This is a genomic window from Bacillus sp. ISL-4, from assembly GCF_018613275.1.
GTDB classification, from domain to species: Bacteria; Bacillota; Bacilli; order Bacillales; family DSM-1321; genus Peribacillus; species Peribacillus simplex_E.
On record NZ_JAGGQN010000014.1, the window covers coordinates 288,357 to 328,740 of the forward strand.

A 40,384-nucleotide genomic window follows, 5' to 3' on the forward strand; every position below is an offset into this window, starting at 1 on the left:
TCCCTGAAGCTAGTTTCTCCATTGATTTGGATTGTGCATTCGTTGCACTTGATAATTGACGGTGCGTGTTTAGAGCTGAGATATTGTGATTGATAATCATTTATGTTTCCTCCTTGAGTCTTAAGTCCCCACGTCCATGTGGTTGTTTACGATGGGCATTGAATAAGTCGGCCGCCTATTTCACTGCCCATCGTTGTATAGTTAATATCGACTTGCTTGGAAACATATTTAGCGGATTTTACGATTTTTTCTTGAAATACTCATTTATATTTTCCAGAAAATTAGTTTCTGTTTTTGAGGCTTTTCTATTTTCCTGCTGGATCGACAGGTAGACTTCCTTCCTATGGATATCGACGTTTTTAGGGGCATTGATTCCCAGTTTGATCTGTTCCCCCTCAACGGACAGGATCGTAATTTCGATATCATCGCCAATCATGATCGCTTCATTTGGTTTTCTGGTCAATACGAGCATCATTTCCCCTCCTGTTCTGCTGGAGGTTCAAACAGTCTGTGCTTTGTACGGTATTCACTAGCATTCATGATAAATTGCTTACCGATTTTTTTGGGGCCGTTTATGATGATGGGAGCTTGGAGATTGGCCGTCGTTTCATTGAAAGGGTCCTGGATCGTTAAGATGACGAAAGTGATGACTTCCAGTTCCATTTCAATTTGTAAAGAAGATAACACCTCATCCGTAAGCTTCACTTCGTAATCACGAAACACTTCAAATGGGTCCATTACAATGAAGGCAAGCTCTTTTGTTTCTATCGATTGCAGGACGAAAAATGGCGTGTCATCCAAAGCTAGCAAGCAAAACTGTTTTTCTTCTAAAAATCCTGGTATCCCGCTTTCAAATACATAAATCTCTTTCTCTGCCAATTCTAGTTCGCCATGAAACTTTGTTTGTATGATCATCTATGTTTTCACTGCCCTATCTCATTCGGAAATAGATTGATGAAATCTATATCCAGCGCATTTTTTTGTAGAATTTCGACATCCACACTTCCTGGTGTGTATGTATGGTTCGCCCCATTGATTTGAGCATCAATGATCGGTTTTTGAGCGGTTGCTTCAATCTTCACTTGGGCAGGCTGGTAGTCAAGCTTCACGCTGAAATGAGAGGGAATCCAGCCGAGATTGAATTGCTTATCAGGCCCTTTGCTGTTTTGCCTGGCCTGTTCAGCGAGTGGATTACCGCCTTTTTCAATATGCCTCAGCTCTGTTCCCTGCTGGGCACGTCTTGCCATACCCGCCAGCCAATTTTGATATCCCTGCTTCGCAAATTCATCGACTCTTCTTGAGAGACTTTTCAAATCCATGTCTTCCCTTGCCTTTGACTGATCAATCGTCAGCTTGCCTGGGGCGGTTTGAGTCTCCAGTATGGCTTGCGGCTGTTCGATAGATTGGACCGCCGCCTTCTGTTCGATTTGCTGTACAGGCCGCTCTATATTCAATCCAATCTTCATTGGGGTGGATTGCAATCTGATTTGTGGGATCTGCATCTTCAACACTCCTTATAGAAAAAAGCTATCCATTTAAGAATAGCTTAGCGAAGAAAATCCAATAAACTCGGTTGCATGATTTTTGCTCCGATACTTAATGCAGCACTATGGACACTTTCCTGGGTCGTCAAATCCATGATCGCCTTTTCGATATCGACATCCTCATTTTTCGAAAGGATTTCAGTGGCAAAAACCTCCTGCTGCTTGAGACGGTCCGTCATCAGCTCAATCCGATTCTGCCTTGCGCCAACCTGTGCCTGCATGCCTAAGAAAGTATTTATCGTTGCGTCAAGTCCTTCAAGCGTCCCGCTCACGTCCCCGCCGTTTTCGAGTGCATCGATTGTCCGGTCGATGCTTCCGCCGGAAGCGAGTGCATCACCAAAAATCTTGGAACCGTCCGTATTGATTTTAAGGGAAATCCCGGAAAACACTTCAAGGTTTATGTCCCCTGTGCCATACACCGTATTTCCATTCGCATCTTTAACTGACGATGGTCTCACATTCGTATCCTGACCGTTGAAAATATACTTCCCGCCAATCTGTGTGTCGCCAAGAGTTATGAGATGTTCTTTTAATTGTTTAATTTCTTCAGTAATGGTTTTAAATTGTTCTCCTTCATACGTGCCATTGCTGCCCTGAATGGTTAATTCACGAATCCGCTGCATGGCGGAAACCGCTTCCGTAATGGCATCATCCGTGCTGTCGATCCAATTGGTCGCCTCGGCAATGTTACTTTGATACTGCCCTATTTGATTGAGGTTTGTTCGGTACCCCATTCCCATCATGGCTGCAACAGGGTTATCGGATGGTTTGGAGAATTTCTTTTGAGAGGAAACCTGCTCTTGCAGCTTGGACATCTTTTCGTAACTGCTGCTTAAATTGCTCAACATATTATTGGTTAGCATCGATTGCGTTACCCGCATGTTCGTCCCCTCCTATCATCGGCCTGCCGTACCCATTCCGTTTATGATTTTATCGAGCATTTCATCCATCATCGTCATCATTCTTGCAGATGCGTTGTATGCCTGCTGGAATTTGATCATGTCTGTCATTTCTTCATCAAGGGATACGGAACTGACGGACTCCCTATTTAGATTGACCGATGCAGCAAGCACGACAGAATTGGAAAGGTTCTTTTGGGCACTTTGGGAATCCACGCCAAGCTTTCCGATGATACCGGAATAATAGGTGTCGAAGCTTCCCGTCAATTCGTCAGAGTTTTGGTCTTTAGTCGAGTACTCACTGAACGCCTTCTTTTTAAGGTCAGCCAGGAGTTTGGCATTTTCATTATCACCGGATGCCCCTCCGCTTTTTCCGCCTGCTGCTATTTTGGTGGGATCCTTAACGATTTCACTATTCACCTTGATGCTTTGGGCGGCACTCTTACCAGGTTCAAGTTCAAAGAAGTTCAATGTTGAATTGTTGTCATCACCTAAGGCATACCCTTGTTTATGGATGGCATTGAACTCATTCACAAAAGCCGTCGTCATATTATCGAGCTTTTTCAGCATATCAGGATAAGCACCGCCGATCGTGCCATCAGCCTTCTTATAGCCGAAGCTTTTGATCAAACCGGATAGTTCTCCCGAGAATTTGTAATCCGTCAATGTTTTCGAACCAAATTTCAATCCGTCTACCATACCTGTCTTTTTATCATGACTAACTTCAACCTTCGAAGTTCCCACCATCCCGGTTTGGTTAACACTGACAAGATTGATGGGCGGCGCAAAAGACGAACCGTCTTCTTGCATCAATTCGATGTTGTATAACCCTGTAGCCACATCGCTGGCTCTGCCGTAATCCGTCGGAATGACGTTATTCACTTTAATGCTGATAAGCTGCGAGAGATTGTCCACGAGTACATCACGTTTATCATAAAGGTCATTGGGGATATAACCATGCGGCTCCACTTTACTGATCTGTTGGTTAAGCTGATCAATACCGCTGATGAGCGTATTGATTTCGTTCGCTTTGACGTTTATCTGATTGCCTATATCCGTTTGAACATTCGTTAGCGAGTTGTAGTAGTAGTTCAGGGTATCCGCGACCATGACACCCGTCGAGGCAACGACTTCACGGGCCCCGGAGTTTTCCGTATTGGCCGTCAGCCCCTGCAGCGAATTCCAGAACTTCTCCATCGTGGCGGCCAATCCGCTGTCGGCCGGTTCGTTCATGATCCCTTCCATTTTCGTCAGGGATTCGCTCATGGCCCCGTAATAACCGATTTTATTACTTTGTGTCCTGTATTGTGCATCCAGGAAACTGTCGCGGATCCGCTGAACCGTTTCAGCTGTCACCCCTGTCCCAATTTGTCCGGCAACACGCGGGCTGTTCAAACCGACAGTAGGAAAGCCCGACGTCTGGACCAAGTTGACCCGCTGCCTTGAATATCCTAATGTATTGGCATTGGCCACATTATTTCCTGTTGTATACAAGGCTCCTTGAGAGGTGAATAATCCACGCTTGGCGGTCTCAAGACCCATAAAGGTTGAAATCATTTGCTCGCACCTCCATCTTTTTTCTGCTTCTTATGCTTTGGAATCAAACATACCTATGCCGATTTTCGCCGTTTTCCTAACCGAATCCCCGTAATTCAGATTCTGGTTCTGCGGCCTTAGAATATCCAAAGAGACATTGATGAATTGAAGGGACTGATAGATCAATTGCTGATTTAAACCGTTCCTCTCCTTCAGCTTTGACACTTCTTCAATCAATTCCGTTTTTAGCATTGCAAGGACTTCCGTTTCTTCAGGTCCTGTCAGCTCCGTTACGGTATGGATGGAGGCAGGCTGTACCACCGTTCCATTGGCTGCAAGAAATTCCTCGACTGCCCTTTCTCTTTCCTTATCCGTTTGACTGATGGCTTTAATATGCTTTTGTTCCGAAATCAGCAGGGCAGTAATCGCCTCGGTATCATTTGCTTTCAAAATGGCCGTTTTCCTTATCGCCAATTGATTGAAGCTTTTATGAAGCTTGATCAATTTTTCAAGCGATCCGATGATGTTCCGTGCAGACATTTTCCTGCCTCCTCCGCTCATAAATGAAGGACGGAAAATGGCTCCGTCCACTTCATTCAAGCTTTTTCATTGAAAATTCATTTCCGGTAAAAATCGATGAGACCCTTAGCCGTTGCTTGTGCATTCAATTTATAATTTCCTTTTTCAACTTGGATTTTCAATTCGTCCACTTTTGCTTGTCTTGCATCAAGAATCGGAGATGATTGCTGCATTTCTTTTGCCGCTGAAGAAATTTCAACTTTATCCGAGGATTTGACCTTGGATTCTTGTATATTCCCCGTTTTATTGGCTTGTAGTTTATAAGGGTTAACACCTGTCATACCGACGTTATTGATTTTCATATTCCAGATCCTCTCCTTCGGTCGATTTTATAAATCCCATTGATTCCTAACACATGAAAATGGCTCTGGACTGTGTTATTCTCCCTATCTTTATTATCGACAAGGATTGGATTTCTTTAATTGTTTCCTGTAATCTTTCCTTCGACACCCATTGTCGAATATTGTTCTCAATATCGAATATTTTAACAAATACCACATCATGATTCCATGATTTATCCTTTTTGATCATCCTTCATGTAGTACGTATTTTTTTTATCATTTCCTTGAATTTCAGTCAGGCGCTTTTCCTCATTTTCAAATGCCTGCAAATCCGATCGCAGCGAATCGCCGCATTTGCCGCATAACCTTCCGCTCTTGATGTTAGCGCCGCACCTTTCACATGGAATTCCTAGATTGGGAAACTGCGCCAGCTTTCCGGTTCTCACAAATTTAATTAATAACGTTTCTTCAGTGCCGGTGTCCGTAACCACCTGCATCATGGACGCCGTTCTATTTATTTTCTTGCGAATATATGCATAAACTTTATCATATTGGGCTTCTTCTTCTTTATAACAGGCATCGCATACATCTCGGAATTTCGTCATAACGAATAACGAATTACAGTTTGGACAGTTGAATACTTCCATCGAGGCACCTCCTTCACCATCACAGCGATTATTCTTTAGTGTATATATCGAATAACCCAGGCGATACTTTAGGGATGTTCATTAAAATAAGCTGTTTCACCTAGCCAGGGTGATGGATGATACTTCTTTGGCCCCAGCCGTTATCAATGCTTTCGCTGCATGCCTGAGAGTTGTGCCTGTCGTGTAAATGTCATCGATGACCAAAATTGATTTATGCTCCAGCAAATCAGATTGCATCACCTGAAAAACCTGCGGTAATGAGATTCTCTCCTGCCGTGATTTTTTTGATTGTTTTTCCGTATGGATTCTTGTCAAAGTCTCAACCGTGTGAAGTCCAATGAGATCTGCCAAAGCCTGCCCTTGGTTGAACCCCCGCTCCCTAAGCCGTTCATGACTAAGCGGGATGGCCGTTACCAGGTCAAATTCCATGTCCTTTAACCTTTCTTTCAAAAAAGGAGCGAAAACCTCAGCTAATGCATAATCCCCCCGGTACTTATATTTAGCAATGATATCTTTTAAGTATTCATTGTAATGAAATAGCGATATGTTCTTCGACAAATAGCCTCCCCATTCCCCATCCCTTTCCCATCTTGAACAATCCAGACAAAGGCCACTGGTTATATATTCCCTGTCCAACTGCCTTGAGCACATTGTACACGTCTCTCCGGTAATCCTATTAAGTTTCCCCTCACATCCATCGCAGATTGCCCTTGCCTCGGCCCGCTTAAGCAAGCTCCTCCATGTCAATGCCTGCTTCATTCCCTCATCACAAACAAGACATCTATTCATCGAGCAGCCCCCTTTTCATGGCATCTTTATTCATCATTTGTATATGGTGAACCGCCTCGACCATCGCTTTACTTTTACCGTAATGAAAAAAGGTGATCGTCCCGGCAGGGTTAGCAAAGCTTCTCCCTACCCTGCCGGCAATCTGAACGAGGGCACTTTCAGAAAACACTTCATGTTCAGAACCAATCACAGCTACTTCCAACCGATCAATTGTCACGCCGCGTTCCAGGATGGTCGTTGTCAGTAATCCTGGAATCATTCCATTCCTTAGTGCCATTACCTTTTCCTTTCGATCAGGGTGCCGGGAGTGGACAATCGATAATTTTGGGGACAGTCTTTGGAACAGCGGAATGGCCTGCTCCATCACTTGAATGCTTGGAAAAAACAATAGGAAGGGGATGTTCTGCTTAAGGCGTTCACTTACCCATCCATTAATTGCGGGGGGAATCTTTTGTTGAAGAAATAGTTTTTGCCAATTGCCGCTCCACTTCACTCCAGGGACAGGAATTGGCTGTCGATGATAACGGGCCGGGATTATGACGGCTTTCAATTTACCGTTTCGGTATAGCCGCTGCATCCGTTTCGAAGGTGTGGCGGTCAAGTAGATGGTCGCCGCAGAAACCTTTTTCGATTTATTAACCGCATAATGCAGCGAATCATCAATTGAGTAGGGAAAAGCATCGACTTCATCAACGATGATGACATCGAAAGCTTCATTAAAACGGAAAAGCTGATGTGTCGTGGTAACGGTCAGTGGCGAAAAGCCATGTCTATCTGCACTGCCGGCATAGAGGGTCATGACGTCAATGGCGGGAAAGGCTTTTTTTAACCTTGGGGAGAGTTCGAGAACGACATCGGTCCGCGGTGTTGCCAAACAAATCCGTTTCCCGGCATGCAAGGCTGCCTCAATCGCCGGAAATAGAACCTCCGTCTTCCCTGCCCCGCATACAGCCCATACCAGGAATTCATCTTTTCCGTTCACGGCTTCAACGACACAGTCGGAGGCATTTTGTTGACCTGCTGATAAAGTGCCTGCCCACCTCATCACATTGTCAGGAATCGTAAACTGAATGCCGGGCCCGGTCCACCTATAAAGCTTTGCACATTCACTGACCCGTCCCATCATGATGCATGAGCGGCAGTATGTGCAATCTTGATTGCAAATCTTGCAAGGGAATGTATAAAACAACGTTTGATCTTTGTTTCCGCAGCGTACGCAGTGATAACTGCCGTTCCCCGATTGAACGCCGCAAGTTTCCGAGACATACCCATACTTGAGGTGCTCTGCGAGGAGTTCTTGGGAGAAGGGGATTTCGAAGGCCAAAAGGTGTTTTCCGGTGAGATGGTTCTGAAGTTCCGGGGAATAAGGGGGGGAAATGCTCATGTTTTTCAAACTGTAACCTCCATTTCTTGATAAATTACACTCCTTCTTATCATTCGCTTTTTACTCCCAGTTTCCTTTTTTGCTCCATAAAAAAACGCCTTACACTTAGTAAAGGCGTCACAGCTTATATTTTATACCAGCCCATCCCCATTGACCCTTCGCCCAGATGCGTTCCGATTACTGGACCGAAGTAGCTGATGTCGAACTCGACATTTGGGAACCGGGCTTCAAGTTCTGCTTTCCAGTCTTTAGCTTCACTTTCCCGTTTTGCATGAATGATGACGGCTTTATATTTCTCGCCGCTTGCCGCGTCTTCCCCAAGTAAGTCGGCAATCCGTTTCATCGCTTTTTTTCTTGTACGGATTTTTTCGAACGGGACGATGACTTTATCAACAAAATGGAGGACAGGCTTCACTTGAAGCAGACTGCCAATCAATGCTTGGGCACTGCTTAAGCGGCCGCCGCGCTGCAGATGGGATAGGTCATCTGCCATGAAGTAGGCCCTTACCGATGGTTTCATTTCTTCGAGCCTTGCCATGATTTCCTCTGCACCTTTACCATCAAGTGCCATTTTTGCCGCCTCGATCACGTAAAACCCCTGTACCATGCAGCTGATTTCCGAATCAAAGGCATGAACCCTAATTCCTTCGACCATTTCACCTGCAGATACCGCTCCTTGATACGTTCCGCTGATGCCGCTCGATAAATGAATGGAAATAACATCATCATATTCTTTTTGCAGTTCCTCGAACTTCTCGACAAACTTCCCGATTGGAGGCTGTGAAGTGGTCGGCAATTTCTCCTGCATCTTTACTTCCTCATAAAACTCATCCGCAGTTATATCAACTTCCTCCCGGTAAGCTTCATTGGTAAAAATGACATTAAGCGGCATCATATGTATATGTAAACGATCACGTATTTCCTTAGGTATATATGCAGTGCTATCTGTTACGACTGCGGTTTTCATAATAGTACCATCCTTATAAAAATTTACTCTGTATCATATTCACCATTTTATCTGAAAATGCCCTTATTTGCATTAAATAGCCTTCTGCATTACCAAAAATATGAAACCAAGAATTTGAATCGAGTCATCCATTCAAAAAAAATCCAGCCCTTCAGCACGCATTGCGGTATCTGAAGAGCCGGACTTATCGAACGTTTTAATTACTTCACTTCCACCCAGCCATTTTTAATAGCTAGGACAACCGCTTGTGTACGGTCATTCACATTCATCTTCTGAAGAATGTTACTCACATGGTTCTTGACTGTTTTTTCACTGATATATAGAGTTTCGCCGATGGCCCGGTTGCTTTTCCCGTCCGCTAGAAGTTGAAGCACTTCACATTCGCGTCGAGTCAATAGATGTAGCGGCCTCCTGATTTCTATCGTATGTACGGAATCACGATCAGCACCCTCTTCAGCTGCTAAGCGGCGATATTCTTTAACTAAATTATGGGTCACCTTCGGATGAAGGTATGAGCCGCCTTCAGCGACTACACGCACAGCATCAATCAACGCATCTGCGTCCATTTCTTTCAAAAGATAACCTTGTGCTCCTGTTTTCAATGCGTGCTGCACGTAGTTTTCATCATCATGAATGGAAAGGATGATGACTTTTGTTTCAGGATAACGGTTCACGAGCATTTTTGTTGCTTCGACCCCATTCATGTTCGGCATGTTGATATCCATGATAACAACATCAGGTTTATGTGTTTCAACGAGGTCCATAGCTTCGCTTCCGTCATCACCCTCGGCAACAACATCAAAGGATGATTCAAAATCTAATATGCGCTTTACGCCTTCACGGAAAAGCTGATGGTCATCGATAATGATGATACTAGTCTTCAACGGCTTCTTCCTCCTAGTTTCTATTTAATATGCTTATTCTCTATAATTTATAAATGGTAGGGAACTTGTATAAATACCAAAGTGCCTGCCCCCGGTTGTGAATCGATCGTCATTTCACCTTCCAGCAGCTCGACTCTTTCCCTCATTCCTACCAAGCCAAATGAACCTTCTTTCTGAATCGAAGAGTCAAACCCCTTTCCATCATCTTTGACGACGACGGTCACCATCTCCTTGGAAATGGACAGTTTAACTTGAATCTGTTTTGGGTCCGCATGCTTCAATGAATTTTGTACAGCCTCTTGAACCAGCCTGAATAAAGCGACCTCCATATCGGAAGGAAGCCTTTTGACCTGTCCAAGGTTGACGAAATTCAGATTCACGCCATTATTATAGTCTTCGGTCGTTTGCAGGTACTTTCTGAGGGTAGGTACAATGCCTAAATCATCAAGCGCCATAGGACGAAGGTCATAGATGATCCTGCGCACTTCATATAAAGCATTCCTTACCATGACCTTTAAACTGCGGATTTCCACTAACGCTTCATCAGGACCTCTCTCCCGTTGCACTCGTTCTATCAAGTCTGAGCGCATCATGACGTTTGCCAGCATTTGCGCAGGACCATCATGAATCTCACGTGAGAGCTTTTTACGTTCCTGCTCCTGGGCTTCGATTATTTTCAGGCCGAAGTCCTGTTTGCGTTTCGCTTCTTGAAGGGCTTCCCCTACAAATTTAAGATCCTGTGTCAAATAATTCTGCACTACCGATATTTGCGAAACGAGATGCACCGCTTTATCGATCGTCTGCTGTAGACCTCTTAGCCTTAACTCAAGCTCATCCCGGCGATTACGGAGCTCTTTCTCCAATTGCCGGTTAATTTGTAAATCGACTTGCAGCTTATGTGCCCTTTCATAAGCATCGCGCACCTGTTCTTCAGAAAAATGGTTGAAGTGCATACTGACTTCTGAAAGCCTTTTTCGGGCAAACCTGGCTTTTGCATCCAATGCATCGCTGTCGGTTATCACAATGGCAACCCTGATTTTCACATCATCAAGCTCTTTTGATAATGACTCGAAATCCTTTCGGCATTGTTCGCCGATATCAAAGACTTCATCCTTACTCTCACTAACAGTGCTCACCATTGTTTCTAAGATCTTGTCCAATGCTTTAGCATCAACCTTTTTTATGGACATTAAGATCCCTCCACTTAAATCAAAAGACTTAAACAATTTATTGTCTTAAAGACTATGTATATGGAAAAAAGTTCTTTTCCTTTTTCATGAATGGTTAAATTTCAGGTAACTTTTGTATGAAGTAACCTTCATGAACATATTGTACCAAAAAATGATTAAAAATACGTTAATTCCCTTTTGCGATTTCCATAAAATGTACCTTTTTACTATACATCTCATATTCCCGGCCATTAAGTCTGCCTATTAAAGGCCGAAAGCCATTTCTATTATCCTAATACAAAATATCCCTTTCAATCAAATGGGATATTCCGCTCCATTGATTATCATATGAAATAGATGCATTTATTAAATGGCAAAATCCCTGAAATGAGAGGACGCGTTAAAGTAAAGCCAGGATAATGGCACAGAACTCATGTTTTTCCTACAATGTTATTCTTTTAAGCATATAGACCAGCTAATAACAATAACAGGCAATGAAATTAATTATAACACGTACAGCTTTTTCTTATATTAAAGTTTCTTTACACATGCGGTATGTAAATGAATCGTCATTGCCACTTTTTCTGCAAAGCCTTATAATAAATCAACTAATAGGAAGTACGAAGGTGGAATAGTTATGCTCACTCAATATTTAACGGTGGTAGGTCGCGGCGAACATGAAATCGTCATTGAAAAATCCCGTTTTATTTCCCACATCGCCCGAGTTGAAACCGAAGATGCCGCACAGGCCTTTATCCAGGAAATCAAGAAAAAGCACAAAGATGCTACACATAATTGTTCCGCTTATATGATCGGGGAACAAAATCAAATCCAAAAAGCCCTCGATGATGGGGAACCGAGCGGAACGGCAGGCGTCCCTATCCTGGAAGTGCTTAAGAAAAAAGAACTGAAAGACACCGCTGTTGTTGTCACACGATATTTTGGCGGCATCAAACTTGGTGCTGGCGGTCTCATTCGCGCTTACAGCAAAGCGACTTCAGAAGGAATAAATACCACTGGTGTGGTCGTAAGAAAACTAATGCGGGTCATTTCGACAACCGTCGACTATACCTGGCTTGGAAAATTGGAAAACGAATTGCGATCTTCCATTTATCAAATAAAGGAAATTCAGTACCTTGATCAGGTCAATATCCTTGTATATGTTGAGGAAACACAAAAAGAGACATATACCGCTTGGATTACAGAGCTGACAAATGGCCGAGGCCATATCATTGAGGAAGAAATGCTTTATTTGGAAGAGGAATTCGCCTGATAAACTCCTGCATATTTTTCCTTTTTTATGCTGTAATATAATTGAAAAGAAATATTTATTTTACGAAATTATTAAATCATTGTAAAATTAGGTGTAATATATGACGAAATATAAACTGCAGGATTCGAAAAATAGCGATATATGTCTGATGTTCGTTATTTAAAAGGAGAAGAAAAAGATGTCTACTACTAGGCGTGTTTATAAAATTAAAAAAACAAAGAAAAAAAGGCGAAAGAGGCTTTGGTTATTGCTTGTTCCCCTGCTGGTACTTGGTCTGGGAGCTTCTACGTATGCTGCAACCCTGTATATGAAAGCCCAGAATGTATTCAGTGATTCTTATGACCCTGTTGAAGCATCAGCAAAGCGAAGTGAAGCGATCGACCCGCTCGAAGATAATTTCTCGATCCTTTTCATAGGAATCGATGATAGTAAGGACCGTGACTTAAAAGGAAATTCCCGCTCGGATGCTTTAATTCTGGCCACATTCAATAAAGATCAAAAATCTATCAAACTATTAAGCATTCCACGTGATTCCTATGTGTACGTGCCAGCCAAAGGCGTAACCACAAAAATCAACGCGGCCCACGCAGCCGGCGGACCAAAAGCGACGATGGACACCGTAGAGGAGTTATTCGATATCCCTGTCGATTATTATGTTCGCATGAACTTTAATGCTTTCATCGATGTCGTAGATTCATTGGATGGTATCGAAGTCGACGTCCCTTATGAAATAAATGAAATCGATTCACATGACAAAAAGAATGCCGTCCATCTCGAAGAAGGATTACAGACCGTTGATGGTGAAGAAGCATTAGCGTTTGCACGGACACGTAAAAAGGACAGTGATATCCAACGCGGTGAGCGTCAGCAGGAAGTCCTAAAAGCCATCATTGCCAAAGCAACCTCTGCTGGATCACTGACGAAATATACAGACGTAATGGAAGCTGTCGGTGACAATATGACAACGAACCTTAAATTCTCACAAATGAGAGGTTTCATAAAATATGTAACTACCGATAAAGGACTCAATCTTGAAACCATCAAACTTGAAGGTCAAGATTCTACCATTAACGGAACCTATTATTATCAGCTGAACGATACATCAGTAGCGAACACTAAGCTGTTGCTTCAATCCCACTTGAACCTGGGACCGAATGAAGGCAATCAAACCGAAGCCGCTCAATCACAAATACAAGAATAAAGTGAAACCCCCACTCACTCATGAGTGGGGGTTTCCTTTTTTGAAGCGTTCGTCTCCATATAGCTTACCTTATATGAAATGACATGCTTCGCATACAGCCTTAAATGATCCACACTCAATACAGCAAAAAAAGCCACCAACCGTTGCTTTAAACGATTGGTGGCTTTTTATTTATACACTAGCAAAATTGGCTAATCTAGTAATCTATTTCCAAAACAATCATGGCTTGTTTTTAAAGTTGAGCATCTTGAGCAACGGCTGATAGTTTGAATTGACCAAACCAATTTTCTCCACGAAAATCTCTATGATCAGCAGGAGTCCCGTCACAAGGATCAAAGCTCCCCACATCGTTGCAAATGAAAAGATTATGGCCGCTAAGCCAAAGCAAGCAGCTAAAGCGTAAATGAGCAAGACAGTCTGCTTATGAGTGAAACCCAAGTTTATCAAACAGTGATGTAAATGGGATTTATCAGCAGCAGAGATCGGCTGTTTATTGACGACCCTGCGGATAATCGCGAAAAATGTATCCGAAATGGGAACACCCAAAATGATGATCGGTACGATCAATGAAATCATCGTAACGTTTTTAAACCCTAGCAGGGATAGAACGGCAATGATGTAACCTAAGAATAATGCACCTGTATCTCCCATGAAAATCTTTGCCGGATGAAAGTTATATTTCAAAAAGCCAAGAGTGCTTCCAATCACGATCAATGCGACCATAGCAACAAATAGGTCCCCTTTAATAAGGGCCATGGTTGCAATTGTCACTAACGCGATCGTTGAGACACCGCCTGCAAGGCCATCCAGTCCGTCTATTAGGTTGATTGCATTAATGATGCTGACGATCCACAAAATTGTGATCGGTATACTTAAAACACCAAATTCAAGTGTATCGGTAAAGAACGGCAAATTGATGAATTCCACTTCAAGACCGCCCCATAATACGATAATGAGGGCCGCCAAAACCTGGCCCAGGAATTTGGGTGCAGCTCTTAATTCAAAAATATCATCAGCCATCCCAATCAAAATGATGACAAGGGCTCCCACCAGAAGGGGCAACTGCTCCCGAAAGTCATTCATGAAAAGTAAGAAGGTAATGAAAAAACTTAAAAATATAGCTAAACCGCCCATGCGCGGCATAATTTTACTATGCACTTTTCGCTCATTCGGTTTATCGGTAGCTCCTAATTTAAAGGCCAGCTTTCCGACAAAAGGAGTCAAAAAAATGGATAATAAAAAGGCTATCAACAAGGCCCCTATTAACATCAAGAACCACCTCAATTCCACTAAAAATCTAATACCCGTATCGATCTATATGAAAACCTATATATAAATGCTTATTTTAATTTTTCATCCTCAAATAAACATTATATACGTTTTTGGCTAAAATCTCTATAGAAAAGTTGTTTTTTGCAAATTTTTGTAAATCCGACCCTATCTTTGTCAGGTCCCCGGATTTTTTTAATTCTATAGCATTGCAGATGGCCAATTTCAGCTGTTCGACATTGCCGATACCCGTTATCCAGCCCTTGCTCCGATCGGGAATCAATTCCTGTACACCTCCGACATCACTTGTGATTGCCGGAAGACCCGACCTTGCTCCTTCAAGTAAAACCAGTGGAAAACTTTCGCTTAATGAAGTCAATAATGTGATGTCCCCTAACGGGTAGATTCGTTCTAAATCTTCACGATACCCTAAAAAGTGCACATGATCGGATAATCCCTTTTCCGAGACCATCTCTTCCAGAGCGGATCTCCTGCTCCCGTCCCCTGCAAGCAATAGCTTTACATGCGGGAATTCCGATACCACTTCACTTAATGCCGCTAAAGCAAATTCATGACCTTTCACCGATTCAAGCCTTGCAGGCATGATGACGATGAAATCATCCTTTCCAAACCCGAAGTCTTCTCTTTGAAACGGGAAAGGCAATTCCTTTTCAAAGTCTATTCCGTTTAGGATCTTTGTTATTTTTGACGAATGGATTCCTTGGTCAATCAAGTCCTGCTTAAAGCGGTCGGAAACTGCCAGTATATGATCGGCATATTGAAATGACCTTACATGAAGGCCCGTAAACAATTTTCCTTTTACACCCTGCCCCAAAAAGTCATGATGGGGTGAACTGTGAACAGTAAGAAGCCAAGGGCATTTAATGAGGCGCTTTATAAAGGCACCATATATATTCGCCCGCGGACCATGTGTATGGATGATGTCTATATTATTTAGACGGATAAAGTCCCGTAAAGGTTTCAAAATTGAAAGGTCATATTTGGAATGTTGCTTGAAAAGTTCGGTTTGTATCCCGGAAGACATGGCCCGCCGGTAAAGTTCACCATCTTCAAATACACCAAGCAAACACTCCTCTTTATTAAATTGGTTCAGTAAGGACATAATATGAAACATTCCGCCGCCAGTTTCATTCCCAGCGTTTAAGTGCAAGATCCTCATCCAGTCCACTCCTTATGTTCAGGAACGCTGCACCGCTTTCCTTAACCGCTTAACCTTTAAAACGAATCTTGGCAGCGCAAGCATCCGTTTCCACCGCGAAGGTTGCTGGATCAGTCGGTACAACCATTCAAGACGCATCTTTTGCCAGAAAACCGGGGCGCGGTTCACCTTTCCCGCAAGGACATCAAAGCTTCCCCCAACTCCCATGAATAACCCCTTATTGAATAGCCCATAGTGCTTGGAAACCCATTTTTCCTGCCTAGGGAACCCTAATGCAGTCAAAATGATGTCAGGTTCAAGTTCTGCTATCGACTTAGGCAGGGTATCATCCTTTATATCAATGTAACCATGGTTGTATCCCACCAACTCGAGACCCGGGTATGATTCTTTTACTTTCAGGGCCGCAGCTTCAATCACGTTTTCCTCCGCTCCAAGCAGGTATACCTTCAGCGCTTTTTCATCAGCGACCCGAAATAATTCATTCATCAAGTCGAATCCAGTAATCCGCTCTTGTAAAGGTTGATTTAGCCATTTAGAGGCCATAATAATACCAACGCCATCCGGAGTGATGTAATCAGCCGATATAATGATGTCTTTATAATCCTGATGTTCATTTGCATACTCAACTATTTCCGGATTTGCCGTAACGATAAACGTTTTTTTCTGATTCATCAATCTTGGATAGATCATTCCATTCATGAATTCATCCATATTGCTATCAATGAATGGTATGGATAGTATCTCAACAAACTTTTCTGTCATTTCACTTCAGCCTTTCATATGTACTATACATCTAAAGGGTGGGGTATTATTCAAGAAATTTTTTCATACACATCATAGAACGTGATTTTTGATTCAAAGGTGGTTAATCAATTGAAGTTTATAGAAAAGCAATCGTTACCCATTCTATTTCTGTGCCTGCTCGTCCCATCGGCAGTGCCTCACCCTATCGCCGGTTACATAGCAACGGCGCTGATGCTCATTTTTATCGGTATAAATAAAAAAAACCTGTTATTAATTCTATTCATTTATTTCCCTGCCCGTCCCTTATTGATGGAACTGAATAGCGGCTTAACCTATACAGGTGACCTGATCATCCTCACCTTATTCATTTCTTTACTTATTGAAAGATTCAAAAAGAACGAATGGCAATTTTCGAAATATCATTTTACTTCGCCATTTTTGTTGTTCTGTTTAATTGGTGCCGGGGCTGCACTCATTACCGGAGTGGGAATCCTCCCCATCCTATTTGAACTCCGTGCATTGCTTATTACATTCTTGCTTCTTTACATTATCGGTGAATTAAATCTAGAAAGAAAGGATATCTTTCGCTTTTTAAAGGTAATCCTAATATTTACAATCTTACTTTGCCTGCATGGCATGGTGGAGAAAATCTTTTCACGTACGGTCCTGCTTCCCCATGCATGGGAAATGTGGAATCTTTCTCCAACAAACCGGATGAGGATTTATGGAGCACCTGCCAATCCTAATGTATTTGCCTTATTCTTAAGCATCCAGTTATTCCTTAGTTTTTTTCTATTTCAGTCGCTGAAAAAATATAAATGGATCGTCTTCCTGGCAGCCATCCTGCTTTCCGGAACGTTACTGCTTACCTATTCACGGGGCACGATGATTGCATTCGGGTTCTCGGCGCTTGTCTTTATGATATGGACTAGAAATAAACCCTTTCTCAAATATGCTGTAGGAGCATTTTGTCTCGGCCTGCTTCTTATTTATTACCCAGTTTTATTTGCATCAAGTAAAGTGGAGGTATCCGCATCGATTCCCATGGAAAATGTGGTAATTGGCAGCACCCCCTCTCCTGAACACGAACATGCCCTTTCCAATCGTTTTTCAGAAATGTTCTCTGATAAAACTCTGCATCAAAGTACGGAATGGGGCCGGTTATATGTCCTAATCAAAGGAATTGAAATTTTCACAGATCACCCGATAATCGGTACCGGGCTAGCAACCTTCGGAGATTCGGCCACGCTTTCCTATTCCTCACCAATCTATCAGGAATACCAAATTGGTGAAAGGATGTATACCGATAATCAATATATCCAGATTCTGGTCCAAACTGGTGTACTGGGATTTCTTGCAGTTCTTGTATTCATCTTTTTCACCTGCCGTAAAATCCTAAAATCGGGAAATGGCACTTTAGCAGCGTTCACCATCTGCCTGATGTTGGCCGCATTATTAGCAGGACTTTTCTACAATATTCTCGAAGATAAAACGTTTACGCTGATATTTTATAGTTGTTTGGGAATCTGTTTACAGAAGGACATCATTTTAAAGGATTGAAAATATGCCTACTCTTTCACATGTCATTAAATCGGTCGGGCTCGTCACCATTATTGCAGCCATTGGAAAAGTCCTCGGTTTTGGGCGGGAATCGATCATAGCCGCCTATTTCGGGGCATCATCAATGGCAGATGTTTTTTTCGTGGCAAGCCTCATACCAACCATTCTTTTTACGGCTCTCGGCAGCGGTCTTCAGGCCGGCGTTATTCCTATTTACTTGGAAAAGAAAGCGGACAATCCATTGAAAGCTGATGAATTCATCAGTGTTTTAGGCTCTTTCTTTATGCTGGTAGCCGGAGTCCTGACCATTGCCTGCATGATTTTCATAAAGCCGCTCGTCATGTTGACAGCCCCGGGTTTCTCTGATTCCGAGCTTGCCCTGACGGAGTCACTGACCCGGATCATGCTGCCAAGTTTACTATTTTTCACGCTTTCATACATGGCGACGGGGGTCCTGAATGCGAATAAGCGTTTTATTCTGCCGGCACTCACTTCAACTGCACAAAACACGGTCATTATTGCAGCCACTGTATTGTTCGCTGCTCCGTTTGGGATTGAAGGATTGGCTTGGGGGTTTGTATTCGGTGCAGCAAGCCAGTTCCTTATTCAATACCCATCATTGAAGAAATACGGAATCCGGCCCATCGTCGCCTTCCTGCCTCATAAAAGGCAGATCGTTCAAACACTGTACACCTTTTATCCAATCATCATCGCCGCTTTGGCGATCCAGTTGAATAGTGTCGTGGATCGGATTATTGCGACTTCGCTTGAAACAGGGAGCGTATCTGCACTGAACTATGCAAATCGCCTGCTGTGGCTGCCATTAAGCATTGTCCTCACACCGCTGATTACCGTATTGTATCCTTCAATCGTCGAGCGCGCACTTATAGGCTACCAATCTTTCCTTAATTTGACCTTAAAGGGATTGAAATCGCTATTATTTTTAGCGATTCCGTTCATGGTCGTCATGTTAATCAGCGGAAACAGCTTAATCACTCTGGCTTTCCAACACGGGGCCTTCGATGCTTCAGCAACCGAGGTGACTTATAAGGTATTCATCTTTTATTCCGCTTGCCTCCCGTTCTTTGCACTGCGGGATTATCTGATGAATGCCTTCTACGCCTTGAAGAAAACGAAAGTGGCCATGTATTCCTGCGTGATTGCCGTATTACTTAACGTCCTGCTCAGCTGGGTCCTATCACGTTATCTCGGCGTCGGCGGAATTGCTTTAGCATCGGGCATTTCCATGCTCCTGCAATCTCTCTACCTTTTCGGCTACCTATGGCTAAAGACAGAAAGAACGGACAAGGCAGCTTTCAGGGATGTTTTTCAGGAAAGCAGCAAGCTTGCCATCATCGGAATCATCATTTACGGACTCGCTCTCTGGATCCATCCGCTTACCATGACGTTGCCCATCATCATGGAATTAGTGATCATCTCGCTGCTGGTATTCGGATTATATCTCGCATTATCCATTCTTTTTAAAGTAAGCAGCCTGCAAGCGATGAAAAGGATCAGATCATCAAAGTAATACATTAGAAGGAGTGCCATTATGAACATTTTAATCACGACGATTTTCAACTACCCTCATGAAGGAGGGCTATCGAGCCATATCACTACGTTAAAAAAGGGTTTAATGTCGCGGGGCCATAATGTGGACATATTATCTTTCACTCAATTACCACCTTTCAAGAGGAAGATGCTCGCCCAGGCTCCAGGATTTTTATTAAATAAGGTAAAACAGGGGAGCGGCCAGCTTTTCAATGACCGTCAACGCCAAAAATTATTGGCTTCATCTATTAAAGCCTTGAAAAAGAACTATGATGTCATAAATGCTCAAGACATTTTCGCAACGCTCGCCTCCATCGAATCCGGTATACCAACGGTGCAAACCGTCCATGGGTATTATTCATTCGAGGCCGTCAGCAGGGGCGCCCTACTTCCGGATAGTGAAGAAGATTTGATCATTCGGGAGCTGGAAAGAAAAGCTTATCAGTCAGCCGCAAAAGTGGTGACGGTCGATCAAAGGATCAAAGACTATATAAATCATTTAGCACATATAGAGGCGGATACGATCAAGAACTTCATTGACGTGTCTGCTTTCAAACCGGAAATGGCAAAGCGGGAGCAAACTCGCCGGGACTTTCAAATACCCCTACATAAAAAGGTGCTTCTCGTTCCGAGAAGAATGACGGAAAAGAACGGTGTCATCTACCCGCTCCTTGCTCTGCCGGAGGTGCTGGAAAATCATCATGAAACGGTATTGGTCTATGCAGGTACAGGAGAACAGCGAAGCCGGCTTGAGGAAACGGCAGCCAGGCTCCAAATATCTGATTCCGTACTTTTCCTGGGTTCAGTGCCGTTCGAGAAAATGCATAATCTCTATGAAGCATCGGACATCGTACTCATCCCAAGTGTTCATTCCCACGGGGTGGAAGAAGCAACTTCCATTTCTGCATTAGAAGCGATGAGTTGCCGCTCACCCGTCATTGCAAGCGCAATCGGAGGTTTAAAGGAGATTCTCATTGATGGTGAAGATGGTTTGTTAGTGGAGGAAAAAAATAAAGAAGCACTTGCACAAGCCATCTCCATTCTGCTTAAAGACACTGCTTATGCAACAAAGTTAGCTGCGAAAGCAAGATATAAAATGGAAAGCGAATACTCCCACCTTTCAGCTGCCGAGCGGTTTGAGAAAGCTTATGATGAAGTGCTGAACTAAAAAAAGCAGACCCGAAGCCCGGGTCTGCTTTTCACTTTCATACCAGTGCGGAACTACGCCTTTTCATTTGTTCTTCACGGTATTTTTTCTGTTCTTGTTTAGACATGGCGTTATATTCTTTTAAGAATGCTTCATATTGCGGCATTACATCGTTCATGGCACCGTATGCCTTTAACTCTCCATATTCAAGCCATAAAGCCTTTTGGCAAAATTTCTTCATCTGACCGATTGAATGGCTGACAAAGAACATCGTTTTGCCTTTTTCCTTAAATTCGTTCATTTTCTCCAAACACTTTTCAGCAAAGTTTTTATCCCCGACTGATAAGGCTTCATCAATAATCAGGATATCTGGATCAATATGCACGGAAATGGAAAAACCAAGCCTGGACTTCATGCCGCTTGAATAGGATTTCACCGGTTGGTCAATGAACTTGCCAAGCTCTGAAAACTCGATGATCTCAGGCTCAAGTTCTTTGATCTGATTTTTGTCAAATCCGAGCATCAGCATTTTCAGTTCGATGTTTTCTCTGCCCGTCAACTGATTATTCAGGCCCGATGCAACGGCAATCAAAGCCGTTTTCCCGTTAGTTTGGACATTTCCGTCCGTGGGAGGGATAATTCCTGCAATAATATTGGACAATGTGGATTTCCCTGATCCGTTGACCCCGACAAATCCTATTACATCGCCCTTTTCAGCTTCAAAACTTACATTTCTCAGAGCGAAATACTCTTCCCCATAGCTTTTGGGCAAAAGGAGATCCAATAATTTTTCCGAGTTTTTATTATATAATTTATATTTTTTCGTTATATCTTTGACTATTACCGATTTTTCCAACTTTTCTCACTTCCAGTTTACTTAAAGTCAACAAAGCGATCTCTAAACCTGACATGCAGCGAGGAACCTATCAAAAACAAGATGATAACGACTGCCCAGAAATAAAGCGTATATTCCCAATGCTCTATTAGATACCATGATTCCCCCAACAATGAAGCTCGATACCCATCCACAATATAATATAGTGGATTCAGCTTCATGATATTGACTAGAACAGGATGGTCCTTAGCATCCAATACCCAAAGGATTGGTGTTAAATAAAACAAGACTTTCATTAAGGACACGATTATATTATGAACGTCTCGAATAATGGTTGATAATGTTGAAGTGATTAACCCAAACGAAAATAACAGCAAGACCGTCGCAACAATATAATACGGCAGTTGCAAGATATAGACTGTTGGGAGGTATCCAGTAAAACCTAATAGGATGATGATGACTCCCAGCAGCATTAAATGCTGATACAACTTGGCAAAGATGACATACGAAGGGATGACACTCATCGGAAAGCTCATCTTGGATACCATATTCAGTCGGGAAAAGACGGATTTGGACGTTTGGGTTATTGAAGGGTTCACAAAAAACCAGACAACGATCCCTGCCATTAGCCATGGAAGGAAATTTTCACCGCGATTTAAGATTATAAAGCCGAATACAAACCAATAAATTGCAATCTGTATCATCGGATTGATGACTTCCCATAGGATTCCCAGGTAGTTATTGCTGTTGGCACTTTTCACTTCATAAACAGATAAACGCCTTACCAAATAAAAACTATTGATTTGTTCTTTTAAAACGGTCAAAGCTGAACTCATAAATTACACAGACCTTCCTAAAAACACTTTTTCTACGACACGGCGTGAAGCCTGGCCATCCTCGAGTGCACAAAACCGCGCGTGAAAATGATTGATATCATTGGTATTTTCGTATTTCATCGTCTTGATACTATCAATGACCGCATCAGATGTTTTGACTAACAAACCAGGTGCATTCTTTTCAAAATCAAAGTAAAACCCGCGAAGCTTGTCCCTGTAATTTTCAATATCATATACATAGAAAAGCATCGGACGCTGTAAATTTGCGTAATCAAAGAATACGGATGAATAATCAGTTATTAATAAATCCGAAATAAGATACAAATGACTGATATCCTCGTAACTGGATAAATCATAGGCGAATCCTTGATACGCCGATAAATCCAAGTTCTCTGAAACCAAATAATGAAGACGGAGCAAAATGACATACTCCTCCCCCAATTCCCGTTTCATTCGATCCAGATCCAGCTTTATTTCAAACTTATATTTTCCCTTGCTATAAAACTCATCGTCCCTCCAAGTCGGGGCATATAAAACGATCCTTTTCTCTATTGGTATACCCAACTTCTGTTTCAATGAGTCGATTGTATCACGATTATTCCCATTGTAAAGTATATCATTACGAGGATAACCGGTTTCCAGAATTTTAGAAGTATCGACATTGAAGGCCCGGGCAAAAATTTCACTGGAATAAGCATTCGGTGAAATTAAATAATCCCATTTACTTGATTCGGCATGGAAATTTTCTTTATATTTATCCGTCGTTGTTCCAGGCATATGAACTTCATTCATATCCGCCGCAAGTTTCTTTAATGGAGTACCATGCCACGTTTGCAAATAGATCGTGTGCTTTGGCTTCGGAATCCAAAGCGGTAGCCTGCTGTTCGTTACCCAATAACGGGCCCTTGTCATTTTGAGCAGCCAACTAAGTGAAAAACGATTGAGATATGGGATGCCTGCCTCTTCGAAATGAGCTGTATATCTTTTATCTACGCTCCAATACATTTTATATTCAGGATGGTGACTCTGCAAGTATTCATAAATCGCCCGGGGATTGCAGCTATACTGCTTGCCCAAAAAGCTCTCAAAAATAACCAGCTTCCGGTCCACCGGCAATACTGTGCCCGCCATCTCAAAAGCCACTTTATATCCTCTTAAAAAAATTGCTTTAGCCTTATTTTTAACTAGCGATAGAAAGGAAGGTCTCTTTGAGGTTTGTATTTTTTCATTTGACATATCCGATCTCCCTTTTTATTGATTAATGGTAATGAAACCATGCTAATAAATCGAATTAAAAATAAGCTCGCCCAATAGAAGGGAGAGCTTATTTTTGGTGTACTTCTAACAGCTACTCCAAAGACTTTATTGCCAGTCCCAAATTATTTGCCACTGTTGTATAAAACTCCACATTTTTCTTATTATACGTCATCTTATTTTTCAGGATCCTTTTAATATTCAACAATTGATAATCATTGTAGCGAATGAACACCGTAAATAACGACTTTTCCATTTTATCAATTTCATCTAATGAAACAGTGAAATGGCCTCTATTACCTTCTATTTGAACTCCGCAATTGATTTCATTGTCAAATCTTGTCCTATCACGTATCAATACAGAATCTATGTTATCTATATCATCACCATAAATCTCAAAACTTTGGTGGTAGGCATTATCCATAATATAAGAATCCAGTGCACGGGCAAGCATCGGTATCCTGACAAAGCGATATTCATCTTCCAGAAATGGAAGTTCATAATAAGGTAAACCATCTTTTATATGATATTTTTTATTGGAATCTCGCTTTAACCATTCAAACAACTTTATGAAATCATCAATACGATCCTCCATGAATAATTCAAGTGCTAATTTATAAATAGGTACTTTAAATTCATTCTTGAAGTCATATGACAAGTTTTTCGCAGTTTCGACAGCTTCCCCTAATATTTCAATAAAATCTTCTTTATTCTTGGATTTCACAAAGGTTTGACTGTCGAACGATTTTACAATATCGTACTCATAAATCCGGTTAAGAGCCACCCTTTTCAATTCAATGGCAATATCCTTGGATTGAATATACTTTATTATGCCAACATCCGCTTTTCTTTTGTCTAACATATTCGTAACACGTGTTAAAGAAGATGAGTTTTCCGAAGTTCTATTGACATAATAAATAGGTTTTTTGGTAGTTGATACAGCTCTAACTTTAAAGAAAACATCAGTAAAAAACCATTTATCTTCACCGAATTTCATATTCGGAAAACCAATTTCATTTTCTTTAACCATATGCAGATTCATCATCCTGGCCGTTGGACCCATATGATAAAAAAAGTGCGGAACATCCATTGGGGTGATGCTTCTTCTTTCTTTAATGGAAGCAAACTCCCCGATCACACTCTCTGACTCAGATTCGACTTTTACCGTTTTGCCCACTACATAATCATCACCGGTTTCCTCCAGTATGTTATAGAGGCTTTCCAGTCCATCATGGGCAAGCCAGTCATCCGCGTCTAAAAAAGTGATATATTTGGATGTTCCCAATTCTATTCCAATGTTTCTCGGGGTCCCAGGTGATCCATTATTTTCCAGAAGGGTAACGGAACAGATATTTTTATATTTAGCCGTATACTCTTGAATGATTTTATTTGTGCCATCAGTCGAACAATCATCAATGATGATATATTCAATCTGATCTATACCCATGGTTTGATTGATCACTGATTCAATCGTTTTTCTGATGAATTTTTCAGCATTGTATGCTGCAGTGACTACAGTGACTTTTTTTCCTTTTCCTAAAAATTTATTCCTTAAGCTTACAGGATTATTTTTTATTGGAATATTGCTCTTTAAAAGTTCCCTCGCTTTTTGACGCACCAAGAAATTCATACGATTCCTCTCCTTTTATTTCTAGAGGTAACACAGGTGTTTCGACCAGGGATCCAATTTACCAGTTACTTAAAAGCAACAATACCCTTTATTTAAGGAATCAATCATTAAAAAATTTATCCACGATTCTTTGTGTAGCTTTACCGTCCTCTATTCCACAATACTTCTCTCTAAATAAACCATATCTCTCTTTATATTGCATGTTTATTTTATCAATATTGGTAATATTTTCAATAATCTCCTCGGTTGTTTTTAAAAATGGACCTGGTGCTTCCTTTTCAAAATCCATATAGAATCCACGGATGTTATCTCTGTAATCTTCCAGATCATACGTGTAATACAAAATCGGCCGAGCGGTATTGGCAAAATCGAACATTACTGAAGAATAATCCGTAATCAATATATCGGAAATCAGGTAAAGCTCCTGAATATCTGAATAATTGGATACGTTTATCACGAAATCCTCAAATTCGCTCGGGATACTGAGATTATTACTTATAACAACATGCATCCTTAACAACAGGATATATTCATCCCCTAGTTCTTCCTTCATTCTTTCCAAATCAAATTTCAGCTCGAAAATAAATTTATTGCTTTTCGATGTTTGATTATCCCGGAATGTAGGAGCATATAAGATGACTTTTTTTCCTTTTGGTATCTTCAGTTTTTCCATCACCGACTTGGCAATTATTGAAGAATCCTCCCTGTAAAACAAATCATTTCTTGGATATCCCGTTTCCAATATTTCGCCTTCATATTTGAAAGCGCTCCTGAAGGCCGTGGATGCGTATGGACTTGGTGATATTAAATAATCCCAAGTTCTCGTTGCACCATGCACTCGATTTAAGTACCCATCGTCTCTTCCTTGAATATTGTCTATATCAAATAGCATTTTTTTCAATGGGGTACCATGCCAAGTCTGAATATAAGTCGTTTCCTTCCTTTTGCTTAAATAGGTAGGGAAGTTTTGATTATTTATCCAATAACCTGCTTTGGCTAAATAATAATAGTATTCCGGACTTAAGCGTTTTATCAGCTTCGTATTCTTTCCTTTTATCGGTAAATTACCATTATACACCCAAACTTTTTTATATTTATTATCCCTTTTGACCAGTTCTTCATAGATATACTTGGGGCTATCGGCGAATTGCTTCCCTATCCCACTTTCAAAAAGAATTAGGTTCCGATCTACCGGGATTACCCTGGACATGATTTTATAAACTTTTTTCATGACAGGGAAATATTTATCACTTTTCCTAAACCGATTCAAAACGAGTTTGAATATCGGATGGTTATATAATTTAGTTAGTGAATTTTGATCTTTCTCTGCATTTTGAATCACTTCGAATATCCGTGAATTAGAATGGACATCGCGATATTTAATAAAACGGTTGGCCTTGTCCATATACTTCTTCTTCATGACAAAATCAGTATTGGCATATTCGGCTAATACACCTAATAATTCATCCAATTCATCAACGATTTCACCCGGAAGATCATTATCCAAATCCAAATGTGACGGTCTTTTCCCTATGAAACGATCTCTATCAAATTGATAGTAGATAATTGGTTTATGCAGGAAACTAAAATCAAAAGCTACACTTGAATAGTCCGTAATCATTATCGCACTTTCCTTGATTAACCTTTGGACATCCACTTCACCCTGACTAATTACCCTAACTGGGGCATCCTTAAAATAAGACGTGAATTTCTGCATATTAGGGTGAAGGCAAAAAATGATTTCAAACCCATTGTTTTTAGATAAATCATGTAATACCGGGTGATTCACTAATTTCTGATACCTTTCAAAATACTCGCTTTCCAAAAATATTTCATCGGAAGTAATCCAATCTCTCCATGTTGGAATGATCAATAATTGCCTCTTTGTTGAAACATCATCCTTAAACAGCGAGTCGAACCTTGAAAGTCCCGTCGCGAATACTTCTTTTTCGTTGTAACCAAAATCAGTTACAATCATATCCTTTTCGAAGTCTGAACTTACTAGAAAAACATCCGTACTAAAACCTGAAACTGCATTTTTCCCGTAGTTTGCCACCATATTCTTAGTACCCATAACACCATGTTGAAGGAAAACCTTAACCCCCTTAACACGATTTTTAAATTCAGATGTCCTTAAAGGATATAGATAATCCGGGTGATGTGATGAAATGATACGTGTCGATTCCATCGTCTTTTTAATATGATCCTTTGACTTGAAATAAAGTACATTTCCAAAGGGCTCGACGTTCTTGGCTTCCACGGAATTTTCTTCTATTACATAATACACTTCTTTTTCTGGATGGTTTTCCCTCATATATTTAAAAAAGTGATATCCAGTATCCTGGGCTTTATACGTTCTTTCTCCAACTAGCCAGACATCCTTTTTCTTTTTAAATAAAGTCAGGAATCTCCTCCACCCCATCATCCTTTTTAAATATCGATAACTATCTGTAGAGAAGTTAAACACTTCCAAAGATAAATTGGATGCTTTAAAGGTATAGTAAGGATTGACGATAGCAACTCCATCATTCGAGCTGACATCAGTCTTTTTAGTAAATAATTTAGTTCTGGTGGTTGGTCTTCCGACGCGTACCATTTTCGGCTCTTCCTGATCATGTAAATGTAGTTTCATGTAAATGTCATATACATCATCTTCCAAATCCGCACTGACTAATCGTTCTAGATCCAATCTCAAATCATATAGATAACGATTCAGTCCATATTTCTTAATATTCATTTCCTCATTATGAATAAAAGATATATCTGCCTGATATTCTTTGCCACTTTGCCTTCCTCTTACAAGTCCCTCACCTTTTATGATTCTTGAATGCTTGGTGAAAATTTGACCATTAATTTGCATGGTTTTCGACTTGTTATGGATTTTTTCAATTTGAGACTTAATCGAAATTTTAGGGGCCATATTGAAGTAAAGAGATAAATTCCCTTTATTCGTTATAGAGAATATACTTTGTTTATTTTCATAGGTGTAAATACTCAAATTGTTCACGTGCGTTTCCTGAAAACGCCCGAGGCGAATTGGATATTCGATATGAACCTGTTCGTTCACATCTACATATTCAGCTTTATGTTCAATACTAAGTATCGTTTTTTTGCTCAGCTTTTCAACCGGAACGGTAACCTTTATATAACAGTCATATACAGTCGGTTCATCATCTTCCAATTTCCGCATTAAATCTTTCATATCTACTTTAAACTCAAATTTAGATGAGCTCACTGATTCAGCAATTTTTATTTTTTGATTTTCGTTTTCCCTAGAATATAGCCATAGTTCTTTTGCGCAATAATGTTCTATTGAAAATTCCCCTTTTATCAACAGCTTATCTTCCTCTTGCACAATGGTCAGAACTTGTTTTAGCTTAATTTTAGGAGCTTTTTTTGCTTTCCCTTTTCCAAGAAGCTTTTTAATCATTTTAGACCACCTATAACAAATTATTATTTAAATAAAAATGAATCATTTATTGTACTTTAAAATCATAAACTTTTTTCGGTTTTTCCTCAATATCATTAAACGGACAGGTAAACAGACCATAAATTACCTCTAATTCCTCCAATAAACAAAAAAGACAATATTGGTTAGTTCAATGTTGAAAACGAACATACTAAAACTAAAAACATTTCGTAAATATGTACGTCCTTCCATGTTGCCAGAATGGAAAGGGAATAGCAAAAACATGTTTCTTAATTGCAAAGAAGTCTTCTTGACATCAAAGTGAACGCTTTCAAAACAGGCAACTGTTTATACTTGCACTTCATTAATTGGGCTATTAAATGTAAAGCGATAGATTGATGGCCTATACATGATCCATCTATTAACAGGGATTTATGATGCTCCTCTAGTTGTTCCCTCCTAAACGTGGTAAAATTGTGAATGGCTTATTCTGATTGCAGCAAGAATAAAGAAATTTTTCTTATTATATCGTTATCGTTCATCAGCTTACTTAAAGTAATTTGATGAACTTATTTTTAAATGCCTTTCATTATAAATCATGCATTTCTATAGATACTTTATTATGCCCTGCTGAGTAAGACAAATTAGTCAACATTTTATTTTAGCTTAAAAAATTATATGAACAATAATCATCAATGTAAAAAATTGTGGTTTATTTGTAAAAAAATTGTGGTTTATTTGTAAAGCTATTAAGTTATAATTAGTTAGAGAATGTCATTGCCAAAAAAAATATAGGAATAAAACAAGCAGAATTGAAATGCTGGCTGCCTGTTTTATTGTTCCATTTCATATTCTAATAGACCAAATATATATTAATTTGATTGAATAACAGTTAAAGAGTCTTAAAGGAGGAATAAAAATGAAGAAAGTGATCACTTACGGAACCTTTGATTTGCTTCATTGGGGCCATATCAATCTATTAAAACGCGCTAAAGATTTAGGAGATTATCTGATCGTTGCCATTTCAACAGATGAATTCAATGCTTTAAAAGATAAAAAAGCTTATCATAGCTTTGAAAACAGAAAAATGATCCTTGAATCAATCCGTTATGTGGATGAAGTTATACCGGAAGACAATTGGGAACAAAAGAGGGAAGACATCGTTCGTGAGGGTGTAGATATTTTTGTAATGGGTGATGACTGGAAAGGCCAATTCGATGAATTATCCGAAGTTTGTGAAGTGGTCTACCTTCCAAGAACAATCGGCATTTCGACTTCCCAAATTAAAGATGACCTTTTACAAGTTACTAATGGCTAAAGAATTCGCGATAGGGATTTATCTTTTTTGTTTCAAAGTTTTATTCTCTATCTTTAAGCTTTGCCCTTTAAATGACAAAACGACCTTTGTCACATCATTCGGGGATAATTGCCAATATATCGCAGATGAAATGGACAAGCAGGACATTTCCGTTCAAAAAGTTTTTTTAATGAAATCGAGCAGTTCTATACAAGTTAAGGACGATGGGGAAACCATCGTCCTTCCGTTTGAATCAAAAAATATCATTGCCATGATCCGATCGATTTATCATCTGGCTACATCAAAATGGATTATCATCGATAATTATTTTGGCTTTCTTTCAGCTATTGCATTCAAAAAGCAAGTGACATGTGTTCAAGTGTGGCATGCGGCAGGTGCCGTTAAGCAATTCGGGGCAAAAGACCCTTCCATTCAAAACCGTTCAGCCGGTGCAAGGAAAAGATTTTTGGAGGTATATAAAAAATTTGATTATGTTACGGCAGGTTCAGAGAAAATGGCCGGTATTTATCAGGAAAGTTTTCAACTACCGGCATCCCATATCCTAAGGACCGGAATACCTCGGACCGATTTCTTTTTTAATGATGAATCAAAAAGAATTGCCCGTAATGCTTTGCTGGCCAAGTATCCAGAACTTGAGCATAAGAAAATCATGTTATATGCCCCTACATTTCGTAATGACGGCTTGAACAACGGAGAGATTGCACTTGATTTAGAATTGCTCTACAAGGAACTTCAGGGCGAAAATTATGCGTTATTACTAAAACTGCATCCAGCTGTAAAAGCAGAGCATGATTTACAAGATAAATTCCCGGGATTCATTTACCCTGTAAATAGTGAATTTCACGTTAATCAACTGCTGATCAGTACGGATCTTTTAATTACCGATTACTCATCGATACCATTTGAATTCTCTTTTTTGGGAAGACCCATGATATTCTTTGCATATGACTTAGAAAAGTATGTGCAGGAACGGGGATTCTGGGAGGATTACTCTTCTTCCATGCCCGGACCTGTGGTATCTACCACAAAAGAGCTCTTAAGGGAAATACGTACCGCCGATTATTCATTAATGAAGATCGCTTCCTTTAACCAAAAATGGAATGAATACTCCACGGGAAATTCAAGCAGGGATTTAGTTGATTTCCTTTTTAAATAAAACCGCCCACTTCGTAAAACGAAGTGGGTTTTCATTTTTTTCAATAACCCTTCGATGTATGCACACCCTAAAAACAGGGGATTTTTTACAGCAAATGACAAATGAAAAGGCAAAGCTCCACAATATGAAAAAAGACTCACAATATAGAAAATATTGTAGATTACAATACTCAAACCACACCAATATAAACCAGTAAAATACTACTATTTTCCCCTTGTAACAAAAATGTAATATGTTTATCCCCATTTAATTTGTTAGAATAGGGAAAAAGACATATTAGAGGTGGAAAACCGTGAAAAAAAGTGTTGTCGCATTTTCGACATTAGCCATTTTATCTTCGACTTTTGTTTCTCCTGCCCTTGCCGGTACATATACAGTCAAAAGCGGTGATAACTTAAGTAAAATCGCCCAGAAGCATAATACGACGGTAAAAGACTTAAAACAGCTTAATAACTTAAAATCAGACTTTTTGAGAATCAATCAGAAATTAATTACACCCAACTCCACAACAACATCAAATGCTTCTTCTGTTTCCGTGAAAAAAACAAATAAAACCACATATACCATTGTTCCAGGTGATACCTTAACCAGGATAGCAAACAAGCATGACCTTACACTTGCTGAATTGATGAAAATGAATAACTTAAAATCCGATAGAATTTATGCAGGCGCCAAACTTATCGTATCCAAATCAACCACCACTACTACCATTGATTTACCCGGCAGCTCCAAACCATCCAATGTGACTCAGACCCCAGCCAATTCGTCTACATACATAGTGGTAAAAGGTGACACTCTTTCAAAGATTTCCAGAAGAACCAACTTGACCGTAGCCCAGCTTAAATCAATCAACTCGTTAAATTCCGATTTAATCAGAGTGGGTCAAAAACTAAAATTAAGTAAATCGGCAAGCACTGCCCCTGCAGATAATAATGATGTTGGAAAAGTGGAAGCCCCTAGTTCGGGTAACAAAGTGGCCAAGCTCGTTTCCGAAGCAAAGAAATTAATTGGTACACCTTATTCGTGGGCGGGTGCCTCCCCATCAGGCTTCGATTGCAGCGGATTTATTTACTATACGTTCAAGAAGGCTGGGTATGAAGTTCCCAGGCTTTCATCTTCCACATATTATGATATGGGTAAAAAAGTTACTTCACCGAAAAGCGGCGATCTTATCTTCTTTGCAACTGGTTCCAATAAATCAGTGATAAGCCATATGGGAATCTACTTGGGCGGCGGGGAATTCATTCATGCCTCATCAAGTAAGGGAGTAACAATCAGTGCTACTTCAAACTCTTATTTCAAAAGTAAAATCATCGGTTATAGAAGTTTATAAGATTTTCTTGCCAGACTTTCCTCTTAAAGTCTGGCAATTTCATGTAAAAGAATCATAGTTTCTTTATCTCTGGGTTATACAATTTACGAAACATTCGAATGATTTGCCAACGAAGGAATTCGATTTCTCTAGAATCCTTCGTTTTTTTGGATGAAAAAAGGTAAATATGCACTCTAAGTACAAAAAGAAACTATTCTATTTTTGACAAAAAAAAGGTATAGTTAAAAATACCGACTAGGTACTTTTTCACACCTTCCATTTTGTGGGATGGTTAAGGGAGGAATATTAAATGAGATCAGAACATAAAAAAAAGAAAAAGAAACGCAAAACGTTTAAAATAATCGGCTTCACCCTTCTTATCCTTTTCATTGGCGCAGGTGTTTATGGCGCTTCAGTTTATCAATCATTAGCCGGTGCGATCAGCACCATGCAGGGTACAGCCCATAAAACGGATAAGCGAGTAGAGGACATCAAGTTCAAAAGCAAAGATCCATTTTCATTACTAATTCTTGGTGTGGATGAAAGAAAAAATGACTCAGGTCGATCAGATACGATGATTGTCATGACGGTTAATCCTAAAAAGGAATCGATTGAGTTATTGAGTTTACCGAGAGATACGCGTACAGAGATCATCGGTAAAGGTACAACTGATAAAATGAACCATGCCTATGCATATGGCGGAATTTCCATGTCGATAAATACAGTGGAAGCCTATTTGGATATTCCGATTGATTATTATGTCAAAATGAATATGGAAGGCTTTCAGGATATTGTGAATGCTGTTGGTGGTGTCACAGTCGATAATGATATGGACCTTGCCTATAAAGGATATACCTTCAACAAAGGCACAATCGACTTGAATGGTAAAGAGGCCTTGATTTATTCCCGAATCCGTAAAGAAGATCCCCGCGGGGATTATGGACGGCAAATGCGTCAACGCCAGGTTATCCAAGCTGTCATGAAAAAAGGGTCAAGCCTATCAACACTTACCAATTATGACGATATACTCGAAGCTCTAGGTAAAAACGTGGAAACCAATTTAAGTTTCAATGAAATGTTAAGTATCCAAAATAACTACAAATCATCCCTCAAAAATATTGAACAATATACACTTGAAGGTGACAATCAACGGGTAAATGGCATTTGGTACAACATCGTTCCAGAAGATACAAAGCTTGAAGCCCAAAATCGTGTGAAAGCACATCTGGGATTATAATGAATGGAGGATGGCTTTTATCAGTCATCCTCTTTTTTTACCTTTTTCCCAATTTGTTTAAAGTAATCGGAACGTATCACTTGATCACTCAGATCGATCTCCTTTTGGTCATCAGGTGAAAATCCATCGACCTTGCCTTCCCCATTTATTTTCATTTGAGAACCATAATCCCCTTTCAATATCAAAGCATCGCCCTCTTCGCCATTCAGCATGCTCTCTCCAAAGTATGAAGAACTCTTAATATTGAACAGATCATATAGAGTTGGTAGAATATCGATTTGTCCCGCTACCTTATCAATCGTTCTTCCTTCCATATCCTCCTGATAAATGATCACGGGAATGGGCATATATTTTCCAATCCACTCTTCATCGGTGATTTTACTGCCATAATACGCTTCAACCTCTCGTTTATCTTTTAAAAATAGTCCATCATGATCTCCGTATATCACAATCACGCTGTCTTTCAATTTCCCGTCATCCTTCAACTTCTTTATGAAATCCCCGATGGCGGAATCTGTATAATGAATGGCTTCAAAATATTTGGTCAGGTAACTGTTCTCTTTTCCAACTTCAGGCTTCAATGTTATCTGTTCATTCGGTAGTGAAAAAGGTACATGGCTGGTCAGAGTAACGAAAAAGGCGTAATAGGGATTTCGTTTATCTTTTAAGAAATCATAGCTTTGATTGAAAAAACTGCGGTCTCCCAATCCCATCGAAATCATCTCATCCTGCTGCATATCCTCTATGGAAAGATAGTCATCAAACCCTAGCGAGGGATATGCATGCTGCCTATTCCAAAAGTCTTCTTCATCTCCGTGGAAAGCAAAACTTTGATAATCCGACTTCTTTAATTCCTTAGCAAGGCCCGGAAAATCATTATAAGGGAATCGAAAAAAGGTCGCACCTTGCTTTAAAGGAAATAGTCCGGTATTCACGATAAGCTCTCCGTCAGATGAATTTCCAAATACCGTCTGTGGATATACACGCGGGAAGTACACCCCCCCTTTCGCCAGTTCATTCATGAATGGCGTGACCTCCTGCCCGGCACTACTTTGAAATAGCGGAAACGCCTGTAGGGATTCCACCTGGATGATAATGAGATTCTTCCCCTCCAAGGATCCGGAGTGGACATTTTCCTTTCTTTTATTTTTATTGAAGTAATCAGAAACGGCCTTCTTTTCTTCCGAGGACATTCCATGCCTTCCCGAGTCAGTAAAATAGGCATACGTATCCAATGCGTGATGTCCGATAGGGCCCCAGTTTCGCAAGAAAGTATTCGCCTCATAACGCCGGGTTATATCTACTTTGTCGATTAAGATATTTTTGACCGGCTTTAATCCTGCTATCATTAGGAATATTACGGCCGGCACTAGTGCCATATGCTTAAGGGGGTATTTTTTCTTCACAAATGATTCAGCAATTGGAATGCCTACCAGAAGAAAGATTGCATCCTTCATTTCCACCATACTGAATATACTTTCACCTAGCCCATTCAGATTGCTTTTTTGCATCCACATATAGGACGTTATAGGTGTCGAGTAATAACGATAAAACCAGATGTCCCCAAGGAAAAAGACCATGATCGAAAGAAGGAAAACTGAAAAAATGAGGCCCTTTACGATTCGATTCGTTATCCATTCCTTCAGATAGACAATAAAACCGGCAACACCGATGATTATCGTAATGATCCCAATAGAAAGATTGTTACCCATCCTATCATTCGTATAAATGAAAAGTATGGCCACGATTGAAAAGGACAATATCTCAAATAGCCTCTCCTTCAATCGTTGATTCACGTTATTCTTCATGCTCATGCCACTTTCCTCTTCATTATTTCCAAGCCTTATTTAAGCCTGATTGCGGAAGATTACTTATAAATATTACTTAGCGTTGCCATTTATGAGAAAATGCACACAGAAAACGGCATAAATATTTGGCTCTAATGACTTCCCTAATAAACAAATAGCCTTCATCACTAAAAGGATGAGGGCTTTGCTTTGGCACTCCGGCAAAAAAGCTGCCGGTTGCCGCCAGATCATGCGGTATTTTCCTACTTTCTCTTCCATTCAAAAGCAATCTTCCAACCTTCATCAGGAATCGACTCCGCCAACAAATCTCCTTCCTCGAATAAGAAACGCCATGGCATGCTTGAAAGTGCTGGAATCTCACCAAGCTCTGTAAGATCGAATGTCTTTTTTGCGAGGAATTTCCCATCTCCATCAACTAACAGTAAATCCACAATATCAAACCTGACAGCTTTCTCTATTGAATTTCGTAGAAAAGCAACTATGATTACATCATCTTCCACCCTGGTCAGCTTGATGCCGGATATTGAAATTTGGTTCGGTTTTAATGCAGGCAGCCTTTGATGGTGGAATTTATATACGTATTCCTCTTGCTTGGAAATTTCCCACCCCTTGTGAAACATCAGGACAGTATGAACGGTGTTATCCTGATTTAATAACTCATGTACATCTGAAGCTGCATTATCCCTTTTTCCAAATAAACTCATCGTTCCTCACCCTCCAAAGCAGCTGCATCTTCCTGATTGCTTTTCATATATTCCATAAAACGGATGCTTATCTCCGACTCAATTTTACTTAATAGAAGGTTGAATTGACTAAGGGCCGCTTTTTCAAACAGTGTATATGGGTCCTGCTGACCATATCCGCTTAAACCAATGCCTTCCTTCACACTGTTCATTTCATCTAAATGGTTCATCCAATTTGTATCAATATGCTGCAGCATGAAAGCACGCACCTGGTTTCCCCATTCTGCATCGTTTTGAAAGCTTATCAGCCTCAGCCTCGATTCCAATTCACCTAAAGCATCCAACGCTTTTCCTTCAATTTGGCCTTCTAAATCCTGAAAATCACTTGCCTGCCAACCTAACGACGGGAAAACAAGGGAAAGCTCTTCAATATAGGCAGAGGGATCAGGTTCCACCATATGTTCAGGGTAATATTTCACTGTTAGCCGAGTAATGTATTTTTCGATAAATTCAAGTAAAATGGCCGACATCCGTCCAGGCTCCACATCAAGTATCCGATCTCTCATTGCATAGATGATTTTACTCTGCTCATTTAATGCATGTTCTAACTTCAATAAATGGTAACGGCTTGATTGATGCATCTGCTCTACCGTTTCCTGAACCATTTTAACGAATTTATCGGGTGCAGGGCTCAGCACCAACCCATTTTCATCCGTTTTGATTTTCTTGATATAACGCCCGACTTCTTCTTCATCATAGTAATCAAACAAATCATCTTCCAAAGAAATGATGAATTGTGTTGAACCAGGATCACCCTGCCGGCCGGAACGCCCTCTTAGCTGCATATCGATCCGACGGCTTTCGTGTCGCTCCGTACCGATAATATGAAGGCCGCCCAATTCCTTGACATCATTCGCAAGTAATATATCCGTTCCTCTCCCAGCCATATTCGTAGCCAGCATCACTTGATTTTTTTGCCCGGCATTCGCGATGATTTCCGCTTCATCCTCTTCCGTCTTCGCATTAAGGATTTGATGTTTAATTTTCCCCTTCTCTAGTTGAAACGAAATTTTTTCAGATTGCTCAATGGAGGTCGTCCCGATCAGAATAGGTCTGCCTCCATCATGAATCCGTTTTACTTCCGTGACGATTTTGTTGATTTTGCTGGTTTCATCTTTATAAATCAAATCAACCTCATCAACTCGAATGATGGGCTCATTCGTTGGAATTTCAATGACGGGGAGCTGATATATTTCCTGGAATTCAGACTTTGATGGCATTGCACTGCCTGTCATCCCAGACATTGAATGATATAATCGAAAATAATTTTGGACGGTAATCATCGCCTGTGTTTCATTCTCTTCGGAAATCTCCAAGCCCTCTTTTGCCTCAATCGCTTGATGAAGCCCATCACTGAAGCTTCGCCCTTCCATCACCCTGCCTGTGAATTTGTCGATGATTGCAGCCTTACCATCGATGACAATGTAGTCCACATCCAATTTCATGATTGCATGGGCTTTTAGCGCCTGTGTAACATTATGTAATAACTCTTGATGTTCCATTCCATACAGATTGCCGATACCAAAGGCCTCTTCAATCTTTGAAGCCCCTTGATCCGTAAAAAAGGCAGACCTTGAATCGCTGAAAATCTCGTAATCATCATTTTCTATAAATGTCTTCATGATTTGTGCCGTGATCTGGTGAAGCTCGGTTCCATCGCTTGCCCTGCCCGCAATGATTAATGGTGTCCTCGCTTCATCAATCAAGATGCTGTCAATCTCATCGACGATGGCAAATCGGTGTCCTCTCTGAACCTTTTCTTCTCTTCGGTAAACCATATTATCACGCAAATAATCAAAACCGAACTCCGTTGCCGTTCCATACGTGATATCTGCCGCATACGCTTCACGTTTTGCGGAAGGCCCCATTTGGGAAATATTCAAACCAACCGTCAACCCTAGAAATTCATGAATTTGTCCCATTAACTCCATATCACGTCTGGCCAAATATTCATTGGCCGTAATAATATGGACACCATTACCGTACAGTGCATGTAAATAGCTAGGCAAAGTAGAGACAAGCGTCTTCCCCTCGCCCGTATTCATTTGTGCGATGCCCCCTTCACTCAGGACAAAACCGCCTGCAAGCTGAACATCATGGTGCCTAAGATTCAATACCCGTTTAGAGACCTCCCTCACGACCGCAAAAGCTTCGGCTTGTATATCCAATATATTGTCACCAGCATCCAATACGCTTTTAAATCTATCCTTCATTCCGCTTAATTCCAGATCGGAATACCTTTCATATTTACCCTCTAGTCGATTCACATCTTCTACCAACTTATAAATTCTCTTTAAGTCTTTAGAACCTTCTTTGAAGAACTTTTTCATACTGGATAGCATAGGGTTTTCTCTCCTATTAATTCAATTGAACTTTAGTTAAATTATATCAGTTAAATATTTACTGTTTATTAATTATCATAGAAATTCTTTCTTTTTTTGAAAGATAAATTACGTAAAAAGCGGCTGGATGCCCTTCCATTAGAAGCGCTAAAAAGATTAGCTCCATCTTGAATATCAGGGAGGGGTTTTTTTATCGATTTAAACAAATAATAGGAAGACTTTCACCCATTGGAGGATTACAGATGAATAAGAAATTCATTCATAAACTTGCACAGCCGCATCTCTTCGGATTATTCGTTCTTATATTTTGCTTTATTTACATGAGCTCCCCTATTCAAGCAGAGACAAAAAACACACCCAAGAATGTCATATTGCTAATTGGCGACGGCATGGGAGTAGGGGCCATAGAAATTGCCCGGCAATTGGAATATGGAAAGACCGGTGTTCTACATTTGGAACAACTGGAACATGTTGCCCTCATGCGCACGTATTCCGCCAATAATTTCGTCACTGACTCTGCAGCAGGAGGGTCCGCGATTGCCACTGGTATAAAAACCAACAATGAATCTATCGGTGTCGATGCCAATGGTTCCGAGGTGGATAGTATATTGGATGCGTTTCAGAGCAATGGAAAAAAAGTGGGGATTATCTCAACCAATATGGTAGTCGATGCCACACCCGCTGCCTTTGGTGCAAGTGTTCCTAACCGCTGGACAGGTGGCGCAAATATCGCTAGGCAGCTATTTGATAACCGCATCGACGTCATTCTCGGCGGAGGTGCCAGCTATTTCGAGGCGGATAAGCAGAATGGCGAGGATTTAATCGCTAAATTTAAACAAGCTGGCTATGGGATTACGACGACGAAAAAAGAACTTAGCTCCATTAATAAACCGGAAAAACTTTTAGGGCTATTTCACCCTACCTATATGAATTTTAAACTGGATAAAGAAGTATTACATTCTCAAGAGCCATCCCTGCCCGAAATGACATCCAAAGCGATGGATATTTTATCAAGGGGTGATAAAGGATTCTTCTTGATGGCTGAAGGTGCGCGTATTGACCATATGGAGCATGCAGCCGATATCACTGGAATATGGAAAGAAACGATCGAATTTGACCAAACCGTGAAAGAGGTTGTAAATTGGGCAAAAAATCGAAATGATACATTGATTGTTGTACTTGCAGACCACGAAACAATGGGTACCTCCGCTTCTGAAACAATGGATATCACTGCATTGAAAAAAATCAGGGTTTCATCTGAATATATGTCCAAACAGCTTACATTCGATAAAAATAATGAAATCAATCCGGAAAGTGTCGTTTCCACATTCAAGAAGTATGCACATATATCCCTTACGGATCAGGAAGTCGATCAATTCATCGATAACGTAAGAAATAATAGAACGCTTGTCTATCCACAACATCAAATCGATTGGGAAATCGGAAGCACTATCGCCAGGCATTATAAGGCGGGTGTAGCTGATCGAAGCATACGGGCGGCCAGTTCCACAGGAGGGCACACAGCCAATATGATTCCCGTTTTCGCCTCGGGTCCAGGCAGTGAAGCCTTCGATGGAGTCCTTGAAAATACGGATATTTCGAAAATCATCTCAAAAGCCGCCGGTGTTCCGTTCACACCCGGTCAGCATAAAACAAAAGAGGAATGAATACATTCAGTCCTCTTTTAAAATTCTATCTAAATTAACTGGATTTTTTCCGTATACATTTCTATTGAGGTTCGTTAAAACAAAGTTTTGGCGATTTCTCCGAAGTTTTGGGGCACTTACTCACGAAATTGTGCGATAACACAGAGTTTGATGCGTTTACTCGTGAATTTGGCGCATTTACTCGTGAATTTGCTCCTTTTACTCGTGAGTTTGGCGCATTTACTCGTGAGTTT

35 protein-coding genes and 1 pseudogene (1 of these 36 running past the window's edge) are annotated in these 40,384 nt (G+C 40.6%); 10 read left to right on the plus strand and 26 right to left on the minus strand.

Annotation, left to right across the window (positions count from 1 at the left end; genetic code table 11):
- The 14 genes from J7J00_RS13995 to J7J00_RS14060 all read right to left on the minus strand — a co-directional run.
- Nucleotides 1–100, minus strand: the 5' end (the start) of a protein-coding gene (locus J7J00_RS13995; protein WP_214791375.1) for a flagellin N-terminal helical domain-containing protein. Its footprint begins 1,172 nt before the window's first position; 100 of the gene's 1,272 nt are visible here — the first part of the coding sequence; it begins with the start codon at nt 98–100; its stop codon lies off the left edge, out of view.
- Nucleotides 101–238: 138 nt separating this feature from the next.
- Nucleotides 239–472, minus strand: a complete 234-nt coding sequence (gene csrA / locus J7J00_RS14000; RefSeq protein ID WP_141992792.1) for a carbon storage regulator CsrA — start codon at nt 470–472, stop codon at nt 239–241.
- Nucleotides 472–915, minus strand: coding sequence for a flagellar assembly protein FliW (gene fliW, locus J7J00_RS14005; RefSeq protein ID WP_214791377.1), 444 nt, complete (start codon nt 913–915; stop codon nt 472–474). The genes csrA and fliW overlap by 1 nt, the downstream gene beginning before the upstream one ends.
- Before the next feature lie 8 nt (nt 916–923).
- Nucleotides 924–1,502 carry a DUF6470 family protein gene (locus J7J00_RS14010; RefSeq protein ID WP_214791379.1) on the minus strand — a complete coding sequence of 193 codons (579 nt, stop codon included), beginning with the start codon at nt 1,500–1,502 and terminating at the stop codon, nt 924–926.
- Between the two features lie 44 nt (nt 1,503–1,546).
- On the minus strand, nt 1,547–2,425 hold the full coding sequence (flgL, locus tag J7J00_RS14015) for a flagellar hook-associated protein FlgL (protein ID WP_214791382.1): 879 nt from the start codon (nt 2,423–2,425) through the stop codon (nt 1,547–1,549).
- Nucleotides 2,426–2,440: 15 nt separating this feature from the next.
- Nucleotides 2,441–4,000, minus strand: a complete 1,560-nt coding sequence (gene flgK, locus J7J00_RS14020; RefSeq protein ID WP_214791384.1) for a flagellar hook-associated protein FlgK — start codon at nt 3,998–4,000, stop codon at nt 2,441–2,443.
- Between the two features lie 30 nt (nt 4,001–4,030).
- Complete coding sequence (locus J7J00_RS14025) at nt 4,031–4,519, minus strand: flagellar protein FlgN (protein WP_214791386.1); 489 nt, start codon at nt 4,517–4,519, stop codon at nt 4,031–4,033.
- Between the two features lie 77 nt (nt 4,520–4,596).
- Nucleotides 4,597–4,860, minus strand: a complete 264-nt coding sequence (flgM, locus tag J7J00_RS14030) for a flagellar biosynthesis anti-sigma factor FlgM (protein ID WP_214791388.1) — start codon at nt 4,858–4,860, stop codon at nt 4,597–4,599.
- 212 nt (nt 4,861–5,072) lie between these two features.
- Complete coding sequence (locus J7J00_RS14035) at nt 5,073–5,486, minus strand: TIGR03826 family flagellar region protein (protein WP_214791390.1); 414 nt, start codon at nt 5,484–5,486, stop codon at nt 5,073–5,075.
- Between the two features lie 96 nt (nt 5,487–5,582).
- The gene (locus tag J7J00_RS14040; protein ID WP_214791392.1) at nt 5,583–6,275 is read right to left on the minus strand and encodes a ComFC family protein; all 693 of its coding nucleotides are present in this window, start codon (nt 6,273–6,275) and stop codon (nt 5,583–5,585) included.
- Nucleotides 6,268–7,659 (minus strand): ATP-dependent helicase ComFA, encoded by a 1,392-nt coding sequence (locus tag J7J00_RS14045; protein WP_286201355.1) that lies wholly within the window; start codon nt 7,657–7,659, stop codon nt 6,268–6,270. The genes J7J00_RS14040 and J7J00_RS14045 overlap by 8 nt, the downstream gene beginning before the upstream one ends.
- A 124-nt stretch (nt 7,660–7,783) precedes the next feature.
- Nucleotides 7,784–8,626, minus strand: coding sequence for a DegV family protein (locus tag J7J00_RS14050; RefSeq protein WP_214791394.1), 843 nt, complete (start codon nt 8,624–8,626; stop codon nt 7,784–7,786).
- Between the two features lie 200 nt (nt 8,627–8,826).
- Nucleotides 8,827–9,510 carry a response regulator gene (locus tag J7J00_RS14055; protein WP_101223770.1) on the minus strand — a complete coding sequence of 228 codons (684 nt, stop codon included), beginning with the start codon at nt 9,508–9,510 and terminating at the stop codon, nt 8,827–8,829.
- Nucleotides 9,511–9,557: 47 nt separating this feature from the next.
- Nucleotides 9,558–10,700 (minus strand): sensor histidine kinase, encoded by a 1,143-nt coding sequence (locus J7J00_RS14060; RefSeq protein WP_214791397.1) that lies wholly within the window; start codon nt 10,698–10,700, stop codon nt 9,558–9,560.
- A gap of 616 nt (nt 10,701–11,316) precedes the next feature.
- Between J7J00_RS14060 and J7J00_RS14065 the strand changes: the two genes are divergently transcribed.
- A complete protein-coding gene (locus J7J00_RS14065) occupies nt 11,317–11,952 on the plus strand; it encodes a YigZ family protein (protein ID WP_214791399.1) in 636 nt (211 codons plus the stop codon).
- 178 nt (nt 11,953–12,130) lie between these two features.
- Nucleotides 12,131–13,153 carry an LCP family protein gene (locus J7J00_RS14070; protein ID WP_214791401.1) on the plus strand — a complete coding sequence of 341 codons (1,023 nt, stop codon included), beginning with the start codon at nt 12,131–12,133 and terminating at the stop codon, nt 13,151–13,153.
- A gap of 219 nt (nt 13,154–13,372) precedes the next feature.
- On the opposite strand, the gene J7J00_RS14075 is transcribed toward J7J00_RS14070, so the two are convergent.
- The 3 genes from J7J00_RS14075 to J7J00_RS14085 all read right to left on the minus strand — a co-directional run bounded on the left by J7J00_RS14075 (nt 13,373) and on the right by J7J00_RS14085 (nt 16,364).
- Nucleotides 13,373–14,422: a glycosyltransferase family 4 protein gene (locus tag J7J00_RS14075; protein WP_214791403.1), complete on the minus strand. Its 1,050-nt coding sequence runs from the start codon at nt 14,420–14,422 to the stop codon at nt 13,373–13,375.
- A 76-nt stretch (nt 14,423–14,498) separates the two neighbouring features.
- Nucleotides 14,499–15,602, minus strand: coding sequence for a glycosyltransferase family 4 protein (locus J7J00_RS14080; protein WP_214791405.1), 1,104 nt, complete (start codon nt 15,600–15,602; stop codon nt 14,499–14,501).
- A gap of 18 nt (nt 15,603–15,620) precedes the next feature.
- Nucleotides 15,621–16,364, minus strand: coding sequence for a WecB/TagA/CpsF family glycosyltransferase (locus J7J00_RS14085; protein WP_214791406.1), 744 nt, complete (start codon nt 16,362–16,364; stop codon nt 15,621–15,623).
- A 111-nt stretch (nt 16,365–16,475) separates the two neighbouring features.
- Here J7J00_RS14085 and J7J00_RS14090 point away from each other — a divergent pair, with 111 nt between their 5' ends.
- The 3 genes from J7J00_RS14090 to J7J00_RS14100 are packed head-to-tail and all read left to right on the plus strand — an operon-like array spanning nt 16,476 to nt 20,625.
- Entirely contained in the window at nt 16,476–17,906 is a 1,431-nt protein-coding gene (locus tag J7J00_RS14090) for an O-antigen ligase family protein (protein WP_214791408.1), read from the plus strand.
- Between the two features lie 4 nt (nt 17,907–17,910).
- On the plus strand, nt 17,911–19,437 hold the full coding sequence (gene murJ / locus J7J00_RS14095) for a murein biosynthesis integral membrane protein MurJ (protein WP_214791410.1): 1,527 nt from the start codon (nt 17,911–17,913) through the stop codon (nt 19,435–19,437).
- Nucleotides 19,438–19,458: 21 nt separating this feature from the next.
- Nucleotides 19,459–20,625: a glycosyltransferase family 4 protein gene (locus tag J7J00_RS14100; protein ID WP_214791412.1), complete on the plus strand. Its 1,167-nt coding sequence runs from the start codon at nt 19,459–19,461 to the stop codon at nt 20,623–20,625.
- A gap of 37 nt (nt 20,626–20,662) precedes the next feature.
- Here the strand turns inward: J7J00_RS14100 and tagH are convergent, their stop codons facing one another.
- The 5 genes and pseudogenes from tagH to J7J00_RS14125 form a co-directional block, all read right to left on the minus strand.
- Nucleotides 20,663–21,460 carry a teichoic acids export ABC transporter ATP-binding subunit TagH gene (tagH, locus tag J7J00_RS14105; protein ID WP_214791414.1) on the minus strand — a complete coding sequence of 266 codons (798 nt, stop codon included), beginning with the start codon at nt 21,458–21,460 and terminating at the stop codon, nt 20,663–20,665.
- A 17-nt stretch (nt 21,461–21,477) separates the two neighbouring features.
- Nucleotides 21,478–22,275 carry an ABC transporter permease gene (locus J7J00_RS14110; RefSeq protein ID WP_214791416.1) on the minus strand — a complete coding sequence of 266 codons (798 nt, stop codon included), beginning with the start codon at nt 22,273–22,275 and terminating at the stop codon, nt 21,478–21,480.
- A gap of 3 nt (nt 22,276–22,278) precedes the next feature.
- A pseudogene (locus tag J7J00_RS14115) lies at nt 22,279–23,484 on the minus strand (CDP-glycerol glycerophosphotransferase family protein); the annotation flags it as partial.
- Nucleotides 23,485–23,623: 139 nt separating this feature from the next.
- The gene (locus J7J00_RS14120) at nt 23,624–25,159 is read right to left on the minus strand and encodes a glycosyltransferase family 2 protein (protein WP_214791420.1); all 1,536 of its coding nucleotides are present in this window, start codon (nt 25,157–25,159) and stop codon (nt 23,624–23,626) included.
- Nucleotides 25,160–25,259: 100 nt separating this feature from the next.
- Nucleotides 25,260–28,589, minus strand: a complete 3,330-nt coding sequence (locus J7J00_RS14125) for a CDP-glycerol glycerophosphotransferase family protein (RefSeq protein WP_214791422.1) — start codon at nt 28,587–28,589, stop codon at nt 25,260–25,262.
- An 898-nt stretch (nt 28,590–29,487) separates the two neighbouring features.
- Between J7J00_RS14125 and tagD the strand changes: the two genes are divergently transcribed.
- The 4 genes from tagD (at nt 29,488) to J7J00_RS14145 (ending at nt 33,591) form a co-directional block, all read left to right on the plus strand.
- Complete coding sequence (gene tagD / locus J7J00_RS14130; protein ID WP_057278149.1) at nt 29,488–29,886, plus strand: glycerol-3-phosphate cytidylyltransferase; 399 nt, start codon at nt 29,488–29,490, stop codon at nt 29,884–29,886.
- Nucleotides 29,879–31,042, plus strand: a complete 1,164-nt coding sequence (locus J7J00_RS14135; RefSeq protein WP_214791424.1) for a CDP-glycerol glycerophosphotransferase family protein — start codon at nt 29,879–29,881, stop codon at nt 31,040–31,042. The genes tagD and J7J00_RS14135 overlap by 8 nt, the downstream gene beginning before the upstream one ends.
- Before the next feature lie 292 nt (nt 31,043–31,334).
- Nucleotides 31,335–32,375 carry a C40 family peptidase gene (locus J7J00_RS14140; protein WP_214791426.1) on the plus strand — a complete coding sequence of 347 codons (1,041 nt, stop codon included), beginning with the start codon at nt 31,335–31,337 and terminating at the stop codon, nt 32,373–32,375.
- 289 nt (nt 32,376–32,664) lie between these two features.
- On the plus strand, nt 32,665–33,591 hold the full coding sequence (locus J7J00_RS14145; RefSeq protein WP_214791428.1) for an LCP family glycopolymer transferase: 927 nt from the start codon (nt 32,665–32,667) through the stop codon (nt 33,589–33,591).
- A gap of 20 nt (nt 33,592–33,611) precedes the next feature.
- Here J7J00_RS14145 and J7J00_RS14150 read toward each other — a convergent pair whose 3' ends face one another.
- The 4 genes from J7J00_RS14150 to secA form a co-directional block, all read right to left on the minus strand.
- Complete coding sequence (locus J7J00_RS14150) at nt 33,612–35,405, minus strand: LTA synthase family protein (RefSeq protein ID WP_214791430.1); 1,794 nt, start codon at nt 35,403–35,405, stop codon at nt 33,612–33,614.
- A 66-nt stretch (nt 35,406–35,471) separates the two neighbouring features.
- Entirely contained in the window at nt 35,472–35,657 is a 186-nt protein-coding gene (locus J7J00_RS14155) for a hypothetical protein (RefSeq protein WP_214791432.1), read from the minus strand.
- Complete coding sequence (locus J7J00_RS14160; protein WP_214791434.1) at nt 35,642–36,103, minus strand: SLAP domain-containing protein; 462 nt, start codon at nt 36,101–36,103, stop codon at nt 35,642–35,644. The genes J7J00_RS14155 and J7J00_RS14160 overlap by 16 nt, the downstream gene beginning before the upstream one ends.
- On the minus strand, nt 36,100–38,484 hold the full coding sequence (gene secA / locus J7J00_RS14165) for a preprotein translocase subunit SecA (protein WP_214791436.1): 2,385 nt from the start codon (nt 38,482–38,484) through the stop codon (nt 36,100–36,102). The genes J7J00_RS14160 and secA overlap by 4 nt, the downstream gene beginning before the upstream one ends.
- A gap of 242 nt (nt 38,485–38,726) precedes the next feature.
- On the opposite strand from secA, the gene J7J00_RS14170 reads away from it, so the two are divergent.
- Nucleotides 38,727–40,151 carry an alkaline phosphatase gene (locus tag J7J00_RS14170; RefSeq protein ID WP_214791438.1) on the plus strand — a complete coding sequence of 475 codons (1,425 nt, stop codon included), beginning with the start codon at nt 38,727–38,729 and terminating at the stop codon, nt 40,149–40,151.
- The last annotated feature ends 233 nt before the right edge of the window (nt 40,152–40,384 follow it).

What these genes read in the sequence shown, in the direction of transcription:
- J7J00_RS14145 (WP_214791428.1), top strand. Translation starts at nt 32,665, where the DNA reads ATGAGATCAGAACATAAAAAAAAGAAAAAGAAACGCAAAACGTTTAAA.
- J7J00_RS14075 (WP_214791403.1), bottom strand. Translation starts at nt 14,422, where the DNA reads ATGTTAATAGGGGCCTTGTTGATAGCCTTTTTATTATCCATTTTTTTG.
- secA (WP_214791436.1), bottom strand. Translation starts at nt 38,484, where the DNA reads ATGCTATCCAGTATGAAAAAGTTCTTCAAAGAAGGTTCTAAAGACTTA.
- J7J00_RS14110 (WP_214791416.1), bottom strand. Translation starts at nt 22,275, where the DNA reads ATGAGTTCAGCTTTGACCGTTTTAAAAGAACAAATCAATAGTTTTTAT.
- flgM (WP_214791388.1), bottom strand. Translation starts at nt 4,860, where the DNA reads ATGAAAATCAATAACGTCGGTATGACAGGTGTTAACCCTTATAAACTA.
- murJ (WP_214791410.1), top strand. Translation starts at nt 17,911, where the DNA reads ATGCCTACTCTTTCACATGTCATTAAATCGGTCGGGCTCGTCACCATT.
- flgL (WP_214791382.1), bottom strand. Translation starts at nt 2,425, where the DNA reads ATGCGGGTAACGCAATCGATGCTAACCAATAATATGTTGAGCAATTTA.
- J7J00_RS14135 (WP_214791424.1), top strand. Translation starts at nt 29,879, where the DNA reads ATGGCTAAAGAATTCGCGATAGGGATTTATCTTTTTTGTTTCAAAGTT.
- tagD (WP_057278149.1), top strand. Translation starts at nt 29,488, where the DNA reads ATGAAGAAAGTGATCACTTACGGAACCTTTGATTTGCTTCATTGGGGC.
- flgK (WP_214791384.1), bottom strand. Translation starts at nt 4,000, where the DNA reads ATGATTTCAACCTTTATGGGTCTTGAGACCGCCAAGCGTGGATTATTC.
- csrA (WP_141992792.1), bottom strand. Translation starts at nt 472, where the DNA reads ATGCTCGTATTGACCAGAAAACCAAATGAAGCGATCATGATTGGCGAT.
- fliW (WP_214791377.1), bottom strand. Translation starts at nt 915, where the DNA reads ATGATCATACAAACAAAGTTTCATGGCGAACTAGAATTGGCAGAGAAA.
- J7J00_RS14080 (WP_214791405.1), bottom strand. Translation starts at nt 15,602, where the DNA reads ATGAGGATCTTGCACTTAAACGCTGGGAATGAAACTGGCGGCGGAATG.
- J7J00_RS14085 (WP_214791406.1), bottom strand. Translation starts at nt 16,364, where the DNA reads ATGACAGAAAAGTTTGTTGAGATACTATCCATACCATTCATTGATAGC.
- J7J00_RS14160 (WP_214791434.1), bottom strand. Translation starts at nt 36,103, where the DNA reads ATGAGTTTATTTGGAAAAAGGGATAATGCAGCTTCAGATGTACATGAG.
- J7J00_RS14155 (WP_214791432.1), bottom strand. Translation starts at nt 35,657, where the DNA reads ATGGAAGAGAAAGTAGGAAAATACCGCATGATCTGGCGGCAACCGGCA.
- J7J00_RS14060 (WP_214791397.1), bottom strand. Translation starts at nt 10,700, where the DNA reads ATGTCCATAAAAAAGGTTGATGCTAAAGCATTGGACAAGATCTTAGAA.
- J7J00_RS14170 (WP_214791438.1), top strand. Translation starts at nt 38,727, where the DNA reads ATGAATAAGAAATTCATTCATAAACTTGCACAGCCGCATCTCTTCGGA.
- J7J00_RS14025 (WP_214791386.1), bottom strand. Translation starts at nt 4,519, where the DNA reads ATGTCTGCACGGAACATCATCGGATCGCTTGAAAAATTGATCAAGCTT.
- J7J00_RS14070 (WP_214791401.1), top strand. Translation starts at nt 12,131, where the DNA reads ATGTCTACTACTAGGCGTGTTTATAAAATTAAAAAAACAAAGAAAAAA.
- J7J00_RS14120 (WP_214791420.1), bottom strand. Translation starts at nt 25,159, where the DNA reads ATGAATTTCTTGGTGCGTCAAAAAGCGAGGGAACTTTTAAAGAGCAAT.
- J7J00_RS14035 (WP_214791390.1), bottom strand. Translation starts at nt 5,486, where the DNA reads ATGGAAGTATTCAACTGTCCAAACTGTAATTCGTTATTCGTTATGACG.
- J7J00_RS14100 (WP_214791412.1), top strand. Translation starts at nt 19,459, where the DNA reads ATGAACATTTTAATCACGACGATTTTCAACTACCCTCATGAAGGAGGG.
- J7J00_RS14040 (WP_214791392.1), bottom strand. Translation starts at nt 6,275, where the DNA reads ATGAATAGATGTCTTGTTTGTGATGAGGGAATGAAGCAGGCATTGACA.
- J7J00_RS14045 (WP_286201355.1), bottom strand. Translation starts at nt 7,659, where the DNA reads ATGAGCATTTCCCCCCCTTATTCCCCGGAACTTCAGAACCATCTCACC.
- J7J00_RS14050 (WP_214791394.1), bottom strand. Translation starts at nt 8,626, where the DNA reads ATGAAAACCGCAGTCGTAACAGATAGCACTGCATATATACCTAAGGAA.
- J7J00_RS14125 (WP_214791422.1), bottom strand. Translation starts at nt 28,589, where the DNA reads ATGATTAAAAAGCTTCTTGGAAAAGGGAAAGCAAAAAAAGCTCCTAAA.
- J7J00_RS14010 (WP_214791379.1), bottom strand. Translation starts at nt 1,502, where the DNA reads ATGCAGATCCCACAAATCAGATTGCAATCCACCCCAATGAAGATTGGA.
- J7J00_RS14150 (WP_214791430.1), bottom strand. Translation starts at nt 35,405, where the DNA reads ATGAGCATGAAGAATAACGTGAATCAACGATTGAAGGAGAGGCTATTT.
- J7J00_RS14065 (WP_214791399.1), top strand. Translation starts at nt 11,317, where the DNA reads ATGCTCACTCAATATTTAACGGTGGTAGGTCGCGGCGAACATGAAATC.